44 protein-coding genes (2 of these 44 cut by a window edge) are annotated in these 57,671 nt (G+C 60.4%); 19 read left to right on the plus strand and 25 right to left on the minus strand.

The window, feature by feature from the left end; genetic code table 11:
* The 3 genes from rho to trxA all read right to left on the minus strand — a co-directional run.
* A protein-coding gene (gene rho, locus C0039_RS12070; protein WP_076000245.1) for a transcription termination factor Rho crosses the window boundary here: on the minus strand, positions 1–302 show its start. Its footprint begins 967 nt before the window's first position; 302 of the gene's 1,269 nt are visible here — the first part of the coding sequence; its start codon is at positions 300–302; the stop codon falls past the left edge of the window.
* 287 nt (positions 303–589) lie between these two features.
* Positions 590–1,552, minus strand: coding sequence for a polyphosphate kinase 2 (gene ppk2, locus C0039_RS12075; protein WP_243391605.1), 963 nt, complete (start codon positions 1,550–1,552; stop codon positions 590–592).
* 82 nt (positions 1,553–1,634) lie between these two features.
* Positions 1,635–1,961 carry a thioredoxin TrxA gene (gene trxA, locus C0039_RS12080; protein WP_076000247.1) on the minus strand — a complete coding sequence of 109 codons (327 nt, stop codon included), beginning with the start codon at positions 1,959–1,961 and terminating at the stop codon, positions 1,635–1,637.
* A 306-nt stretch (positions 1,962–2,267) separates the two neighbouring features.
* Between trxA and C0039_RS12085 the strand changes: the two genes are divergently transcribed.
* From C0039_RS12085 to C0039_RS12100, 4 genes are read left to right on the plus strand one after another with little or no spacing between them, the layout of a single operon-like run.
* The gene (locus C0039_RS12085; protein ID WP_101518187.1) at positions 2,268–4,403 is read left to right on the plus strand and encodes an FAD-dependent oxidoreductase; all 2,136 of its coding nucleotides are present in this window, start codon (positions 2,268–2,270) and stop codon (positions 4,401–4,403) included.
* A 50-nt stretch (positions 4,404–4,453) separates the two neighbouring features.
* On the plus strand, positions 4,454–5,107 hold the full coding sequence (gene elbB, locus C0039_RS12090; protein ID WP_101518188.1) for an isoprenoid biosynthesis glyoxalase ElbB: 654 nt from the start codon (positions 4,454–4,456) through the stop codon (positions 5,105–5,107).
* On the plus strand, positions 5,107–5,364 hold the full coding sequence (locus C0039_RS12095; protein ID WP_101518189.1) for a GIY-YIG nuclease family protein: 258 nt from the start codon (positions 5,107–5,109) through the stop codon (positions 5,362–5,364). Before elbB ends, C0039_RS12095 begins: the two co-directional genes overlap by 1 nt.
* Positions 5,365–5,389: 25 nt before the next feature.
* Positions 5,390–6,487: a hypothetical protein gene (locus tag C0039_RS12100; protein WP_076000251.1), complete on the plus strand. Its 1,098-nt coding sequence runs from the start codon at positions 5,390–5,392 to the stop codon at positions 6,485–6,487.
* Here C0039_RS12100 and C0039_RS12105 read toward each other — a convergent pair.
* Positions 6,484–8,373: an ABC-F family ATP-binding cassette domain-containing protein gene (locus C0039_RS12105; RefSeq protein ID WP_101518190.1), complete on the minus strand. Its 1,890-nt coding sequence runs from the start codon at positions 8,371–8,373 to the stop codon at positions 6,484–6,486. The two genes, C0039_RS12100 and C0039_RS12105, sit on opposite strands and share 4 nt — an antisense overlap.
* Before the next feature lie 241 nt (positions 8,374–8,614).
* Here C0039_RS12105 and C0039_RS12110 point away from each other — a divergent pair, with 241 nt between their 5' ends.
* Positions 8,615–9,376 carry an FKBP-type peptidyl-prolyl cis-trans isomerase gene (locus tag C0039_RS12110; RefSeq protein ID WP_101518191.1) on the plus strand — a complete coding sequence of 254 codons (762 nt, stop codon included), beginning with the start codon at positions 8,615–8,617 and terminating at the stop codon, positions 9,374–9,376.
* A 15-nt stretch (positions 9,377–9,391) separates the two neighbouring features.
* Here C0039_RS12110 and C0039_RS12115 read toward each other — a convergent pair whose 3' ends face one another.
* The 4 genes from C0039_RS12115 to gshA all read right to left on the minus strand — a co-directional run bounded on the left by C0039_RS12115 (position 9,392) and on the right by gshA (position 12,634).
* Positions 9,392–9,853 (minus strand): sigma D regulator, encoded by a 462-nt coding sequence (locus C0039_RS12115; RefSeq protein WP_165787116.1) that lies wholly within the window; start codon positions 9,851–9,853, stop codon positions 9,392–9,394.
* Entirely contained in the window at positions 9,843–10,364 is a 522-nt protein-coding gene (locus tag C0039_RS12120) for a disulfide bond formation protein B (protein WP_076000255.1), read from the minus strand. The genes C0039_RS12115 and C0039_RS12120 overlap by 11 nt, the downstream gene beginning before the upstream one ends.
* A 93-nt stretch (positions 10,365–10,457) precedes the next feature.
* The gene (locus C0039_RS12125) at positions 10,458–11,045 is read right to left on the minus strand and encodes an acyl carrier protein phosphodiesterase (RefSeq protein ID WP_101518193.1); all 588 of its coding nucleotides are present in this window, start codon (positions 11,043–11,045) and stop codon (positions 10,458–10,460) included.
* Complete coding sequence (gshA, locus tag C0039_RS12130; RefSeq protein ID WP_207796433.1) at positions 11,042–12,634, minus strand: glutamate--cysteine ligase; 1,593 nt, start codon at positions 12,632–12,634, stop codon at positions 11,042–11,044. The genes C0039_RS12125 and gshA overlap by 4 nt, the downstream gene beginning before the upstream one ends.
* Positions 12,635–12,788: 154 nt before the next feature.
* On the opposite strand from gshA, the gene C0039_RS12135 reads away from it, so the two are divergent.
* Positions 12,789–14,495 carry a BamA/TamA family outer membrane protein gene (locus tag C0039_RS12135; RefSeq protein WP_133125989.1) on the plus strand — a complete coding sequence of 569 codons (1,707 nt, stop codon included), beginning with the start codon at positions 12,789–12,791 and terminating at the stop codon, positions 14,493–14,495.
* Here C0039_RS12135 and cmoB read toward each other — a convergent pair.
* Both cmoB and cmoA read right to left on the minus strand, forming a co-directional pair.
* Positions 14,492–15,496 (minus strand): tRNA 5-methoxyuridine(34)/uridine 5-oxyacetic acid(34) synthase CmoB, encoded by a 1,005-nt coding sequence (gene cmoB, locus C0039_RS12140; RefSeq protein ID WP_101518195.1) that lies wholly within the window; start codon positions 15,494–15,496, stop codon positions 14,492–14,494. The two genes, C0039_RS12135 and cmoB, sit on opposite strands and share 4 nt — an antisense overlap.
* Entirely contained in the window at positions 15,496–16,227 is a 732-nt protein-coding gene (gene cmoA, locus C0039_RS12145) for a carboxy-S-adenosyl-L-methionine synthase CmoA (RefSeq protein ID WP_076000260.1), read from the minus strand. Before cmoA ends, cmoB begins: the two co-directional genes overlap by 1 nt.
* 156 nt (positions 16,228–16,383) lie before the next feature.
* Between cmoA and C0039_RS12150 the strand changes: the two genes are divergently transcribed.
* Positions 16,384–17,214, plus strand: a complete 831-nt coding sequence (locus C0039_RS12150; RefSeq protein ID WP_076000261.1) for an esterase/lipase family protein — start codon at positions 16,384–16,386, stop codon at positions 17,212–17,214.
* 33 nt (positions 17,215–17,247) lie between these two features.
* Here C0039_RS12150 and C0039_RS12155 read toward each other — a convergent pair whose 3' ends face one another.
* Positions 17,248–17,433, minus strand: coding sequence for a hypothetical protein (locus C0039_RS12155; protein ID WP_076000262.1), 186 nt, complete (start codon positions 17,431–17,433; stop codon positions 17,248–17,250).
* 149 nt (positions 17,434–17,582) lie between these two features.
* Here C0039_RS12155 and pepD point away from each other — a divergent pair, with 149 nt between their 5' ends.
* Positions 17,583–19,025, plus strand: coding sequence for a beta-Ala-His dipeptidase (gene pepD / locus C0039_RS12160; protein WP_101518196.1), 1,443 nt, complete (start codon positions 17,583–17,585; stop codon positions 19,023–19,025).
* 21 nt (positions 19,026–19,046) lie between these two features.
* Positions 19,047–20,234 carry an amino acid aminotransferase gene (locus C0039_RS12165; protein WP_076002264.1) on the plus strand — a complete coding sequence of 396 codons (1,188 nt, stop codon included), beginning with the start codon at positions 19,047–19,049 and terminating at the stop codon, positions 20,232–20,234.
* Positions 20,235–20,837: 603 nt separating this feature from the next.
* On the opposite strand, the gene C0039_RS12170 is transcribed toward C0039_RS12165, so the two are convergent.
* A complete protein-coding gene (locus C0039_RS12170; protein ID WP_076000265.1) occupies positions 20,838–22,712 on the minus strand; it encodes an ATP-binding cassette domain-containing protein in 1,875 nt (624 codons plus the stop codon).
* A 35-nt stretch (positions 22,713–22,747) separates the two neighbouring features.
* The gene (locus C0039_RS12175) at positions 22,748–23,662 is read right to left on the minus strand and encodes a LysR family transcriptional regulator (RefSeq protein WP_076000266.1); all 915 of its coding nucleotides are present in this window, start codon (positions 23,660–23,662) and stop codon (positions 22,748–22,750) included.
* Positions 23,663–23,753: 91 nt separating this feature from the next.
* Here C0039_RS12175 and C0039_RS12180 point away from each other — a divergent pair, with 91 nt between their 5' ends.
* The 3 genes from C0039_RS12180 (at position 23,754) to C0039_RS12190 (ending at position 28,126) form a co-directional block, all read left to right on the plus strand.
* On the plus strand, positions 23,754–25,703 hold the full coding sequence (locus C0039_RS12180) for an acetoacetate--CoA ligase (protein ID WP_076000267.1): 1,950 nt from the start codon (positions 23,754–23,756) through the stop codon (positions 25,701–25,703).
* A gap of 83 nt (positions 25,704–25,786) precedes the next feature.
* Positions 25,787–26,971, plus strand: a complete 1,185-nt coding sequence (locus C0039_RS12185) for an acetyl-CoA C-acyltransferase family protein (RefSeq protein WP_076000268.1) — start codon at positions 25,787–25,789, stop codon at positions 26,969–26,971.
* Between the two features lie 120 nt (positions 26,972–27,091).
* Positions 27,092–28,126 carry a COX15/CtaA family protein gene (locus C0039_RS12190; RefSeq protein ID WP_076000269.1) on the plus strand — a complete coding sequence of 345 codons (1,035 nt, stop codon included), beginning with the start codon at positions 27,092–27,094 and terminating at the stop codon, positions 28,124–28,126.
* A 45-nt stretch (positions 28,127–28,171) separates the two neighbouring features.
* Here the strand turns inward: C0039_RS12190 and C0039_RS12195 are convergent, their stop codons facing one another.
* The 3 genes from C0039_RS12195 to C0039_RS12205 all read right to left on the minus strand — a co-directional run bounded on the left by C0039_RS12195 (position 28,172) and on the right by C0039_RS12205 (position 31,507).
* On the minus strand, positions 28,172–29,278 hold the full coding sequence (locus C0039_RS12195; RefSeq protein WP_076000270.1) for a 3-ketosteroid-9-alpha-monooxygenase, oxygenase component: 1,107 nt from the start codon (positions 29,276–29,278) through the stop codon (positions 28,172–28,174).
* Positions 29,279–29,429: 151 nt separating this feature from the next.
* Positions 29,430–30,617, minus strand: coding sequence for a flavin-dependent monooxygenase (locus tag C0039_RS12200; RefSeq protein ID WP_101518197.1), 1,188 nt, complete (start codon positions 30,615–30,617; stop codon positions 29,430–29,432).
* A 218-nt stretch (positions 30,618–30,835) separates the two neighbouring features.
* On the minus strand, positions 30,836–31,507 hold the full coding sequence (locus C0039_RS12205; RefSeq protein ID WP_076000272.1) for a DNA-3-methyladenine glycosylase I: 672 nt from the start codon (positions 31,505–31,507) through the stop codon (positions 30,836–30,838).
* A 106-nt stretch (positions 31,508–31,613) separates the two neighbouring features.
* On the opposite strand from C0039_RS12205, the gene C0039_RS12210 reads away from it, so the two are divergent.
* Positions 31,614–32,957: a mechanosensitive ion channel family protein gene (locus C0039_RS12210; protein ID WP_165787117.1), complete on the plus strand. Its 1,344-nt coding sequence runs from the start codon at positions 31,614–31,616 to the stop codon at positions 32,955–32,957.
* Between the two features lie 23 nt (positions 32,958–32,980).
* Here C0039_RS12210 and C0039_RS12215 read toward each other — a convergent pair whose 3' ends face one another.
* The 6 genes from C0039_RS12215 to glgC all read right to left on the minus strand — a co-directional run bounded on the left by C0039_RS12215 (position 32,981) and on the right by glgC (position 43,102).
* Positions 32,981–34,936: an outer membrane protein assembly factor BamB family protein gene (locus tag C0039_RS12215; RefSeq protein ID WP_101518199.1), complete on the minus strand. Its 1,956-nt coding sequence runs from the start codon at positions 34,934–34,936 to the stop codon at positions 32,981–32,983.
* On the minus strand, positions 34,933–36,837 hold the full coding sequence (locus C0039_RS12220; RefSeq protein WP_243391606.1) for a pyrroloquinoline quinone-dependent dehydrogenase: 1,905 nt from the start codon (positions 36,835–36,837) through the stop codon (positions 34,933–34,935). Before C0039_RS12220 ends, C0039_RS12215 begins: the two co-directional genes overlap by 4 nt.
* Positions 36,837–38,582, minus strand: a complete 1,746-nt coding sequence (locus C0039_RS12225; protein ID WP_207796434.1) for a Vgb family protein — start codon at positions 38,580–38,582, stop codon at positions 36,837–36,839. Before C0039_RS12225 ends, C0039_RS12220 begins: the two co-directional genes overlap by 1 nt.
* 80 nt (positions 38,583–38,662) lie before the next feature.
* Positions 38,663–40,147 (minus strand): 4-alpha-glucanotransferase, encoded by a 1,485-nt coding sequence (malQ, locus tag C0039_RS12230; RefSeq protein WP_101518200.1) that lies wholly within the window; start codon positions 40,145–40,147, stop codon positions 38,663–38,665.
* A complete protein-coding gene (locus C0039_RS12235) occupies positions 40,147–41,844 on the minus strand; it encodes a glycoside hydrolase (protein ID WP_101518201.1) in 1,698 nt (565 codons plus the stop codon). Before C0039_RS12235 ends, malQ begins: the two co-directional genes overlap by 1 nt.
* Positions 41,834–43,102: a glucose-1-phosphate adenylyltransferase gene (gene glgC, locus C0039_RS12240; protein ID WP_076000277.1), complete on the minus strand. Its 1,269-nt coding sequence runs from the start codon at positions 43,100–43,102 to the stop codon at positions 41,834–41,836. Before glgC ends, C0039_RS12235 begins: the two co-directional genes overlap by 11 nt.
* Before the next feature lie 133 nt (positions 43,103–43,235).
* Between glgC and glgB the strand changes: the two genes are divergently transcribed.
* Genes glgB through glgP form a run of 3 tightly spaced genes read left to right on the plus strand, consistent with a single transcriptional unit; the run spans position 43,236 to position 49,426 of the window.
* Positions 43,236–45,425, plus strand: coding sequence for a 1,4-alpha-glucan branching protein GlgB (gene glgB / locus C0039_RS12245; RefSeq protein ID WP_101518202.1), 2,190 nt, complete (start codon positions 43,236–43,238; stop codon positions 45,423–45,425).
* Positions 45,418–46,866 (plus strand): glycogen synthase GlgA, encoded by a 1,449-nt coding sequence (gene glgA / locus C0039_RS12250; protein WP_076000279.1) that lies wholly within the window; start codon positions 45,418–45,420, stop codon positions 46,864–46,866. The genes glgB and glgA overlap by 8 nt, the downstream gene beginning before the upstream one ends.
* A gap of 13 nt (positions 46,867–46,879) precedes the next feature.
* Entirely contained in the window at positions 46,880–49,426 is a 2,547-nt protein-coding gene (gene glgP / locus C0039_RS12255) for an alpha-glucan family phosphorylase (RefSeq protein ID WP_101518203.1), read from the plus strand.
* A 12-nt stretch (positions 49,427–49,438) separates the two neighbouring features.
* Here glgP and C0039_RS12260 read toward each other — a convergent pair whose 3' ends face one another.
* Positions 49,439–50,713, minus strand: a complete 1,275-nt coding sequence (locus tag C0039_RS12260; RefSeq protein ID WP_243391607.1) for a cytochrome P450 — start codon at positions 50,711–50,713, stop codon at positions 49,439–49,441.
* 218 nt (positions 50,714–50,931) lie between these two features.
* Between C0039_RS12260 and C0039_RS12265 the strand changes: the two genes are divergently transcribed.
* A complete protein-coding gene (locus C0039_RS12265) occupies positions 50,932–52,182 on the plus strand; it encodes a cation:proton antiporter (RefSeq protein ID WP_076000282.1) in 1,251 nt (416 codons plus the stop codon).
* Here the strand turns inward: C0039_RS12265 and C0039_RS12270 are convergent.
* Complete coding sequence (locus C0039_RS12270; RefSeq protein ID WP_076000283.1) at positions 52,179–53,105, minus strand: histone deacetylase family protein; 927 nt, start codon at positions 53,103–53,105, stop codon at positions 52,179–52,181. The two genes, C0039_RS12265 and C0039_RS12270, sit on opposite strands and share 4 nt — an antisense overlap.
* Before the next feature lie 129 nt (positions 53,106–53,234).
* Here C0039_RS12270 and C0039_RS12275 point away from each other — a divergent pair, with 129 nt between their 5' ends.
* Positions 53,235–55,916 (plus strand): bifunctional acetate--CoA ligase family protein/GNAT family N-acetyltransferase, encoded by a 2,682-nt coding sequence (locus C0039_RS12275; RefSeq protein ID WP_101518204.1) that lies wholly within the window; start codon positions 53,235–53,237, stop codon positions 55,914–55,916.
* Here the strand turns inward: C0039_RS12275 and C0039_RS12280 are convergent.
* Entirely contained in the window at positions 55,891–56,304 is a 414-nt protein-coding gene (locus C0039_RS12280; protein WP_076000285.1) for a YbaN family protein, read from the minus strand. The genes C0039_RS12275 and C0039_RS12280 overlap by 26 nt on opposite strands.
* A 110-nt stretch (positions 56,305–56,414) precedes the next feature.
* On the opposite strand from C0039_RS12280, the gene C0039_RS12285 reads away from it, so the two are divergent.
* A protein-coding gene (locus C0039_RS12285; RefSeq protein WP_101518206.1) for a TonB-dependent receptor crosses the window boundary here: on the plus strand, positions 56,415–57,671 show its beginning. Its footprint extends 1,410 nt past the window's final position; 1,257 of the gene's 2,667 nt are visible here — the first part of the coding sequence; the start codon lies at positions 56,415–56,417; its stop codon lies beyond the right edge, outside the window.

Raw genomic sequence — 57,671 nt, forward strand, 5'->3', positions numbered from 1 at the left:
ATCTTGCCGGAAATGCTGTCGCCGGTGCGCAAGTTGAAGCGACGTATCTGGCTGGGCGAGACGTAGATATCGTCAGGGCCAGCGAGGTAAGAACTGTCTGCGCTGCGCAGGAAGCCGAAGCCATCCTGCAGTATCTCCAGCACGCCATCACCGTAAATGTCTTCACCGCTTTTTGCGTGGCGCTTGAGGATGGCGAAAATAATATCCTGCTTGCGTGAGCGGGCCATGTTTTCCAGGCCCATCTCTTTGGCGATGTCGATCAGTTCCTGGGTGGATTTGGTTTTCAGGTCGGTAAGATTCATAGATTACGGGTGCAGTGAGTGCTCGAAGAGAGAGGAATTTAAAGGATCAGTGCGCCGGTGGTTGCCAGCGGAGTGGAGCTAATAGTTTGAGTGACAGCATTATTATCGCTGCACGGGACTGTGCAACAGGAGAAAATGTAGCACGCTGTACCGGGGGCGTCTACCGCTAATTTGAGGTTTCGCGGCTCATTGAGATGCCGTTGATTCTGCCCCTGGCGATACGCGCAAAGGCCCGCGAGTGCGCGAGCGCAGCCTATTCCGCGCTCGCGTGCCCTGTAGGTGACTGGCTACCAGGCGCTCAAAGATGGGCCGAGTATGTGGCGGGACTTGCCGATCACGTGCGAGCTCTGTCCAACGATCAGCGGGTCTGGTCTCACCGCGTCCTGATTCTTGCCGGGGTAATCCAGGCTGTGCAGGAAGTGCTGCATGCAGGCCAGGCGGGCGCGTTTCTTGTCTGCTGACTTGACCACTGCCCAGGGCGCATCGGCTGTGTCGGTATAGAAGAACATGGCCTCTTTGGCTTCGGTGTAATCATCCCACTTGTCGATGGATGCCTGGTCGATGGGCGACAGTTTCCATTGTTTGAGCGGGTCGTTGCGGCGCTTGTCAAAGCGTGTGTGCTGTTCCTCACGGGTGACCGAGAACCAGTATTTGAACAGGCGGATGCCGCTGCGTACCATCATGCGCTCCATTTCCGGCGTCTGGCGCATGAACTCAAGGTACTCTTCAGGTGTGCAGAATTCCATTACCCGCTCGACCCCGGCGCGGTTATACCAGCTGCGGTCGAACAGGGTGATCTCACCCTTGGTGGGGAAGTGCTTGACGTATCGTTGGAAGTACCACTGGCCTTGCTCCTGGTCTGAGGGCTTCTCCAGTGCGACCACCCGCGCGCCGCGAGGGTTGAGGTGCTCCATGAAGCGTTTGATCGTGCCACCCTTGCCGGCAGCATCGCGACCCTCGAACAGCACCACAATTTTCTGGCCGGTTTCTTTCACCCAACGCTGGACCTTGAGCAGTTCTACCTGCAGCTCACGCTTGGTGGCTTCATATTCAGCGGCGCTGATTTTGGCCCCGTAGGGATACACGCCACTGGTGAACAGGTCGCGAATCGCCTCCGGCGAATCCAGAGTGCCAACCAGGTCTTCCTTCAGCTGAGGGGGGTTATAGGGACCGTGTTCGGTCGCTGTGACCGCCTGGTCCTGGTCATTGGCACTGTTGGTGGGGTGGGGGTTGGATACTGGCTCGGCCACTTCTGATTCTCCGTTGTAAAAAACTTCTATGAAGCCACGGAGGAAGCGGCCTGGGCAATGATGCGAATCAATTGAGCCGTGGTTAGACGACTTCCTGAATGAATTCATTCAATTGTGACTTGGACAATGCGCCCACCTTGGTGGCCTCTGCATTGCCGCCCTTGAATACGATCAGGGTGGGGATGCCGCGGATACCGAACTTGGGTGGGATCTCCGGATTTGCGTCCACGTCGACCTTGGCTATTTTCAGCCGGCCTTCATACTCTTCCGCGATTTCGTCCAGTACGGGGGCAATCATTTTGCAGGGCCCGCACCATTCGGCCCAGAAGTCCACCAGTACGGGAATGTCTGAATTGAGGACTTCGGCGTCAAAGGTGGCGTCGCTGACGTGTACGATCTTGTCTGACATGTTGGTCTCCGGCCGCTCTGCGGCGTTTAAAACTGCTGGGATAGAAAGGGGGTCATCATACCACCGGTCGTAGACGGTACAAGTTGCCAAGCCAGAGTTTTTCACTCTGAGCTTAGTGCTGTGTGATATAAAAGCAGCCTGTACCGCTCCGTTATCGCGCCGGCAGCGGGGTAGGTGGTCCCCGGACACGCAAAATCGCCGTCCATGGCAGCTCGGCCTCGGCCACCCATGGCCTCGCACGGTCCGGAATCGCCTACTCCGCCACCGACGCTGGCTTCTGTATTGCTAACCTTTTGGTGTGCACTTATGAACAAAAAACAACTGCTGGTTCTGACCATCATCGGCCTCGCCCTGGTCAGCTGGTTCGCGCTGGATCTCGGTCAATACCTGCAGTTGCAGGTCGTCCAGGCGCGCATTGGTGACCTGCAGCACTGGTATGCCGACAATCCGCTGCTGGCGGGTGCGATTTACTTTGCGATCTACGTGGCGGTGACCGGACTTTCTGTACCGGGAGCGGCGGTGATGACCCTGGCAGGTGGTGCCTTGTTCGGGTTCTGGTATGCGCTACTGCTGGTTTCTTTTGGCAGCAGCGTGGGCGCGACGCTGGCCTTCCTGGTGTCGCGTACGCTGCTGCGGGACACGGTGCAGTCGCGGTTCGGGCGACCCTTACAGGCGATCAATGAGGGGTTTGCCAAAGACGGCGCTTTCTACCTGTTTACGCTGCGCCTGGTGCCGCTGTTCCCGTTCTTCCTGATCAATCTGCTCATGGGTCTGTTACCGATCTCAACGTGGCGCTACTACTGGGTGTCACAGCTGGGCATGTTGCCAGCCACGGCTGTTTATGTGAACGCGGGTACACAGCTGGGCCAGCTGGATTCGCTGGCAGGCATTATTTCGCCGGGACTGCTGGGGTCTTTTGTTTTACTGGGGCTATTCCCGCTGCTCGCCAGGTGGGGGGTGGGCTGGCTGTCATCCAGGCGCCGCCTGGCGGCCTGGAACAAGCCGCGGTCCTTTGATACCAACCTGGTGGTCATTGGCGCCGGCTCCGCCGGACTGGTCGCCTCTTTGATCGCGGCAACCGTCAAGGCAAAGGTCACGCTGATTGAGCGGCACAAGATGGGAGGAGACTGCCTGAATACAGGTTGTGTGCCCTCCAAGGCCTTGATCCGCTCGGCACGTATCGCCCGCTATGCCAGTCGCGCCGAGGAGTTTGGCCTGGCGCCTATGGAGGTAAAGGTCCGTTTTCCGGATGTTATGGAGCGGGTGCAGTCAGTCATCGGCGCGATAGAGCCCCACGACTCGGTGGAGCGATTCACCTCGCTGGGTGTCGACTGCCTGCAGGGCGAGGCGCGCATTGTCTCGCCGTGGGAGGTCGAGGTCGGCGGCCGGCGTATCAGCGCTCGCAATATCATTATCGCCAGTGGCGCCAGGCCGCGGGTGCCGGAAATCCCCGGCCTGGACAGTATTGACTACCTGACCTCTGACACGGTGTGGGCATTGCGAGAGCAGCCGGCTCGCCTGCTGGTGCTGGGTGGCGGACCCATTGGTTGTGAGCTGGCCCAGGCTTTTGCCGGCCTGGGCAGTGCGGTCACCCTGGTTACTCACGCGGCGCGGATCATGCCGCGTGAGGACGAGGAGGTGTCCCTGCGCGTACAGCAGGACTTCGCGGCGCAGGGCATAGAGGTGCTGACCGCTGCGGAGCCGCAGTCGTTCACCGCAGTGCCGGGGCCGGTCTGCCGCCTGTTGGTTGATGGCGCTGAGCGCGAGGTCGCTTTCGACCGTCTCCTGCTCGCTGTCGGTCGTAGTGCCAACGTGGAAGGCATGGGGTTGGAGGCCCTGGGTATTGGCCTCGACGCTGCCGGGCGTATAGAGGTCGATGACTACCTGCGCACAGCTGTACCCACTATTTACGCCGCCGGTGATGTGGCGGGCCCCTACCTGTTTACCCACATGGCCAGTCACCAGGCCTGGTATGCGTCAGTGAACGCCCTGTTCGGCCGCTTCCGCCGTTTTCGCGTCGACTATTCGGTAGTGCCCTGGGCCACATTCACTGACCCGGAAGTGGCCCGCGTCGGGCTCAACGAGCAGGAGGCGGATGAGCAGGGCCTGCCCTATGAAGTCAGTCGCTATGACATCGACGACCTGGACCGCGCTATTGCCGACGGAGAGGCGCACGGCTTCGTCAAAGTGCTGACCCGCCCAGGCAGTGACCGCATACTGGGTGCGACGATTGTCGGTTACCATGCGGGCGAGCTGGTCAGCGAATTCGTGCTGGCCATGAAGCACGGCATCGGCCTCAACAAGATTCTTGGCACTATCCATATTTATCCCACCCTGGGGGAGAGCAACAAGTTCCTGGCAGGTGAGTGGCGCAAGGCGCGTAAGCCGGAGAAACTCCTGGGTTGGGTAGAGCGCTACCACCGGTTCAATCGCGGCAGATAAAACGCTAAAGTTGGCACTGCATAGTGATGTGATTCTCCAGGAGCTAATTGATGGCAAAGGTAGCAGTGGTCCTCTCAGGTTGCGGCGTGTACGACGGGGCAGAAATTAACGAGGCAGTGCTCACGCTGTTGAGCCTTGAACAGCAGGGCGCCACTTACCAGTGTTTTGCCCCGGACCGCGAGCAGATGCATGTAATCAACCACCTTACCGGGGAGCCGGTAGCAGGCGAAACCCGCAATGCCCTGGTGGAGGCAGCACGGATTGCCAGGGGTGATATCAAGGCGCTGAGCGCGCTCAATCCGGGAGAGTTCGACGCCCTGCTGGTGCCGGGCGGTTTCGGCGCGGCCAAGAATCTCTGTGATTTTGCGGTCGCCGGTGACCAGATGTCAGTGCAGGACGACTTTCTCAGCGTTGCCCGCGGTTTCCACCAGGCTAACAAGCCCATAGGACTGATCTGCATTGCGCCGGTGATGGCCGCGGCGATATGCGGCGCGGGCGCGCAGTGCACCATCGGCAACGACACCGAAGTGGCGGCGGCAATTGACGCGATGGGCGCGCAGCACCTGCAGTGCCCGGTGACCGAGGCGCGTGTCGATGTCGGCAACAAGCTGGTCACGACCCCCGCTTACATGCTCGCGGGCAGTGTTTCCGAGGCGTATGCGGGCATCAGTGACTGTGTCAAAGAGGTGCTGGCGCTGAGCTGATGGTGATCCCGGTGTGGACCGTGTACATTCTCCGCTGCGCCGACGGAAGCCTGTATACGGGCGTGGCACGGGACATGGAGAAAAGATTGCGACAACACAACGGAGAGGTGGTAGGGGGGGCCCGTTATACGCGGGGGCGCCGGCCGGTAGCGCTGCTCTGGTCAGAGTCGGCCGCGGATCGCAGTAGCGCGCAGCGGCGTGAGGCGGCGATAAAGCGCCTGCCCCGGCCGCAGAAGCTGGCACTGGTCGCGGGCTGACGTTGGCTTTTTGCGGAATAATACGGTGAAACGATTCAGGAAACTCTATCTGCATATCGGTCTGGGCAAGACCGGTACGACGTCTGTGCAGCGCGATATTCTCGCCAACGCGAAGCTGCTGGAGTCAAAGCACGACATTTTCTATCCCACACACTTCCCCCATGAGCGCCACTTCCACGGCAATCATTCGATTCTGCTGCGCGCCCTGTATTCCTCGCATGCGGATGTGCGTGCTCGCCTGGTGGCCCGCGGGCTGGAATCAGCAGAGCAACTGGCGGCGTATAACAAGCAGACCCTGGCCTGCCTTGAGCGCGGGTTTGCCCAGACCGGTGCGGCAAACCTGATGCTGTCCGCCGAGAGTGTGGCGCATTTCTACCGCCCTGACATGCTTGAATTGGCGCAGTGGCTGAGCGGCTACGCGGATGAAATCATTGTGCTGGCCTGTGTGCGGCACCCGGTGCACGCTCTTTCCAGTGAAATCCAGCAACGGTTGAATATAGGCAGCGTGTTGGAAGACCTGTATGCAAAGCCACCTTTCTATCGCTTCAAGTCCCTGTTCCAGAGGGTTGAGCGAGCTTTTGGCCCTGGCTCCCTGGTGGTGTATGACTTCAGTGCCGCCGTGGCCGACCCCCGGGGCCTGACGCGGGCCATGTTTGCCCAGCTGGGTATCGACCTGGGTGAGCAGTTTCGTCCCCGCCCGCCATCCAATACCAGTATGAGCCACGAGGCGGCGCTGTTGATCAGTGCACTCAATCACAGCCTGCCGGTGATGGTTAATGGCGCCCGTAATCGGCTGCGCAAGGCCAATGAAATACAGCGCCTGGCAAAGATACCGGGCCGTAAATACACCGCACCGGCAGCCGTGTATGAGCAGGTCGTCGCCAGCATGAAGCCGGACCTGGACTGGCTGCGCGAACACTATGGCCTGGCGCTGGACGCCAGCTACCCGGATCCGGGCGCGGCCTACGACAGTTTCAGCCCGGAGAGTATTGAGGCGATTGCCCTGGAGCTGGCCGCTTACTCGCGGATGCGCTATGGCTTGTTGTCGCCGTTGATATCGTCTTACGCGAGCCTGCGTGCATTGGGCAGCAGGTGCTATCGAGCGCTGGGTGGACGGCGCTAGCCGCCCGCAGCTTCCAGCTCTTCCTGTAGCACCAGCCAGGCCTCTTCCAGTTCGCTGGCACGCTGCTTCAGTTCGCCTTCGCGCTGCAGCAGAGCGCCCAGTTCATCCTTGCGGCTCTCATGGTATAGCTCAGTATCGGCCAGGTCCTGCTGAATCCGCTGCAACTGGCTTTCAACCCGTGCCATTTCGGTTTCGTTTTTTTCCAGACCCTTGCGCAGCGGTCGCAGCTTTGCGCGCTGGGCCGCCGCCTGCTGCCGCTTCTCCTTGCGCGACCCATCGACGTCGGACTCCACCTGCTCTGTTGGTTTTTCGGTCCTGAAATTGCCCAGCACCCATTGCTCGTAGCCCTCCAGGTCCTGTTGGTATTCATCTACCCTGCCGTCGTGCACCAGCAACAGTTCCTCTACGGTATTACGCAGCATGTGGCGGTCGTGACTCACCAGTATCAGTGCGCCTTCATAGGCCTGCAGGGCGACTTCCATGGCATGACGCATTTCCAGGTCGAGGTGGTTGGTGGGCTCATCCAGCACCAGCAGGTTGGGTCGTTGCCAGACTACCATCGCCAGTGCCAGGCGCGCCTTCTCGCCGCCTGAGAAGGGTGCTACGGCGCTGGTCGCCGCGTCGCCGCGGAAGTTGAAGCCGCCAAGGAAGTTGAGAATTTCCTGCTCGCGCGCCTCAGGGCTCAGGCGCTGGATGTGCAGGGCGGGGCTGGCTTCCATGTCCAGCGCCTCCAGTTGTTGCTGGTCGAAATAACCGATGTGACAGTGCTCGCCGGCGGTGATGTCGCCGCCCAGTAAAGGTAGTTGCCCCACCAGTGACTTCAGCAGGGTGGATTTACCCGCGCCGTTACGTCCTAGCAACCCGTAACGGCTTCCCGGGCGCAGTTGCAGGTCCACGCCCTGCAGTACGGGGATGTCCGCATAGCCCAGCACTGCCTCGTCCAGTCGCAGCAGGGGGTCGCTGGTTTTGTCAGCAGGCGGGAAACTGAAATCAAAGGGTGAATCGATGTGGGCCGGCGCGATGGCTTGCATGCGTTCCAGCTCCTTGAGCCTGCTCTGGGCCTGTTTCGCCTTGGTCGCCTTGTAGCGGAAGCGGCGCACGAAGTCATCAATCTCGGCAATGCGGCGTTGCTGTTTCTCGAAGCTGGCCTGCTGGTTGGCCAGTCGCTCCGCACGCTGCGCCTCGAACTGGGAGTAGTTGCCCTTGTAGCTGCGCAGTTGCTGTTGCTCAATGTGCAGAATGCGCTCGCAGGTGGCGTCGATGAAATCCCGGTCGTGAGAGATCATCAACAGGGTGCCGGGGTACTGTTGCAGCCATTGCTGCAGCCACAGGGTCGCATCCAGGTCCAGGTGGTTGGTGGGTTCGTCGAGGAGGAGAATGTCCGACGGCGTCATCAGCGCGCGCGCCAGGTTGAGACGGATGCGCCAACCGCCTGAGAAGTCGCTGACCGCGCGGCCCGGGGCGTCGTCGGCAAAGCCCAGGCCCTGCAGCAGTACCTCGGCGCGGCGCGCGGCGCTATAACCGTCTATGGCGTCCAGCTCCGAGTGCAGTGGCGCGGCGGCAGCGTAGTCGCCGCGGGACTCCAGTTCGTGCAGCCTGTCCATCAGTTGCGCCAGCCGGTGATCCCCGCGCCAGACGTATTCCCCCGCCGGCAGCTTGGTTGCATGGACTTCCTGGGCCATATGCGACAGGCGCAGGTTGCTCATGCCCTGGATTTCGCCGTGATCGGCACCCAGCTCCCCCAGTAACAGGGCGAAGAGCGTGGATTTGCCGCTGCCATTGGCACCGATCAATGCCAGGTTCTGTCCAGGCTGGATGGTAACGTTTGCGTCTTGCAGCAGCAGCTTGCTGCCGCGACGCAGTTCGATGTCGCGCAGTATGATCATATGGCGGCGGATTCTACGCGCGGGGTTGGCTTTTCACCAGCGCCGGACACCGGTTGGTGAGGGGTGGCAACCGGCTGGGCCCGGTAGTACACTGCGGGTCCACTGCGCTCCGCACTCCTTCGCTACCAGTCAGCTATGCCCGGGCAATCAAGCCGGAGCCCGCTGTAAAAAAGGAAAGCGGTGGCAGTTTCAGCAGGGCACTTCGGCTGCCTAATACAGTTTTTAAAGATGGAATGACGCTATGAAGAAGTACGTATTGCCGCTTGCAGTGGTTGGAATGTTCAGCCTGCAAGCCTGTAACGAACAGACCGCCAGCACCGATAGTGCAGCGGCCCCGGCGGCCCCGGCTGCCGTCAGCCTGGAAAGCTCCGAACAGCGTCTCAGCTACGGTATTGCTTTCGGGCTGGGTCAGCGCATGGCCCAGGACGGCATGCCAATGGACGTAGATGCTTTTGTCGCGGGCTACCGTGATGGCGCTGGTGGCGGCGAAGGCAAGATGACGGAGGAGGAGATTGCCGCTGAGATGCAGGCCTACCAGGAAAAGATGGTTGCCGAGCAGCAGGAAACACAGGCAAGGATGTCAGAGGCGAATCTGGCTGCGGCCACCGCCTTTCTCGAAGAGAACAAGGCACGCGAAGGTGTAATGGTTACCGAGACCGGTTTGCAGTACGAGATTCTTGAAGCGGGCGAAGGCGCCAGCCCCGGCCCTGAGGATACCGTGGAAGTGCATTATCTAGGTACTCTGGTCGACGGTACTGAGTTTGACTCATCCTATGCGCGTGGCGAGACCGTGACCTTTGGCGTTGGCCAGGTAATTCCCGGATGGACTGAAGCTCTGCAGCTGATGAATGTCGGTTCAAAGTACCAGCTGGCGATTCCCCCGGAGCTGGGTTATGGCGCCGGTGGTGCTGGCCAGATGATTGGCCCGAATTCCGCGCTGATCTTTGAGGTGGAGCTGATCAGCATCCCCAGCCAGACCGAAGAAGCTGCCGCGGCAGAGTAACTGGAGCCACCGGTGTCAGCTACGCTGGCGCCGGTGACTGTTATGCAGGCCGGCGATAAGCTGGTCTTCCAACTGGAAGCGCGATTCCAGCACTTCCCCCAGGGCCGAGAGATCCCGCTTCAGCTTCCCGTTCTCACTGGCGCTGTCGCTGTATTTTTCTTCATAGGCGAGGATCACTTCTGTGGTGTCGCCAATGGCTGGCATGACCTTCTCTGCGAGGCTATTGCTGCCATCTCCAAAGCTCTCCGCCTCCTCCAGTAGTTCGTGGTAGACCTCGAAATGCCCCGCTGAGATATAGTCCACCAGTAACTGGCAGAGCACATGCTGGCGCCGTTGCAGTCCTTCGGCGTCCAGCAATCCGTCCATGCCGACAACGATCTCGGTGTATTTGCCAAGCAGTTCCCTGCGCTCCCGGAGCCAGCGAGTGAGTAGCTGTTCTACGGCTTCGAACTGTTGCTGGGGGCTTCTATGCGGCATTGCGGGCATCCTGGGGATAATGGCGGAAGGCTTGCCACAGGCAGATGCCTGCGGTGATGACGAACAGGATCAGGGTTTGCTCGGGTATGGACAAGCCCATGAATGTCCACATGGTTTCTGCGCAGTTGCCGTCACCCATCATGACAATCGAGAGCGTCTCAGTGAAGGGCAGTGTCTCCAGCATATACCCCAGGCTGGGTCCGCAGGCCGGGACCTGCTCCGGAGGCAGGTGCTGCAGCCAGACGTGCCGGCCGGCAATGGCGGCGCCGCCCAGGGCACTTGCTGCGCAAAGCCAGGCGTAAATGCGGTTGCCGATCGCCCGCGGATTATGGATGACGGCGATCAGTGCAATCAGGCCCCAGGCCACCACAAAGGCGCGCTGGGTCATGCACAGGGGGCAGGCGGCGAGGTTGAGTTGGCGCTCCAGGTAGCCCATGGCGAACGCCATGGAGATGATTGCCAGAAGTGTCAGGCCGATAAATACCATCCTGGGGGTCAATGATTGCAACATGAATCCTGTTCCTTGATTTTCAGCCGTCACGTTAGGTGCTTTTCTCGCCGGATGCAACACGGCGAGCGCTTCGTTGGATACGTCTACAGAGGTTTAGTTCAGCCGTTGCCGGGTGGTTGCCGCCCAGGACTGCAACTCGGGGTAAAACTCGAGGAAGGCCTGCTCCAGCTTGTTTCTTACGGGGTCAATGTCTGCACGGACATCCTCGAAGGGGTTGCCGCGACGAAAACGCTCACCGATGCGCGTTGCACTTGCCGGGACTGTTTCCCAGTCGTTGTACCTGCCAAGAATATCATGTTGCAGCATACGCTTGCGCATATGCTCAGCACTGCCACTGAGATGGTGGCTGTTCTGTTCCAGTTGGTGATAAACGATCGGGATGAAGTTGGCCAGTGGCAAATCGCTGAACTTATCCCAGTGCAAACTCAGGTAGTGGTCAAAGCTGAGGTCGATGAGAATTCCGGCGTAACGGCGCATTGCCTGCGGGAATTCTCTGCGCAGTTCCGCCATCAGGGGGTGCGAGTCGGTGTAGGCATCGATTGCCCGGTGCAGGGCCACGCCGCGCTCAATATTGCCCGGCAGCTCCCCGCGCAGCCAGCCCTTGCGAAAATCGCCCTCCAGTGCACCGACTACCAGGCCCTCTTCGGGCCAGGCCAGGTGAAAGTGGGCGAGGAAGTTCAAGGCCTGGGCAGCGTCGCATATTGTTGGTAGAAATTCGCCAGGTATTGCTCGAAGCTTATCTCCTGCTCCGCTTCGAGCTCGGCCTGTGCCTGCAGCGAGTTGCGGGTCTGTTCTTCAAATGCGGCGATCTTCTGTGGTGACAGCGGGTGCTCGCGAAAATGCTCAGCCCAGCGCTGGCTGTAGCCCAGGGCCATGCGGAAAAAGGGAAGACTTCCTTCACGCATCTCGCGTAACACCCGGGCAGATGGCGTCAGCTCAGGGTCGGCGACCTTGGCCAGTTGTTCACGCAGGGATTCTGTGTAGCCGCGGCTGTCATGCGCCGTATTCAGTGCCTCGGCGATATCCCGCATGCTCTCCAGCAGGTCCCTGCCCCAGTCGGCCAGCGAGCGCTCACCGTCCCAGGTTTGCAGCAGCAGACCCGGTTCGCGACCCCGGTTGACCACGGCCTCCATGTTGCTCGCCATGCCGTCCTGCTCTGCGTCGTCGCAGGGTGGACTGTCCTTCAGCAGGCAGAACAGCAGGAAGGTATCAAGAAAACGGATTTCCTGCGCATCAAGACCCAGCGGTGTAAAGGGGCTCACATCGACACAGCGTACCTCTATGTACTCAATGCCTCGCTCGGTGAGCGCGTGCAACGGGGTCTCACCGGAACGGGTGACCCGCTTCGGGCGAATGGGGCTGTAAAACTCGTTCTCGATCTGCAGCAGACTGTCGTTGAGTTGCTGGTAGTCGCCTCCGGCGCCGCAACTGAAGCGACTGTAGCCAGGATGGGGTTGCATGATGGCCTGACGCAGCGTCTCCACATAGTTGGGCAGGGAGTTGTAGCAAATACGCAGGTCCTTCTGCGCGTCGCTGTTGTAACCCAGGTCCCCCATGCGCAAGGCAGTGCCATAGGGCAGGTGCAGACTGTGGCCGTCACCGAAGGGTTGCAAGCCATGGTTTTCGCGATGGCGCAGGAAGCTCCCGCAGACCGCAGGGGAGGCGCCGAACAGGTAGATCAGCAGCCAGGAGTAGCGCCGGAAATTGCGGATTAGCCCAAGGTAGCGCTCGCTGATGTAGTCCTGCAGGTCGCCCGGTTTTCCGGCGCTGCCCCAGGCGTCCTCCCAGTAAGCCTGGGGCATGGAAAAGTTGTAGTGGATGCCGGCGATGGTTTGCATTACCCGGCCATAGCGGTGGCCCAGGCCGTAGCGATAGACTGTTTTCATCCGGGCCACGTTGGAGCTGCCGTACTGCGCCACGGGGATGTCCTTGTCATCGCCCAGTTGGCAGGGCATGGAGGTGCTCCAGAGGATCTCATCCCCAAGCTGGCTGTATACGAAGCGATGAATGTCCTCCAGGGTCTGCAGGCTCTCTTCAATACTGGTGCTCACCGGAGTGATGAATTCCATCAGTGCTTCGGAATAGTCTGTAGTAATGCTGCTATGCATCAGTGCTGAGCCCAGTGCGGGCGGATGCGGCGTTTGTGCCGCGAACCCCTGGGGGTTGACCCTGAGGCTTTCCTTCTCGATACCGCGGCCGATGTTGCGCAGCATGTCCTGTTGTTTGGGTTGCCGCAGCGATGCTATCTGCTGCTGTAATGGGGAAGACAAGGAGAGCTCCTTACAATTAGCAGTAAAGAACAGAAATTCCTGTTAATTGCTGCCGTTTTGAGGCGATATAGAAGAAGGCCAAGTTTAGCTCTCACAGCGTGAGGAGTACAGGCAGAGGATTGTCAGTATCTCTCAACAGGGATATCGTGCTCGTATGGGGATAACGATAAAGGTTTGCCGTTTGCTGTTGTGCAGCCTGCTAATGTGGGTGCCGGGCAAGGGCGTAGGTGCAGAAGGGGAGAGCTGTACACAAGTGCAGCTTCAGGACCCCTCGGCCAGTTTTCGTTTCGAGAATTCGCCGGAGCACCGCAGCTTTGCCGAATCCATCCCTGACGGCACGTTTGTCGCCAGTATCCGCGTCACCCGCTACCGGGTGTTTGACACCGAGGATGCCCGTGAAAACAGGGGGATTTATCGCTGGGCCAATGACTTTCACAGCCTCACCCGTGATTGGGTCGTGCGCGAACAGTTGCTCTTCCGGGAGGGCGACTACTACCTTGCCACGCTGGTGCAGGAGTCCGAGCGCATCCTGCGCGACCTGAAGTTCATTTACGATGCCCGGGTGCGCCCATGGCGGCGCTGCGGCGACCAGGTGGACCTGGAAGTGATTACCCGGGACATCTGGACCTTTACCCCCACCGTGTCGTTCAGTCGCAGCGGTGGGGAAAATGACTATGCGCTGGGTTTTCGAGACACTAACTTCCTGGGTACCGGCAAGCAGGTGGCCCTGCGCTATGACAGTGATGAAGAACGCTCAGGCACGACGGTTATTTACGAAGATCCCGCCCTGGCCGGCAGTCGCTGGCGTATGCGCTTATCGCTGACGGACAATGACGACGGTCACGACCGGCGTTTTCGCCTGAACCGGCCGTTTTTCTCGGTCTACGAACGCTGGTCGGCGGGTGTACGCCTGGAAGACTGGGAGTTGGAGGAGAATATCTGGTTTCGCGGTGACGAGGTAGAAGAGTTTAACCACCAGCAGCGGTCGGTTCGCGTGCACGGTGGTGTCGCCACCGAGCGGGAACTGGAAAAGCAAGTGGGCCGCTGGCTGCTGGGTTACCATTACGAAGACAATGAGTTCGCGTTCTCCGATTCCGATATCCCGCCGGACGAGCTCCCCGAAGACCGGGAATACAGCTTCCCCTTTGTCGGCTACCAGTCCATTGAGGACGAGTACATGGAGGCGCATAACCTCAATTACCTGGGCCGGACCGAGGATCTGTACGTTGGTGAGCATTACCAGTGGAACCTGGGCTATTCTGCGGAGACATTCGGGGCCACGCGTGACCAGGTCCACTTCTCCGGGCGCTATGGTAATACACTGCGCGTGAGCGAGCGGGACCTGTGGTTGATGGACAGCGAGATCACCGGCTTCCTGTCGGTCGATGATACGGACTTCGAGAATCTGTGGTGGACGGTGAACAGTCGCTACTTCTGGCGCCAGAGTCCCAAGTGGTCTGTGTTCTCCGGGATTCGCCTGGACTACACGGACGGGCTTACCCGGGACCGGCAGCTTACTCTGGGAGGGCAGAACGGATTGCGTGGCTATGACCGGAACTACCAGGTGGGTGATCGCTCGGTGGTGTTCAATATTGAACAGCGCTACTACTCGGACTGGCACCCCTTCCGTCTGCTGCGCGTTGGCTACGCTGTGTTTTTTGATGTGGGCAGGGCCTGGTTTGAGGGCGAGGACAACGGCTCTAACGGGGGTGTGTTGTCCAACGCGGGCATCGGTATACGGCTCAATTCCAGTCGCGCGGAAAAAGGCAGTGTGATCCACATTGATCTGGCCTTCCCGTTCAATAAGGACGATGACGTGGACAGCGTACAGTTGTTGATGACAGTGAAAGATCGTTTCTAGGAAGACTGTTCTTCGCGCTGCGTCCATCTGCCTGGCGCGTGCGCCGTGATCACAGCCCGGCGCGGGGCCGGATAGCCCTCGATGGTTTTGCTCGTGTCATCCGGGTCAAGAAAGTTCGCCAGTGAGTGAAAGCGCATCCAGTCGGTAGCGCGCTGCTCCTCGGTGCTGGTATAGCCCACATCAATCACCTTTGCATCGCGCAGCCCCAGTTTTCGTAGCCAGCCCAACAGGGTGTCACAGCTGGGCAGGAACCAGACATTGCCCATGCGCGCGTAGCGCCCCTCCGGCACCAGAACCTGCCCCGCCGCACCCTCAATAACCAGGGTCTCCAGCACCAGTTGTCCCCCCGGCCGCAGACAGTCGCGCAGCTCCTGCAGGTGGTCTATCGGCGAGCGGCGGTGATACAGGACGCCCATGGAAAACACGGTATCGAAGGCGTGAAGCTTTGCGGGTACCTGCTCGATCCCCGCCGGTAGCACCCAGACTGCAGACTGTTGCAGGTATTTTTGCAGTGCCCAGAACTGCACGACAAAAAGCGGGGTGGGGTCAATCCCTATCACTTCCGCGGCGCCCGCGCCGCGCATGCGCCAGCAGTGGTAGCCGCTGCCGCAGCCCACATCCAGCACACGCCTGTCCTGCAGGTTGTCCAGTCCCGGCGCCAACCGGTCCCACTTCCAGTCGGAGCGCCACTCGGTGTCGATGAGCTGGCCAAACAATTCATAGGGGCCCTTGCGCCAGGGATGCAGCCCCATAAGGGCTTCCCGCAGTGTCTGCAGGGTAGAGTCAGACGGCGTGATTGCGCTGCAGGCCCCCACCCTGGATGTATTCAGGTCGATGCGCTCAACCGGGATATCCGGCAGGTCTGCCAGTGCCTGCAGCCAGCGGGCGAGGTCACCATAGCGCTGGTGAGACAGCCCCTGTTCAAGCTGTGCGGGTAGTAATTGGACCCAGCGATCGAGGTCGCCGCCCTGCCAGCGCTGCAGTAATTGCGCGTAGTCCATTACTTGAGCGCGACCAGGGATGCAAAATTGAAGCACTGGAACCAGACGTCTGCTGCCTGGAAGCCAGCGCTGGCCATGCGTTGCTTGTGCGTGGCCAGTGTTTCTGGCAGCAGCACATGCTCGATGGCGGCACGCTTCTGCGCGACCTCCAGTTCACTGTAGCCATTGGCTCGTTTGAATTGATGGTGCAGGTCTATGTTGAGCGCGTCCAGATGCGGGTCTTCAAAGGTGACTTTCTCAGACAGTACCATGATGCCGCCGGGACGCAGACCGCGATAGATGCGTGCAATAACGTCATCGCGTATGGCCAACGGCACAAACTGCAGGGTGAAATTGAGTACCACTACGGATGCGTTTTCAATGGCAACGTTTTCAAGGTCAGCGCAAACCAGGTCCACTGCCGTTTCGTGTGTATCCGTGTCAACGATGTTGCGGCAGCGCTCAAGCATGGCCGGTGAGTTGTCCACGCCGATGATGCGACACCCGGGTTCGCGTAAGTTCTGCCGCATCGCCAGGGTGGATGCGCCCAGCGAACAGCCCAGGTCGTAGAGATTGCTGCCGGGTGTAGCGTAGCGCTGGGCGAGCAGACCGGTCATGGCGATGATAGTCGTGTATCCAGGGACCGAGCGCTTGATCATGTCGGGGAATACGCGGGCCACTTGATCGTCGAAGGTGAATAAGCCTGTTTCGCCCAGTGGGTCGGCGTACAGTGTGTCTCGAGGTTCGCTCATTGGGGGAAGCTCATCTGGTTGTCCGGGGAATAGCAGGCCTTGTGGAAGGGCGGAATTCTAGCATGAAAAGTTGAACCGCTTGCTGCTGCCCGGTCTGTTGCTGCAGGGTAAAACCCCGCACAATGGAGTGGATACGCGAGAGCCTGAGGAATCCCGATGAGCACAACCCGCAGTTACTTTGTCGCCGATATTCGACCTCCCCGTTTGCGCCACAGTGTAGGTGAGCTGGGTCGAGTCGCCCTGGAGGCGGGCGCCAGTCTGTTGTGCAAGCGCCTGTTCCGGACACTGCCTGAGGGGGACGGCCATACCATTATGACGATTCCGGGGTTTATGGGCGCAGATGGTTCGACCGCGTTGCTGCGCAGATTCCTTCGCCAGCGGGGTTACCATGCGGTGCCCTGGGGCCTTGGCCGCAATGCCAGCGATGCCCGTGCGCAGAATATGCAACAGTTCATGCGCCACCGCGCCGCGCTGGAAGAACAGATCGCCGAGCGGGTGGAGCGTGAATACCTGTCTTCCGGGCGCAAAGTGACCCTTATTGGCTGGAGTCTGGGGGGGCTGTATTCGGTGGCCCTGGCGCACCGCTACCCGCAGTGGATTCGGCAGGTAATTACGCTGGGCACACCCTTCGGCGATCCGCGAGGCACGGCGCTCTACAGCGTGATGGCTCGTATGAACGAGAGCGCCGGGAATGAGTCCGAGGAATCCCTGCGTCACTGGGTTGATTACACCTACAGTGGTGGAGAGCTACAGGTGCCGATACTCACATTGTTCAGCGAATCGGACGGTATTGTCGGCAAGGGTATAGCCCGCTGTGAGGGCGATCCGGCATACGTGACCAATATGGCAGTGCTGGCGAGCCACGTGGGGTTTCCGTTCAACCCCATCGTGTTTGCGGTGATCGGCAACCACCTGGTGGCGCCGGAGCGGCGCTGGGCTGTCTGTGCCAGCGAGCGTATTTCTGCACTGGCGAGGGTGGTCAACTAGTCGCGGGCGTGAGCTTGCCCGCGGGTGAGTTCTCTAGTTGGCGCTGCGAATCAGGTAGGAATCTTCCATCGCCAGCGGCTGTGAAACCGGCGCGCGCTGGTCGAAGCGAGCAAAGCGGTTGTTGCTTTGCTGTTTCTTGCCTTGCTTATCGCGGCGGGCGAATTTGATGCTGGAGAGAAACTCCACCAGGCTCGTCTTACCTTCGTCTCTTCTTTTCATAACCCTATGATCCTGCTGAAAAATAGTTGCTTTAGCTGAAGTGTATGAAGGTAGGACTACGATTGGGCGTAAAAATTGCGCGCAATTTGTGTGAAAAATACCCAGCGGGCTATAATGCGCCGTCTCGCCATGTGCTATTTCGGACTCCCATGAAACCTGCGAACTACCCCCTCGAGCCGGCCCACTTGTGGTCGCACTTCTATCAGTTCACGCGTATTCCACGACCTTCCGGGCAAGAGGCGGCTGTCCGCCAATACCTGGTCGACCTCGCCGACAAGGCAGGTTATTCGCACCGGCAGGATGAAGCCGGCAATCTGGTGATTCGCGTGCCCGGCAGTGCCGGCAGGGAGGACCGGCCCACGGTGATTATCCAGAACCACCTGGATATGGTGACGGTGAAAACCGCGGACCGCGCGCACGACTTCACAACTGATCCACTGCAGCTGCGGATCGAAGATGGCTGGCTCAGTGCGGATCGCACCACCCTGGGTGCAGACAACGGCCTGGGCTGCGCTGCCGCTATCGCGCTCATGACTGACCCGGATGTTGTCCATCCGCCGCTGGAGTTGCTGTTCACAGTTGATGAAGAAACCGGTCTGGGCGGTGCACTGTACCTGGATGCGTCCCTGCTCAGCGGCACGTTGATGCTCAACCTCGATACCGAGGACTGGAACGAGCTGTATATCGGCTGCGCCGGTGGCGGCGGCTGGCATTTCGCCCGCAGCTTCTCGGAGGATCCTGTGGCTGCCGAGCTTGCCTGTTGGCGGCTCACCCTGCGCGGCCTTGCCGGCGGTCATTCCGGTGTGCAGATACATGAGCAGCTCAGCAACGCCATCAAGTTACTGGGCGAGTGCCTGCGTGACGTTCCCGGGTTGCGTCTGGCCAGCGTCGACGCCGGCGTGGCACATAACGTGATTCCACGGGAAGGGGTGGTTGAATTTGCAGTCCCTGCTGGTACCGGCGAGCTGCTGGCAGAAAAGCTGGAGGCACTGCGCCAGCAGTGGTTGGCTTACGTACCTGGCGCAGACGCCGGCATCGAGTTATCACTGGAGACCGCGGTATTGGAGCGTGCGCTGGATGAGGTGGATAGCTTGCGCGTGCTGGACCTTATTGCCGCCTGGCCGCATGGCGCACAGGCATACAGCCTGCAGCAGCCTGCCGACCTGGTAGACCTGAGTATCAACCTGGCAGTGCTGCGCCTGCAGTGCGGTGATCTTTTCCTTGAATCCAGTTACCGCTTCTTCGATGAGGCCCAGTCGCGGCCGTTGCAGCACGCGGTGCTGGCCCTGGCCCGCGCCTTCGACCTGGAGGTCACCCCGGAGTTTGGTTACCCCGGCTGGCAGCCTGACTTCAGCAGCCCGCTGCTGGAACGCGGTTGCGTGCTGCACGAAAAACTGTTCGGTCACCGTCCTGCGGTGAAGGCCATCCATGCGGGATTGGAGTGCGGTATACTCAAAAGCAAGTTACCGAATGTGGACGTGCTTTCTTTCGGGCCGACCATTCGCGGTGCGCATTCGCCCAGCGAGCGCCTGCAAATTAATACTGTTGAACCCTTCTGGCAATTTCTCACCGAGTTGCTCGCCGAAATCTGATTGCAAGGATACCGCTTCATGATGCTCGACCAACTGCAACGACTCCCCGCTGATCCCATCCTCGGGCTGGCCGCCATGGCGCGTGCCGACACCCGAGCCGCCAAGGTAGATCTCACGGTGGGGATTTACATGGATGAGACCGGGGTTTGCCCGGTCTTTGACGCGGTGCGTGAAGCCCAGGCGATGCTGGCAACGGATGAAATCACCAAAGCCTACCTGCCGCCGGCAGGCGTGGATGCGTTCAACAGCGGCATGCAGAAACTGTTATTGGGTGCGGAACACCCGGCCCTGCTGGGCGCAAGGGTAAGCAGCGTGCAGGCGCCGGGTGGCTGCGGTGCGCTGCGTATTGGCGCAGAGATTATTCATGCCGCAACACCGGGCGCAACCGTCTGGGTGAGCGACCCGACCTGGCCGGTACACCTGCCACTGCTGGGCAGTGTTGGTCTGCAGTTCTCCAACTACCGCTATTACGACCCGGCCACTCATGGGGTCAACTTCCAGGGCATGGTTGAAGACCTGAAATCTGCTGGCGCGGGTGACGTGGTATTGCTGCACGGCTGCTGTCACAACCCTTGTGGCGCAGACCTCTCTCTGGCGCAGTGGGCCGTTGTGGCAGACATGGCCGAGGCCCAGGGTTTCCTGCCCTTCATCGATATTGCCTACCAGGGTCTCGGAGATGGACTGGATGAAGATGCGGCCGGCTTGCGCCTGCTCGCTGAACGTTTGCCCGAGCTGATTGTTGCTGCGTCCTGTTCCAAGAACATGGGGCTGTATCGCGAGCGCACGGGCGCCGCGATGTTTGTTTGCCGCGACCAGGAAAACGCCGAAGCACTGGTCAGCCAGGCGCTGGTGGCAGCTCGCCGGATCTATTCAATGCCGCCTGCGCACGGCGCACTGATCGCCGGGAAAATCCTTTCCGATAGCAAGCTGGACCGGACCTGGCGCGTGGAGCTGATGGAGATGTGCGCGCGCATCAACGGCCTGCGCAGTGACCTGCGCACAAAGCTGGAAGCGGCCAGCGGTCGCGATTTTGCCTTTATCGAAAAAGAGAAGGGCATGTTCTCGTTCCTGGGCTTGTCAGCGGAACAGGCGAGCAGGTTGCGCGAGGACTACGCGGTGTACATGCTCGATTCCTCGCGCATCAATGTGGCCGGAGTAAACGCCGGCAATATCGATTACCTGGCCGAGTCAGTGGCGGCGGTTTTGTAGTCTGCCCGGGTTTTGATGCAGGTCTGGTTTTTCCGGAGTTTGAACGCGGTGGGCGGCCCGATGCCGCAGGCAGGCCTCGAAAACGGCCATACGCTACGCCCTCTTTTCGGGCCGCTGCGGAACTCGGCAAAGGTTGCTGGGCGCAACCTTTCAGCGCCTCAGGCAGTCCTCGCGGAAGGCTCCCGAAAAGAGGACTTCGCTAAACGCGATGGCCTGACTGTTTTCGAGACCTGCCTGCGGCATCGGGCCTCGGTCGGGTTTCTTGTTGCCAGAAGCAGCGTGATAACCCTGGTGCCTTGCTCTATACGCTGGTCAACCAGAGCTCCAGAGAATTGCTTTTGGCCGCTGCCTGATGAAGGAGAGCTGCGTTAACCCAGGGGCCCACGGCAGCAATCAGCCCACGGCTTTTTGCGCAGCCGTGTTTTCGAGGGCCTTTCCGCGAGGACTGTCTGAGGCGGTTAAGGGTTGCGCCCAGCAACCCTTGCGGAGTTCCGCAGCGGCTCGAAAATTCGGCGAAGCGTGTGGGCGCTGCAGCGGGCCCCTGGGTTAACGCAGCTCGGCCTGCTCAATCAAAAACGACTCTTATCCCTCTACCCTCAACCCTCAACCCTCAAGCTCAGACCAGCGCTCAAAAGCAGTTTCCAGCTCTTGTTGCACCGTGCCCAGCTCCGCCAGCACTTTCTCTACGTGTGTATGCTCACCCTGGTAAAACGCCGGTTCAGCGACCTGCGCCTCAAGGGCCTGCTGCCGGGTTTCCAACTGGTCGATCTTCTCTGGCAACGCGTCCAGCTCGCGCTGGTCCTTGTAAGACAGTTTGCGCTGCTTCGCCCTGGTTGCAGCCGGTTGGGGAGTGCTCGGCGCCGGTTCAGCGATGCTGGCCTTTGCCGTGGCCGTATCGTCCAGCCTGCCTCCGCGCGCTTCCCAGTCACTGTAGCCGCCGGCCTGTTCTTCAACGCGCCCGTCGCCCTTGAGAATCAGCAGACTGGTGACCACGTTGTCCATGAATTCACGGTCGTGGCTGACCAGTAGCACCGTGCCCTCGAAGTTGAGCAGGATCTCCTCCAGCAGCTCCAGGGTCTCGATGTCCAGGTCGTTGGTCGGTTCGTCCAGTACCAGCAGGTTGGCAGGCTTGCTGAACAGGCGGGCGAGCACGGCGCGGTTCTGCTCGCCACCGGACAGCGCCTTCACCGGGGTGCGCACGCGCTCCGGAGAAAACAGGAAGTCACCCAGATAGGAAATCGCATGGCGTTGCTTGCCGCCTATGTCGATAAAATCACGGCCGCCACAGACATTGTCGATCAGGTTTTTCTCCGGATCCAGGTGTCCGCGCAACTGGTCGGAGTAGGCAATTTCAAGCTTGCTACCCAGCTTGACGCTGCCCTGGTCTGGCTTGAGCTGTCCCAGCAGGACTTTTACCAGCGTGGATTTTCCCGCACCGTTGGGGCCGACGATGCCTATGCGGTCGCCGCGCTGCACGATAGTGCTGAAGTCCTTGAGCACAACCTTGTCACCAAAGGCGTGGGTGATGTGCTCCAGTTCGGCAACGATCTTGCCCGAGCGTGAGGCTTCCTCAACGCCGAAGTCAGCGCGACCCTGGCGCTCGCGTCTCTCGCTGCGTTCATTGCGCATGGCCTTGAGGGCGCGCACCCTGCCTTCGTTGCGGGTGCGTCGGGCTTTGATACCCTGCCTGATCCACACCTCTTCCTGCGCAAGTTTTTTATCGAACAAGGCATTGGCGCGCTCTTCCGCCTCGAGTTCCTGCTCCCGATGGCGCAGGAAACCACGGTAGTCGCCGCGCCACAGAGTGAGGTGGCCACGGTCCAGTTCGGCGATGCAGTTCACCACGTTCTGCAGGAAACGGCGGTCGTGGGTGATCAGGATCAGGCAGCCGCGGAAGTTGCGCAGCTGTTCCTCCAGCCAGGCGATGGCGGGAATATCCAGGTGGTTGGTGGGTTCGTCCAGCAGCAGGATATCCGGTTGGCTGACCAGCGCCCTGGCCAGAGCGACTCGCCGGCGCCAGCCGCCCGATAGCTCGCCCATGCTGGCATCAGCCGGCAACTGCAGTTGGCTCAGTGTGGTCTCCACCCGTTGTTGCAGGCTCCAGCCATCTACGGCCTCCAGTTGCTGCTGAACCCGTGCCAGTGCATCCATATCCTCACCCTGTATCAGGTGATGATATTCAGCCAGCAGTGCGCCTGCTTCTTCCAGGCCGCCGGCTACCACATCGTAGACAGTGAGCTCGTCAGCCTCGGGCAGGGTCTGCTCCAGCCTCGCCAGGCGCGTGCCGGGGCGCAGCCAGCGCTCTCCGGAGTCCAGTGCGGTCTCGCCGGCGAGGATTTTAAGCAGGGTGGTTTTGCCGGCGCCGTTGCGCCCCAGCAGGCCCAGTTTGTCGCCGCGGGTGATCGTCAGGTTGACCTCGTCCAGCAGCACATGAGTACCGAAGTGCAGGCTGGCTTTATCGAGTTTTAGCAGGGGCATGGGGGTGGCTCTGTCATCGGGAGGCGAATTCTACGTCAGGAGCACGACTCACGGCCAGTAGCGGAGCCGAAGTGCTGCTGCAGGCAAAGGAGCAGGGCCTGCGCCGGCTGTGACAGGGCGTGGCGCCGCCGGGTGAATATGCCCACTGATCTTGCGATCTCCGGTTTACCCAGGGGTTTGCAGACAACGCCCATGCTCTCCATCTGGCCACGGCACAGTGCCGGCACTGCCGCCACGCCCAGCCCCACCGCGACCATCCGGCCAATGGTCGCGAGCTGGTTGGCCTCCAGCAGGCGCGAGGGCGTGACGCCCGCCGCACTCATGGCGCGGTCGGTAGAGGCTCGCGACCAGGACCCACGGTTCATGGCGACAAATGGCTCTGTAACCAGTGCCGACCAGGACAGGCTTTTTCTCCCTGCCAGGGGTGATTGCGGGTGTACCAGGGCAACCCAGCGGTCAGTGAACAGCGGCAGGAAGTCCACGCCGTCCAGTTGCTCGGGTTCGAACGTGATACCCATGTCCACTTTTCCCTCGCGCACTGCGTCGATAACCAGTTCCATGACGATATCCTCCACGGTGATATTGATATCCGGGTACTGCCCCTGGAAGCTGGCCAGGGCCTCGGGAAACTGGTTGACGGCAAAAGCAGGCATCACCGCGACGCTGACCTTACCCTGCTGCAGGCTGAAAGCGCGCCCCAGATCATCGAAGGCCTTCTCCCAGTCCGCCAGCAGGCGCCGGGCCGCCGGCAGGAACTGCCGGCCTTCCGGGCTCAGTTGCAGCGAGCGGGTGGAGCGGTCAAACAGGCTGCCACCTGCCTCGCGTTCCATGTTCTTGATGGCGACACTGAGCGCGGGCTGCGACAGGTGCAGACGTTCACTGGCCTCGGCAAAGGAGCGACTCTGGGCGAGCGTGACAAAGGCTCGTAGTTGGCGCAGGGATACATTCATAATAAATATCTATCGATAGATCCATAAAATATATTTGATAAATATATTGCCGATGTCCATAGTTCGCAAGCTGAACCAGGAGGACAAGACGATGAATCAACCACTGTGGACACCCTCTGAAGAACGTATCGCAAAGGCGCATCTGACGCGTTTCCAGTCCGCACTCAGGGAGCGCGGTCTTCCGGTGGGCAATGACTACGCGGGCTTGCATCACTGGTCGGTGGCTGACCCCGCCGCCTTCTGGACGGCCATCTGGCAGGACGGTGACGTAATCGGAGAGGGCGAGCTCAGTCCCGCGCTGGTGGACGCGCAGCGATTTCCGGGCGCGCGCTGGTTTCCGCATACACGCATCAACTTCGCCGAGAACCTGCTGCGTTTTCGCGATGAGCGCACCGCCCTGGTGTCCCTGCTGGAAAATGGCGAACGCCGGGAACTGAGCTATGCCGGGCTCTACGCCCAGGTCGCCCGGCTGGCGTCCGCGCTGCGCGCGCAAGGGGTGGTGGCCGGTGACCGCGTGGCCGGTTTCATGCCCAACATCGAAGAGACAGTGGTGGCCATGTTGGCCACCACCAGCTTGGGGGCGCTGTGGTCATCCTGCTCGCCGGACTTCGGTATTAACGGGGTGATGGATCGCTTCGGCCAGATTGAGCCGAAAGTACTGTTTGCGGCAGATGGCTATCACTACAACGGCAAGCGCTGCGATTCGCTGCAGCGCCTGGCGGAAATTCGCCGGCAGATCAGCAGCATCGAGGCGGTGGTGGTGGTGCCGTTGCTGGAGCAGTCTCCCGATCTGGATGGCATCGACAATGCCGTACTGTTCCCGGATTACCTGGACGCATCTGCAACCCGGATTGATTTTCAGCGGCTGCCCTTTGATCACCCGCTGTACATCATGTATTCCTCGGGAACCACCGGCGTGCCCAAGTGCATTGTTCACGGCGCGGGCGGTACCCTTTTACAGCACATCAAAGAGCATCGATTGCATGTCGACCTGGACCGCGACGACGTGCTTTTCTATTTCACCACCTGTGGCTGGATGATGTGGAACTGGCTGGTCTCCGGACTCGCCACCGGTGCTACCGTGGTGTTGTATGACGGCTCGCCCTTTGCCAGTGAGGGCAGCTTGCTGCTGGATGCCATCGACAATGAGGGCATTTCCGTTTTCGGTACCAGCGCGAAGTTTATTGCCGCACTGGAAAAAGCCGGGCACAGGCCTGCGCTCAGCCACCGACTGGATACCCTGCGCACCATCCTGAGCACAGGTTCGCCGCTGTCTCACGAAAGTTTTGAATACGTCTACCGTGACTTCAAGGCTGACGTCTGCCTCTCCAGCATATCCGGCGGTACGGACATTCTTTCCTGTTTTGTGGGGGGCTGCCCGGTGCTGCCGGTTTATGTGGGTGAGATTCAGGCCGCCGGCCTCGGTATGTCAGTGGAGATATGGGACGAGTCTGGAGAGCCTGTCATCGGGGAAAAGGGAGAGCTGGTGTGCACCCGGCCCTTTCCCTGCGCGCCTGTCGGCTTCTGGAACGACGCCGATGGCAGCAAGTACCATGCGGCCTACTTCGACAGCTATCCCAACGTCTGGGCGCACGGCGATTATGGAGAAATAACCGGGCATGGTGGCTTTATTATCCACGGCCGCTCCGACGCTGTGCTGAACCCGGGTGGTGTGCGTATTGGCACGTCCGAGATTTACCGCCAGGTGGAGCGGGTAGAAGAAGTCGTGGAAAGTATTGTAATAGGCCAGGACTGGGGCGACGACGTGCGCGTGGTGCTGTTTGTTGTATTGCGTGAGGGCCTGGACCTTGATGATGCCCTGCGCGAGCGCATTCGCCAGTCCATTCGCGAGAACACCACGCCGCGACATGTACCCGCGGTGATCATTCAGGTCGACGATATACCGCGTACCATCAGCGGCAAAATTGTCGAGTTGGCGGTGCGCAATGTGGTGCACGGCCAACCGGTGAAAAATACTGACGCGCTGGCTAATCCGCAGGCCCTTGAGTTGTACCGTGACCTTCCCGAACTGCAGGCCTGAGCGGACCTGTTTTCCCGTGGGCGATCTGGTAAAGTGTCGCCCGCCTGATTTGATGAGTAACAACCGAACTCCCGGAGAGAAGCATGAGTAATCGTGAAGTAGTGATTTTGAGCGGTGTACGCACCGCCATCGCAGATTTTGGCGGCAGCCTGAAGGATGTTCCGGCGACCGAACTGGCGGGGCAGGTTGTGGCCGAGGCAGTGCAGCGCGCCGGTGTCGACAGTGCCGATATCGGTCACTGTGTGTTCGGTAATGTCACCCACTCCGACCGTCGTGATATGTACATGAGCCGTGTCGCAGCTTTGAAGGGCGGCCTGCCCAATGAGACGCCCGCACTGACCGTGAACCGCCTGTGCGGCTCGGGCCTGCAGGCGGTTATTTCCGCTGCGCAGGTGATTCTGCTGGGCGATTGTGACGCTGCGGTGGCGGGCGGTGCTGAATCCATGAGCCGGGTTCCCTACTGGCTGCCCAGTGCCCGCTTCGGTGCGCGCATGGGTGACGGCGTCATGGTCGACGCGATGATGGGTGCACTGACCTGTCCGGTAAACGATTACCACATGGGTGTAACCGCGGAAAACCTGGCTGAAAAATACAGCGTCAGCCGCGAGGAACAGGACGCGTTCGCCGCCGAGAGCCATCGCCGCGCCGTGCAGGCCCAGCAGGAAGGCCGATTTGTGGAGCAGATCCTGCCTATCGAGATAAAGACCCGCAAAGGTGTCACCATTTTTGAGACTGACGAGCACGTGCGCGACGGCGCCACCGCGGAATCCCTCTCCGGCCTGCGCCCGGCCTTCAAGAAAGACGGCAGCGTGACGGCGGCCAACGCCTCAGGCATTAACGACGCCGCCTCTGCGCTGGTACTGATGGAAAGGAGTGTCGCCGAAGCGAAGGGCCTCAAGCCCATGGCGCGTATGGTCGGTTATTCCGTGGCAGGTGTAGACCCTGCGATCATGGGTATAGGCCCCGCCCCGGCGGTGCGCCAGTTGCTCGAAAAGACCGGCGTTGCCCAGGACGATGTGGACGTATGGGAATGCAACGAGGCATTTGCCGCCCAGGCGCTTTCCGTGGTGAAGGAACTGGGTCTGGACCCGGCCAAGGTCAATCCCAACGGTTCGGGAATTTCCCTGGGTCACCCCATTGGTGCCACCGGCGCCCTGATTACCGTCAAGGCCCTGTATGAACTGGAGCGCACTGGCGGCCGCTATGCGGTATCCACGATGTGTATCGGTGGCGGCCAGGGCATTGCCGCACTGTTTGAGCGTATCTAGAGAGAAAGCCTGTCCACTGCGCTGTCATTCCCGCTGCTGCGGGAATGACCCTGCACAGGGTGCTGCGGCACCCTGAATCGCAACTATCACCAGATCCATTCAACGCTTCAGACGAACCTTATGCTGACCAACCAAAGACAGATTCACTACGACCGCCAGGTCGCCTACTGGCTGCTGCTTTGTGCCGCGGTAATTTTCGGCATGATCGTGCTCGGTGGCGTCACCCGACTCACCGGCTCCGGCCTGTCCATGGTGGAGTGGAAGCCGTTGATGGGAATTATTCCCCCGCTCTCCGAAGAGGCGTGGCTGGCCACCTTTGAGAAATACCGGCAGTTTCCCGAGTACCAGCAAGTCAATCGCGGCATGGACCTGGCGGGGTTCAAGTACATCTTCATGTACGAATACCTGCACCGGGTGCTGGGGCGCCTGATTGGTGTGCTGTATTTCCTGCCCATGGTGTACTTCGCCGTAAAGGGCAGGGTGCGCGCAGGCATGATGCCGCGGCTGTGGATGCTGTTTCTCCTGGGCGGTTGCCAGGGCCTGTTGGGCTGGTACATGGTCAAGAGCGGCCTGGTGGACAACCCACGGGTCAGTCAGTACCGCCTCACCTCGCACCTTGGTCTGGCCTTTGCGATTTACGCCTATATGCTCTGGCTGGCGTTTGACCTGCTGTTCTCGCGCGGCGCGGCCTCGCAGCAGCGCGGTGGCAAGTCGCTGTGGCTGGTTGCGCTGATCTACCTGATGATACTGAGTGGCGGCCTGGTGGCGGGAACACGGGCAGGTTTCGCCTACAGTACCTGGCCGCTGATGGGCACCACATTTATCCCACCCGGCCTCTACAGCATGTCTCCGGCGTGGCTCTCCGCGTTTGAGGACATCACCACCGTGCAGTTCAATCACCGTATATTCGCTTACATCCTGTTCGCGGTAGTGCATGCGTTTGCGCTGGTGGTGTGGCGTCGGGGGTTGAGCGGGCAGGGCAGGGTCGCTGTGTTGCTGTTGCTGGCTGCGCTGTGGTTACAGGTGATACTGGGTATCAGCACTCTGCTGTTGCATGTGCCGGTCTGGCTGGCGGCGAGCCACCAGGGCGGGGCGGTGGTGCTGTTATCGGCAGCGCTTTATTGCGCTCACGTGCTGCGCCGACAGGCGGGGTAAAACCCACCAGCCGGCGCAGGCCGCTTTGTTAACCAGCCAGGGTGGTCAGAAGCCCTGCTTGGCCAGTACTTCCTCAACAGTCGGTCCCTCCATCGTCACGTGTTCGCGAGCTTTCACCTGGTTGGGCTGTACCTCGTCCACATTGGTCATGAACTGGCTGTACCACTTGCGTACCAGGTTGATGGGGCCGTCCCCGTCACATAGCAGGGGGTTGTCGATAATGCACTTGTTGTTCCACACCGCCACGTCCTGGTGGAAGGACTCAATGTTCTTCTCCATGTATTCCTGCACCAAAGCCGTGTTCTGCGCTTTTGATGCCTTCGGGTTCTTCATCATCATCACGCCGAAATTGATGACGAACTGGTTCATGTCAGTAGGGATATGGCTCACCAGGAGGTGTACCTTCATCGGGTGCCCATCCATGAGACCGGTCATGGTCGTGGTCATGTAGGCAGGGCCTTCATAACGCGCAACGGAAGTAATCAGTCCCTCGTCGCCTTCAGTGAGAATATCGTGCCCACCCACCATGTACTGTACAAACTGATGCCCTTCCATGGTGTTCCTGAAGGACTTTACGCTGGAATAGTGAATGGGGCCAAAGTGGGCCATATCCGCCATGTTGTCCACCAGTTCCCGGCCCAGCGACTCGATGGGAATGGCTTCCATCTCCCAATCCGTCCAGGACTCGGAATACCAGTCTTCCATGCGCGCCGGTTCCTGTTCGGGGATAGGCGGGTTGCCTTCGGGGTCTTGCCATACAAAGACCAGTCCATTCTTTTCCAGCACGGGCCAGGACTTGATGACCGCTTTGTCGGGGATCTTGTTGGCGTAGGGGATGTCGTCACAGACACCGTCGGCGCCCCAGCTCCACAGGTGGAAAGGGCAAACCACTGAATTACCGGTTACCTCACCGCCACAAAGGTCACCGCCCATGTGCGGGCAGTAGGCATCGAGAATATGTACTTCGCCGTCTTCTTTACCGCGGTACGCCACCAGTTTGGTGCCGAACACGTTCAGTGCCCGTGGCTTGAGGTTAATGCTGTTGGTGGCGCCGACCACGTACCAGCCGCGAGCATAGCGCTCTTCGCGCTCGTCAGTTTTTATCTGGTAGGGTTCGCGTTTTGCCTGGGTGGTCTTTGCTGCTACGGTCATTTACTGTTCTCCGTTTTCCACGTTGTGGTGTGATTAGGGTCTGCCCCCGACGGCGTTGCCACGGGTATGGGCAAGAAGGGGGCACTTGCTGCGGTTGTTGATATCTATCAAGGGGGACGGTTCAAGCCTGAGAACCGCCCCCGTGCGTTGCCTAGAGGAAGAAATCCTCGTTGTTAGCGCCCATCATCACGGCGCCGACATTGCGGCCGAACTTGAAGGGGTTGTTGGCCACGTGCTGTCGGCCGGCGTTGATATCAAGCCACGCGCGGTTCAGAGGATGATCGCGGAAAATACCCTGGGCGCCGCAGGCGTTGAACATCAGGTTGATGGCGTCAGTGCATTTGCGTGAGACCAGGGCCGCGTCAAAGCGCATCTTGATGCGATCCTCGATTTCGAGCGCCACGCCGTTGCGCGCAGCCTCCACCATCCTGTCGAAGTTGCGGAACATGATGGTCTGGCACTCGTCAACGGCAGCGATGCACTCGGCCAGCGCCATACGCGCATCCGGGTCCTGGGCGACCTTGTTACCGTCGTTGAGTCCGACACGCTCCTTGTTGACCTGCACATAGCTGTCGATCACACCCTTGAGGCAACCGATGCTGGAAGAGGATACCGCGCGGACGAAAATCTGGCCGAAGGGCAGGCGGAATATGTAGTGGTCGTTTACCGCGTTGCCGGGGCTGTTGCACTCGAAGCCATCAACGGAACGGTGCGTGCGGTACTCCGGTACAAATGCATCCTTGACGGTTATATCGTGACTGCCGGTACCCTCAAGTCCGGACACATTCCAGTTCTCCACGATCTCGTAGTCGCTGCGCGGCACCAGGAAGGTGCGGTAGTCAGGTGCTTCGCCCGGGTTCTTCGGTGGCACCATGGCCCCCAGAAACGCCCAGTCGCAGTGCTTGGAGCCCGAGGAGAAACCCCAGTGTCCCGACAGCTTGTAGCCTCCGTCCACATGCTCAACTTTACCTACCGGCATGTAGGAAGAGGAGATCAGTGTCGAGTCGTCTTCGCCCCAGACATCCTGTTGTGCGCGGTCATCGAACAGCGCCAGTTGCCAGTTGTGAATCGCCACCACACCCAGTACCCAGGCAGTGGACATGCAGCCCTCGGCCAGGGTCATCTGCACCTTGAAGAAAACCTCCGGGTCCAACTCAAAGCCGCCGTAACGCGCGGGCTGCATGATGCGGAAGAAGCCGGCTTCCTGCATGGCCGCGATGGTCGCATCCGGGAGTTGCCCCAGTGCGGCGGTCTCCTTTTCCCGCGCGCGCAAGTTTGGAACCAGGTCGCGGGCGGCCTGGTAGAGTTGTTCTGCCTGTGTCTTCTGCGGTGCGTTCATTGTCCTTCCCTCGTTATAGCAGTTGTCTATTCCAGCCACTATGGCGGCACCGGGATTTCAGCTCATACCTCATATTGGCTAAAGCCGGGGCGCATGCGTCACGAGCTTGATCTGGATCAAGAACGCAGGGGGAAAGGGCGTTGCAGTCACTGTTCTATATCCGCGCAGGCGGGAATGTAGCGAGCCTGAGGTTTGCGGCAGCCGGCTTACCCCTGCCGTCAATCGACAGAACAGGCGCAGATACGGCTGATGTGACTGTAGGGCAGGCCGGAGGCTTCATGCCACTGGTTGAACGTGGCCTGGATGCGTTTCAGGTCGCGCTGGCTGGTGGGGTTGTCGGTGATCTCCAGGCCCGCGCGGCGCAGGCACCTGACCACGTCGCCAGTCACCACGAAGGTGTCCTTGCCCATGTTGCGCAGTACGCGCTGGCCGGTCATGCCGCCCAGCCGACTGCCGTATTGCTTCATGTGCCGGAACAGACCGATGAGGTCATCCTCGGGCCAGCGGCTCACCCATTTGCCAAAGCTGCCATGCTCCTTTGCCACGTCGCAGATGTACTGCGCGTTGTGCTGCACGCACAGCACTTTCTGCCGGTTGCGCACGATGCGCGGATTCTGCGCAATGCGGTCGATCTGTTCGGGGCTTAGCATCAGTATTTTTTCCGGCGGGAAACCGAAAAACACGTCTTCAAAATCATCCCATTTTCGATTGATAACGCGCCAGACGAATCCAGCCTGGAAGGTACAGCGGGTCATTTCCGCCAGCCATCGATGGTTGTGTGTGGCGGCGAGGGCACGCTGACTGCGCACCGTTGGCATCAGGCTGCTCAGGAGGTCGGCGCCACCGTGACGTTCACAGGCGCGCGCGTAAATTGCATCAAAGGCTTCCATGAGTGCCAGTGTAATGCAGCGGCAGCGCGCCGGTACAGTATACAGTGTGTTGGTCGAGGGAAGTCCCTGCTATCCTTCAATGCGCCAAACCAATCAGAGTAGCAATATGTCGGACCCGAATGAAATTATGGCGGCGCCGGTCGCCGACCAGACGGTAGAACAGGCCGTGACCCAGGTAATGCCGATCAACGAGGATACCTTGCTGGTATTGCGACTCTTTGACCACATGGATGCCTCGGCACCACTGATGCGCCTGGTTATCGCTGCGACAATTATTGGCGTATCGTTGCTGCTTCTGTTGCTCACCCGGGTTTATATCTCGCGCCGGCTCAAGCGTATGGAGGCGGCGCCCGAAGAGCGCTACCGTGCGCTGCGCTGGCAGGCGCAGGACCTGCTTTCTGCCGCCGACATGAAAAACCTGTGGATGAGTGTCTGGACCTGGTTGGGTCGGCTTCTCTCCCTGCTGTTCATACTGTCGGCCATCAACGGGTTGCTTCTAACCTCCGGCTGGACGCTGCGCCTGGCTGCATCGATGATCACCAGCTTCCTGGATGCGCTGGTCTATGTCTGGACCGGGTTCGTCAGTTATCTGCCCAACCTCGTCACCATTGTGTTGATCCTGGTCGTGGCACGCTTTGTCATCAGAACCCTGGGGCTTATATTCGAAGGTATACGCACCCGCAGAATCTACCTGAAAAACTTCTACCCGGAGTGGGCCGACACCAGTTTCGGGCTCGTCAAGCTACTGATCTATGCGTTAACCGCGGTGATTATTTTTCCCTACTTGCCCGGCTCCAGCTCACCCGCCTTCCAGGGCATATCGATCTTTGTGGGAGTGCTGGTCTCGCTGGGTTCAACCACTGCAGTCTCCAACGTGATCGCCGGCACGGTGCTGACGTACACACGGGCTTTCAGCGTGGGAGACCAGGTGGAGGTGGGTGGCACCCGTGGCCGGGTGGTAGAGCGCAGCACCTTCGTGACCCGCATCCAGACCCTCAAGAATGTGATTGTTTCCATACCCAATTCCATGGTGCTGACCAACAACATCATCAATTACAGCAAGAATATGGGGCAGAAGGGCCTGCTGGTGCACACCAGCGTTACCATCGGCTACGACGTGCCGTGGCAGACTGTTAACCAGTTATTGATCGCGGCCGCACAGAAGACAGACCACATCGCGGAAACGCCAGCGCCCTTTGTTTTACAAACCTCGCTGGACGACAACTATGTGAGCTACGAGATCAACGGCTGGACACGTTCACCCGAGGAGCTACCGGCCATCTACTCTATGTTACACGCCAATATTCTCGACGAGTTCCACGGTCATCAGGTGGAGATAACGTCGCCGCACTACCGTTCCGTGCGCGATGGCAATGCCAGCACCGTAGCCGAGGTGATGCCGCGTGAGGCGCCAGCAGAAGCAGCCGAGGCCGCCAACAAGCCGGTGTGAACGCTGGTCATCATGGCCCGCGTTTACTGTCGCAGGCGATAGGCCAGTAGTACGTTGCCGGGTAACTGCCCGAACATGGAATAGCCGGACTGCACGTAGAGCCAGTCCCCGGCCAGCACCTGTCCGTCTACATCGATGGAGCCACCGTGACCCTTCACACCGTTGATTGTGTCGAAGGGCTTTGCCGTTGCGGTCTGCCAGAGTATGTCGCCGTTGCGAATATCATAGGCGCGCAGTATCCCGTTCAGGCCGCCGCTGAAAACCACTTCCTCGGTCGCGGTTGCCGCGGCGGAAAGCCCATAGAAGAACGAGCACTGGTACTGCTCCTCCAGCGAGCGGCTCTTGCCTTCGCGCATGCTCTGCAGGCCCACCAGGGGCTTGTCCTCCTCCGCCAGGTAACAGCCACGTTCCACACCCTGGAACCAGATGGGTTCGCCGCTGCGCACCTCAAGTGCGTGTATTCCCGGTCTGGGGTCGTAACCCGGGCGCGGCCGCTCAGGGTCGGCAGCGGGTACCAGCAGGTGCTCCCCGGACAGCGCCATGCCCCAGTGGATGCCGCCGTTGGTGGTGGTCTGGTGCAGGTCGGGGCCGATGGCGGCGTTGCTCACCTGCTGTTTCCACACTAGTTTGCCGTTCATGTCCAGCGCCATGGCGTCACCGGACTTCTGGCCCACCAGTAACAGCTCCGTTGAGTCATCCAGCGTTGCGTGAATCACCGAAGCGCCGATATCGAAATCACCACCGGCGTTTTCCGGGCAGTTGGCGCCGTCGTTGAGGCAGGCCGCGTTCCAGACATCGTCGGCGGTGGCCTGGAAGCTCCACAGCAACTCCCCCGAGTCCAGGTCCAGCGCAATCACCGCGTCCGAGGTAGCCGTGGCGGGATGGGAGAGGTTTTCCCCGGTGCCGGCGTAGAGGCGGTTGCGCCCCGCGTCGATAGTCGGTGTGCTCCACACGGAAACGCCAGAGGGGCCGAACATCGGTTTGCCGTCGCGATCAACGCCTTGTTCGGTCGCGTCTGCGGTGGCGTGCCATTCCCACAGGCGATCACCGTCGCTGGCGTCCAGGGCGATGATGCCACCGTGAGACGTGCAGCAGACATGCTGGGGGTTGCCGGCCGCGGCCACTTCATAGGAGGACACAGGCACAAACAGTCTGCCGTCATGGTAGCTGACCGAGCCGGTAATGGTGGATGTGTCGAACAGTCGTACGTCGGCTTTCCACTCTATTTCCAGACTGGCCGGATCCACGGCATAGACAAATGCCATGGAGTCGGCGAACACCAGTATCGGCTTGCCGCTGCCGTCTTCGGCGAGGGTAATTGCCGAGCGAATGCCACTGGCGACCTTGGTGTGCGCGCGTATGCACCCCAGCTTGCGATCAATCGCGTAGAGCCTGCCGGTCTTGTCGCCGAAATAAAGCGTATCGCCAACCACGGCCGGCTGAGAGCGCATATCGGTGACCTTGGGAAAAGCCAGCGCCCAGTCCAGTTCCAGCGTGGCCACATTGTCCCGGTCTATGTTGCTGTGCACCGGGCTGGCAAAGCGCTGGTTGCCAGGTCCCAGGCCCCAGTCTCCCGAGTAGGTGACGCCAGGGGGAGCGGGGGCATTGCTACAGGTGCTCGCCGCCAGCCACTCGTAGTGCCCCGTATCTGAACCGGTGAGGTAGATGGAGATCAGCCCGCGCTCGATCTTGCTGAGGTTAGCGGCCATGGGCTGCATCTTGCCGAAGGTCAGCGCCACCATCACCGAGTCCAGGGAAAATCCTGACAGCGACTCACGGGTTGGTGCGTGCATCTGCGGATTGTCGTGGCAGTTGGCGCAGTGCTCATCGAACAGGCGCTCACCGAAAAAGGCCAGGGGCAATTTATCGGCATGCTGCAGCGCGAGGCCTTCCAGGGTTTTCATCGGAGAGTCCTGCAACGCCAGCCAGGTGGCGCAACCCGCGATCAGGAGAAGCAGTACCAGCAATATCTTTTTCATGGTGACTCCAGGGCGAAGGCGTACAGGTAATCACCGTGAGCGCGGCCGAACATGGCATGCCCGCCGGCGTTGATCACCACGTACTGGCGGCCCTTGTAGGTATAGGTCATGGGAGTGGCAGTAGCATCTACAGGCAGCGTGTATTTCCACAGCATGTCACCGCTGTGTGTGTCGAAGGCGCGTATTTGTCGGTCCATGGTCGCGCCTATGAAAAACAGTCCACCGGCTGTGGCGATACCACCGCCCAGGTTGGGTGTGCCCCAGTTGATGTGGAAGGGCAGGGGGAACGGGCCCAGTTCATGCACCGAACCCAGCGCCTGCTCCCACAGAATTACGCCGCGCTCCAGGTCGACCGCTACCAGTTTGCCCCAGGGCGGCGGACTGCAGGGAATGCCCAGGGGGGACACCATGGCGCCGACCTCGACATCGTAGGGTGTGCCCTGCATGGGCACGCGCATGCGCTCACCCGATGCCGGGTGGTCGCGCTTGTCGCGCTCGCCCGGGTTGGCCGAGGCAGGTATCAGCCTGCCGGTGAACGGGGCAGTGTTGACGTTCAGCACCAGCACACCTGAATCACCGAGAATGGCACCGCCGCCCCAGTTGGCCCCGCCCAGACTGCCTGGCAGCATCAGCGTCAGTTTTTCACTCAGCGGCGTGAACAGGCCCAGGTTGTCCAGTTCATCCAGTTGCCGGGCGCAGTCGCCGCGGTCCCAGAAGGTGAGCCCCCAGGCCTGTGCCGGCATAAGGAAGGAGTCCAGCAGCGGCGGGGGAGCAATGGGCTTGGGCTGGGTAGGTGCGGAGGACTCGCCCGGAATCTGCGAGGGTGGCACCGGTTGTTCCGTAATCTCCCAGAGCGACTCGCCGGTGCTGCGGTCCAGTACGAACACAAATCCCTGCTTGGTGGGCTGCGCCAGGGCCGGAATGGCCTTCCCGTTGCGGGTCCACTCAAAGAGAATCGGTTGCGCCGGGGTATCGTAATCCCACAGGTCGTGGCGCACGTGCTGGAAGTGCCAGCGCAGTTCCCCTGTCTCCAGCGCCAGTGCAACAACACTGTTGGCGTAATTGTTGTCGCCGGGCCGGTTTACGCCGTAGTAATCGGGCGACGGTGCACTGGTGGGCAGGTATACCAGCCCCAGTTTCTCGTCCACGGACATCGGCGCCCACACATTTGCACCGCCGCTCTGCGCCTGGCCCTGCAGTGGATCAAAGCGCCAGCGCAGTTCGCCCGTGAGGCTATCGAAAGCCTGCACTGTGCCGCGCGGTGCGCGCGAATAATGAAAGTCCACAACCGTGGAGCCGGTGACGACCACGCCAGCCGCTACCAGGGGAGCAGAAGACGTGCTGATCATGTCGGCGGGCTGGTCGTTGCCGTGCAGGGCCAGCACGCCGTTTTCGCCGAAGCCTGCGCAGGGTTCACCGTTGCGCGCGTCCACCGCCAGCAGGCGCCGGTCGTGCGTATTGCTGTACAGTCGATGGCGGCAGGCAGCGCCGTCCGCTACCCGGGTTTCTTCATAGTAGGCCACACCGCGACAGCGGAAAGGTCGCTCGCCGGCCAGTTTAACGCCGGGGTCATGGCTCCAGCGTTCTGCGCCGGTTGCCGGGTCCAGGGCGATGATCCGGTTAAACGGGGTGCAATACACCAGCGATTCACCGGCCCTGGGCGGCAGTAAAAGTGGGGTGGACTGCGCAGAGGTATTACCCATCCACTCGGCCAGGTGCTGTTGGTCACCGCTGCGATGCACCCAGGCCACGTCCAGTTGGCTGACGTTGTCGCGATTGATCTGTGCGGCCGTGGAGTAGTGGCGACCGCCCTGGTCGCCGCCATAATATTGCCAGTCCCCGGCGACACTGGCCGATGCGCACAGGGCTGCCGCCAGCGAGGCGATGAGGCGCAGCGGCATCACTGCTCCAGCGGTGTGATGCGCAGCAGGGTTGGCGTGGCGCCCTCCGACTGCCAGGTGGGGAAGTGGGAGTTGCTGGTGTAGATGGCGCCGTCTTCCTCGGAGATCTCGATGTCCCGGGTAAAAAAGCGCTGGCGCGGCATCGGGTAGACTTTCCAGCTTTCGCTGGCGATATCAAAACTGAGAATAGTGTCAGACTGGTTGCCATTTACCCAGACGACGCCCCGGTCCCGGTCCACGTTCAGCGCATAGGGCAGTTCATTGACCACCGGCAGTTCGTAGCGGGTGAAGGCCTTCTTGACCGGGTCGTACTTCACCAGCAGGCCGTTCTGGAAGGCCACCACCCAGATATTGCCGTCAGCGTCTGCACGCAGGCGACGCGGTCCCTCAAAGGGGAAGTCGATCATAGTGATCTCGCCGCTGTCCGGGTCTATATGCGCCAGGTCGTTGGCGTACAGCCGTGCCACCCAGATGTCTCCATCAGGGGCGACGTCGATGCCATAGGGCATGGGCAGGCCGGTTGCCTCGCGGTCCGGTTCGGGGGTGGGCCGGTTTTCCGGGGCCAGACTGAACAGCAGTGGCAGGCTTTTCAGGACCAGCCATTCCCGGAAGCCGCGGGCCGGCAGGTCGTAAAGTGTAAACTCGCTGGTTTTCCTGTCGAACATGGCCACCTGGGAAGACAGTGCCAGGGTGAACCACACCCTGTCCTCATCGTCGGTGCGAATGGTGTGCGGATAGTAGCCACCGGGCATGTCGTGGATGATGAATTCCTTGGTCTTTACATCGAACTCCAGCAGCGATTGCTGCATGGACGGGGTAATGAAAATATTGCCGTCTTTTTTTGAATAGGCGAAAGAGTGCACGCCCATATAGTTGTGCATCTTCGGGAAGACGGTAAAACGATTTCCGAGGATGCCGCCGACCCGGGCGTCCTCATAGTGGGGTACCTTGTATACCGTGTACTCACCGGTTGCCGTATCGATCTCGTAAATGCGGTCGAACAGGTTGTCACCCACGTACACCATGCCATTGGGGTGCAGCAGGAAATCATGCATCTGCGAGAATCCGTCGCCAATGGGCCACTCGGTCATCTCTACTTCTGACAGGTGTTGCTCCCAGGTTCTGGGTTGCGGCACCTGCTCCGGGTGCTCACGCAATTGGCGATACTCTTTTTGCAGGATTTCGGCCACCTGGTGAATGTCGTCCCCTGGCAGGCGGGCGCCGTAGCTGTTCATCCGCTCGATTACACTCACCCACTGCTCCACGGTGCGCTCATTGCGCATAAAGGGCGAAGCCTGCTGGTGACAGAAAGCGCAGTTAAGCTGGAAGGTTTGTTTCAGTTCTTCATCACCGCCGAAAGGCATCTGTGACAGCCACACATTGGAGGGGTAGCTGGCATGTAGCTGCTGCTCATTCATGGGTGCCAGGGCAATGCTGTCCTGCGGTTCAGTGAACCAGGCATCCTGGTACCCCTGGGCACGTACGCGGTAGCTGAACTGACCTTCCTCGAAAATATCGGCGTGCCCGTCGGCAGCGGTAAAGCGCGTCACCGTTATCGCTGAGACATTGGTCACACCGTGAGGGGCGTAGCCATCGTCGCTCAGGTCTGCCTCGGGTACCTCCAGCGGCGTGCGCGTTACCATGGCCTGGGCCAAGGGTGTGCCGTCGGCGTCGGTGACCAGCAACTCGCCGGCGGCGGTATCAAGGGTGAACAGCAGCAGCAACAGAGCAGCAGGACGCATCATCAGCTTCAATCCATCATTTCGGGTAGGGTGATTATCCACAGAACCGGGTAAATAATCACCAGCGGAGTCACCCCCGGGTATCAGTCGCGGAGTCGCCCGTGTTGTTGCAGCAGGTCCCGTGTCCGTTGATACAGGTCTGCGGGTACCTGGTCCCAGTTGAAACGCCAGCGCCAGTTTCCCGAGGTGGTGCCCGGTGTGTTCATGCGGTGACTGCCGTCCAGTCCAAGCAGGTCCTGCCAGGGTACGATGGCGGTGTTGGCACGGGAGGCCATCACCTGGCTCACCATCGCCCAGGGCATGTCAGACGCAGTGCAGTTGAAATAACCGCAGACCTTTTCGCGCGTGGCATCGTCAAGATCCAGAAACCACCCCAGGGACGTGTCGTTGTCGTGGGTTCCGCTGTAGACCACGTCGTTTTCATCGTGGTGGTGGAGCAGGTAGGGGTTGTCCGGGCTGCCGTCGAACGCGAATTGCAGAATAAGCATGCCGGGCAGGGCAAAATCCTTGCGCAGTGCTTCTACCTCCGGGCTGATAACGCCCAGGTTTTCCGCTATCAGGCGCAGTTCGGGGTAATTTTCGCGCACCGTGTTGAGCAATTCCCGGCCGGGTGTGGGTACCCAGCGACCGTTTATGGCGCTGGTGGCATCAGCGGGAACTTCCCAGTGTGCCTCCAGCGCGCGGAAGTGGTCGATACGCACTATATCGAACATGCGCGCTGCGGAAGCAAAGCGTTGCAGCCACCATTGAAAACCATCGTCTTGCATATGCCGCCAGTTGTACTGCGGGTTACCCCACAGCTGCCCCTCTGCCGAGAAGTAATCCGGTGGTACACCGGTCACCGTGATGGGCTGGCCGTATTCATCCAGGTCAAAACTCTCCTGGTGGGCCCAGACATCTGCGCTCTCAAGATGCACGTAGATGGGCATGTCACCAAATAGCAGGATGCCGCGCTCGTTGGCGTAGGCTTTCAGTTCGACCCACTGGCAATGGAAAATGAACTGGCGAAAACGCAGCTTGCTGAGCTGCTCCGCAAGCTCCATGGCCCGCCGGTCGCAGGTGTCAGTTTCACGGTTGCGCAGGCCAGGCTCCCAGGTGCTCCACGGTTGGCTTTTTTCGGCGTCACGGAACGCCTGGAAGCGTACATAGTCCTCCAGCCAGAAGTTCGCCTCCCCGGCAAACTCACTGTAAGCGCTCACCAGTGCCGACGTGCCGGCGCTGAACAACTGCTCGAAGAAAACCTGCGATGCCTGGTCCAGCGCCGCGCGTTTTTCAAGCGGACCGCGTTTCCCCTGGGCCGCCTGCTGCGCTGACAGCATGCCCTGGTCCACCAGCCAGTCCAGGCAGATCAGGTCAGGGTTTCCTGCGTGTACCGAGGAGGATTGGTAGGGACAGCCGTCATCGTGAGTCGGCCCCAGTGGCAACACCTGCCAGATGGACAGGCCCGCAGCGACCATGGCGTCGATAAAGCGCTTCGCTGCGGCCCCGAATTCGCCTGTATACGCCTCTCCCGGCAGGCTGCTGGGGTGCAGCAGGACGCCTGCCCTGCGCTGATTGGCCTGTGGCATTACTGTGCGCTCTGGTCGTGGTGGCGCATGACTCCGCCGCGGCTGGGTTGGCCTCCGCCACGGGATATCACTTCAGACAGGTACCCGGGGGCTTCAACGTTGAGCAGGTAGTAAAGGTGTGCCAGGTGCATTCGGTACAGCTGGTCAAACTGGCTGACGGTGGGACCGGGATTGTAATCCCCGAACCACCAGAACCAGTCGGAACCCTCGCATATTGCCAATTGCCTGCTGGCGTCCCGCAGCTGCTCCGCGGACAGTTTCCCTTCTTTAACCTGCTCATCGAAGCAGCGCTTGGCCTCGACCAGCAGGTCCCAGGCGCGGTTCTTTTCCGGGGCGCCGATCCATGTGGAAAACGTGCCATAGACCCAGCTACCGGCTACCAGGTGTTCTTCGTGGACAGGCTGTGGCTCGCACGTGCGGATAAAGTCCGTCACTGTGGTCAGCTCCAGCTTGGTGTTTTCCGCCAGTGTCTGGTACAGGTGGCTCAGGAAGTACCAGGCATTCTCCGGGTAATACTCCCAGGCATTTTCCCCGTCCAGGATAATGGTAATGAGGCAGTCGCTCCGGTCGGGGCAGAGGTCGGCGATATGCTCCATATGCCCCACCAGATTGGCCACTGCATCTTCGGCGTGCCAGTCTGAGTAGCTGAAGCCGATGAGGTCGGAGAGACCGTCATCGCGAAAAATACAGTTGATACCGGCCTCGCCAAAGCGGTAGACCTTGTGGCTGCAACCGTGATGCGTGTTGTCGTGGCTGTTGTTCAGCACGCTGCCGCCGCTGGCCAGCCAGGTAAATCCCGCCTCTTCGAACAGTGGCAGTGATTCCTGGCTCACTCCCCCTTCCGATGGCCACAGGCCCTGAGGACGCAGGCCGAAAACGCGTTCGAAGGTATCCAGCCCCTGTTGCAGGTGCCAGCGTGCGCGCTCTCTGCCGCCCGGGTAGGTGGTGTTGATGGGCAGGTGCGCGTCGGGCATCGCTTCGTGGGCGCTCTCCATATCCAGCAAGAGAGGGACAATGGGATGGGCGTAGGGGCTCATGATCAGCTCCACCTGTCCCGACTCTGCCAGCGCGCGATAACGGGGGATCACGGATTCAAGCAGTTCCAGCAGTATTTGCAGCAGGTCACGGCGTTCATGGAGCGTGTAGTTGTAGCCCTTTTCCTGCAGCGCCCTGATGCGCGGGTCAGTTCGCCGCGCGGACTCGGCCAGCCAGGAAAGGTGATACCACACCAGCAGGTCGGCCAGGAACTGGTTGGAGGCGTAGATCAGTGACGCGGGATGCTCTTTATAGTAGTTCGCCAGGTCAGCAAGGCGTCGATAGGGTTCAAACCGTTCGATCATGTGTTCCCGGTTGGCCTGCAGGCACTTTTTCATCAATTCCAGACGTAGCTCACCATCTCCCGGCAGGGCCGGTTCGACCAGGTCTGCCAGTAGCGGGTCATTAATAGTGCCCCTGCCTGCCAGGAACGCCTTCACTTCCCGGATGTAGGCTTCAATCTGCTCCAGCAGGATAGGTGCGAAGTTCACCACCGCCTTTGCGCGCGGCACCGCCTCCAGGTGCGCTGCCATATCCACATAGTCCTTCACGGCGTGCAGGTAGGTCCATGGCAGTTGGGAGGTGCCGGTGCCCATGTTGCGATATTCCGGCTGGTGCATATGCCAGCACAGGACGACCTTCATCGGCTGGTCAGAGTGCATGGTGCACCCGCTGGCCGAGCATCTCGGGCGTTACCAGTACGACGCCACCAGGGGAGACGTGAAAGCGCCGGGCGTCTTCCTCCGGGTCCACGCCGATCTGTGTGTTAGCGGGAATAGAGCAGTGCTTGTCGATAACTGCCTTGCGAATCAGGCAATGGCGGCCAATTTCCACGTGGGGGAAAATGACCGAGTCCTCGATCTCTGAATAGGAATGAACACGTACGTTTGAAAACAGCATGGAGTGGCGCACAGAAGAGCCGGAGATGATGGAACCTCCGGCAACCATCGAGTCCACGGACATGCCCCGCCGGTTCTCGTCGTCGAATATGAATTTGGCCGGGGGAACCTGGTCCTGGTAAGTCCAGATAGGCCAGCGCAGGTCATACAGGTTCAGTTCCGGGCTGATGCCGATCAGCTCCAGGTTGGCCGCCCAGAAAGCATCAAGCGTGCCCACATCGCGCCAGTAAGCTGATTCGCCGCTGGAACCATCGCGAAAGGGAAAGGCACTGACCTTCCGCCTGCCAATGTTGCTGGGAATAATGTCCTTGCCGAAGTCGCGGCTGGAGCCATCGGTGTTGGCATCGCGAATCAACTCGTCGATAAGTACGCTGGTCTTGAAAACGTAAATCCCCATGGACGCCAGCGCCTTGTCCGGCCGGTCTGGCATGGCGGGAGGGTGTTCCGGTTTCTCCTGAAACTCAACCACATGGTCGCTGTCGTCAACGGCCATCACGCCAAAAGCCGAGGCTTGCTCAAGCGGTACCTCTATACAGCCCACGGTGATGTCAGCATCGCTCTCCACGTGCGCGGCGAGCATGGTTCCATAGTCCATTTTGTAGATATGGTCGCCTGCCAGGATCAGCACATACTCGGGTTTGTGGGCGCGAATAATGTCGATGTTCTGGTATATCGCATCGGCCGTGCCCTGGTACCAGGACGTCTCCAGGCGTTGCTGGGCCGGTAGTAGTTCGACGAACTCACCCAATTCACCGCGCATGAAGCCCCAGCCACGCTGGATATGCTGGTTGAGACTGTGCGACTTGTACTGGGTGAGGATTCCGACCCTGCGAATGCCCGAATTGACGCAGTTGGACAGGGGGAAGTCGATTATGCGGAATTTGCCACCGAAGGGTACTGCAGGCTTCGCCCGCCACTGGGTGAGCTGCTTGAGGCGCGAGCCACGACCGCCTGCCAGTACCAGTGCCAGTGTGTTGCGAGTGATGCGGCTGACGTGACGAACTGAATCAGGATTATTCATAGCGGTTTCATTGATCTGTTATTCAGTTAGCGTAAAGTAAAGTGCAGGCATTAACGTCCTGTTACAGTGAGGTTAATCAGCCGAACACGATTCGGTGAGCATACTAACCTCAGACTAATACAAACGGATTGGAATGGTAAGTCAAAGGCGGACAATCAGTGACAGTGTTCAACGACTTCTGGCTGGGAGGCATCACGACCCCTTTGAAGTGCTGGGTTGTCACCGGCGCGGCAAGTTCTGGCATGTGAAGGCAATAGCGCCAGGCGCAGCGGCCATGGAAGTGGTGCTGGCCGATGAGAAGGTGGCCATGAAGCGCCTGCCGGACACGGATCTGTTTTCCGCCAGTATCAGTGCATCCTCGCTGCCCTCATATCGCCTGCGTAGCAGCGATGGTGCCGGGCAGTGGCGTGAATTTGATGACCCCTATCGCTTCAAGCCACTGATCGGTGACCTCGACCTGCACCTGTTTGCCGAGGGCAGGCACCAGCACCTGTACCGTATCCTCGGCGCCCACTGCTGCCGACACGAGGGGGTTGAGGGCGTGCGTTTTGCGACCTGGGCGCCCAATGCCGACAGGGTGAGCGTGGTGGGGGACTTCAACGCCTGGCACGGCCTGGCGCACCCCATGCGCGTGCGCGGCGGCAGTGGGGTGTGGGAATTGTTCATTCCCGGCCTGCCTTCAGCGGCAAATTACAAGTTTGAGATTCGTGGCCATGACTCGGGCCTGCACCTCAAGGCAGACCCATTCGGCAACGCCTTCGAATTGCGCCCGGCCACGGCGTCGGTGGTGCAGCCGCCCAGTGAATTCCGCTGGAGTGACGATGACTGGCTGCAACGCCGGGCAAACTGGGACTGGCAGAGCGCTCCGGTTTCTGTCTATGAGTTGCAGCTGGCCTCCTGGCGGCGTGGAGAGGACAATGCGGTGCTCAACTACCGTGAGATCGCCCCCGAGCTGGCCGATTACCTTGAGGCCATGGGCTTTACCCACGCTGAGCTGTTGCCGGTCACCGAGTATCCCTTCGATGATTCCTGGGGCTATCAGCCCACCGGCTACTTTGCGCCGACAGCGCGTTTCGGTACGCCTGACGACTTTCGCTTTTTTATCGATCACCTGCACAGTCGAGGCATCGGCGTGATTCTGGACTGGGTGCCCGCGCACTTCCCCCGTGACGCCCACGGCCTGGCGCGTTTCGACGGCACCGCGCTATACGAACACGCTGACCCGCGCCGGGGCGAGCACGCCGACTGGGGCACGCTGATTTTCAATTACGGTCGCCGCGAAGTACGCAACTTCCTGCTGGCCAGCGCCAATTACTGGCTTGAGGAATTTCACCTGGACGGCCTGCGCGTGGATGCAGTGGCCTCCATGCTCTACCTGGACTATTCCCGTGAGGATGGCGATTGGGAGCCCAACCAATACGGGGGTAACGAGAATCTCGACGCGATCGACTTCCTCCGTGAGCTGAACACGCTTACCCATGGCGCGCACCCCGGCACCCTGACCATCGCAGAGGAATCCACCGCCTGGCCACAGGTTACGCGCCCTACCTGGGTGGGGGGCCTGGGCTTTTCCATGAAGTGGAATATGGGTTGGATGCACGACTCACTGAACTACATGGCGCAGCCGCCGATATACCGCCAGTATCACCACGACCAGCTGACCTTTGGCCTGATGTACGCGTTCAGCGAGAACTTCATGCTGCCTTTTTCTCATGACGAGGTCGTACACGGCAAACGTTCCTTGCTGGGCCGCATGCCCGGGGACGACTGGCAGCGCTTCGCCAATCTGCGCCTGCTGTATCTCTACATGTTCACTTATCCGGGAGCCAAGCTGCTGTTTATGGGCTGCGAACTGGCTGACCCGCTGGAGTGGCGCCACCGCGAGCAGCTGGACTGGTCGCTGGTTGAGAAAGCCCCGCACCGGGGTGTTCAGCAACTGGTGCGTGACCTCAACATGCTGTATCGGGAGCTCACCCCACTGCACCGTTTCAATTTTTCACCGCAGGGTTTTGAGTGGATCGACTGCAACGACGCCACCCAGTCGGTGCTGGCCTACCTGCGCCGGGATGAGGACCGCTTCCTGTTAGTGGTACTTAACTTCACGCCGGTGGTGCGGCAGAACTACCGGGTGGGCGCGCCGGTGGGCGGGGTTTACCGGGAAGTGCTCAACTCCGACTCGCGGTACTACGAGGGCAGCGATGTGAGTAATGGCCAGCGCATTGTCAGCGAGCCCAGCAGCTGGATGGGACGGCCCTGCTCACTGGTCTTAACCCTGCCGCCCATGGCGGGCATAGTGCTGCAACTGGAGGCGGCCGATGTCTGATCGTGGCCGATTGTTGTTCGTCGCCAGTGAAGTGTATCCACTGGTTAAAACCGGTGGTCTGGCGGACGTCGCGGGTAGCCTGCCAGCGGTGCTGCAGGGGATGGGCGTGGACGTGCGCATCCTGCTGCCCGGGTATCAGGACGTGCTGGAAAAACTGGACAGTGCCAGAGAGGTCGCCCGGGTTGCACTCACCGGTGGCGACGTCAGCATCGTGGAAACGCAGTTGCCAGGTAGCGGCGTGACCACCTGGCTGCTGTGCCACCCACTGTTCAGTGAGCGCCCGGGTAATCCCTATCACGATGCCCAGGGAGTGGCCTGGGTGGACAACGCCGAACGCTTTATGCTGTTGTCGCGATTGGCCGCAGCTCTCGCCTGTGGCGATACCCCGCTGGAGTGGCTGCCCGATGTATTGCACTGCAACGACTGGCACACTGGCCCCGCCATCGCGCTGACGCACCAGCACGAGAAGCGACCGCGCACGGTATTTACCATTCATAACCTCGCTCACATGGGCATGTTTGACCGCCTGACCTTTGACCGCCTGCAGCTTCCCGAGCACTTGTGGACAGGCGGCGGCCTGGAGTTCTATGACCAGCTGTGTTTCATCAAGGGCGGCCTTGGTTACGCTGACTGGATTACTGCGGTCAGTCCCACCTATGCGAAAGAAATCTGTGAGAGCCCCGGGGGTCTGGGCCTGGAAGGCCTGCTGAGCCATCGTCGTGATCACCTCGTCGGTATTCTCAACGGTATCGATGAGCAGGTCTGGGACCCGGGCAGCGATCCGCTGCTGGTACAGAACTACGATCGCGACAGCCTGGATGATAAACAGGTGAACAAGCAGGCCCTGTTACAGGACCTGGGTCTCGATGCGGGCGATGACCTGCCCTTGTTTGGTTTTGTTGGTCGCCTGGCCGAGCAGAAAGGGCTGGGCCTGTTGCTGCCGCTGCTGGATGAGCTGTTAGCGTTGCCCGTTCGCCTGGTGGTACTGGGCACCGGCGATAGCTCGCTGGAGCTGGCCCTGGCGCAGTTGGCCGAGCGTCATCCGCACAGCATGGCGGTCAAGCTGTCTTACAATGAAACGCTGGCGCATCGTATTGAGGCTGCGGCAGACGTATTCCTGATGCCGTCCCTGTTTGAACCCTGCGGATTAAACCAGATGTATAGCCTTCGCTATGGCACCCTGCCCCTGGTCAGGGCAGTCGGCGGCCTGGCAGATACGGTGACCCACGCCAGCGCGGAGAATCTTGCCAGGGGCACGGCCACCGGCTTTGTTTTTGTCGAACCCGATTCCCAGTCACTGTGGAGCGCATTACAATGCGCGCTGCAGCTATGGCCAGACCGCGAGGTCTGGCGCAAGATGCAGCGAACCGCGATGGCCCAGGATTTTTCCTGGCAGAACAGCGCGCGCAATTACCTATCGCTTTATGGCCTTGATGCCTAGTTGAGGATTCACTATGCCCGGTACGCGTTTTCCCCTTGAGGTGCAGCCCCGTATTCCAGCGGAGCTCAACCGTCTCAGCGAGGTTGCCAATGATCTCGTGTACAGCTGGGATCGCTCCATTCGTTCACTCTATCACCGCCTCGATAGGGAATTGTGGGACGGTTGCGGTCACAACCCGAAAGTGTTCCTTCGCCGGGTGGCCCAGGATCGACTGGACGATGCTGCCTCAGACCGCTCCTATATGGAGGACTACCGGCGGGTGATGGCGGCTTATGACGCCTACCGGGAACACCGGGTGCACCCTGAGCTGGCCGAGATCCTCGATCCTTCGGAGGACCTGATCGCCTACTTCTGCCTGGAGTTCGGCTTTCACGAGAGTTTTCCCATCTACTCGGGTGGCCTGGGTATTCTTGCCGGCGACCACTGCAAAGCGGCGGGTGACCTGGGTCTACCCTTTGTGGCCGTCGGCCTGCTTTACCAGGCCGGCTATTTCACCCAGACCATCGATGGCCAGGGTCACCAGCAGGTGTCCTACACCCGTTCACACCCGCACGATCTGCCGGTGGTGCCAACACTGACCGAGTCCGGCCAGCATCTCACTCTGGAAATCGAGTTCCCCGGGCGCACACTCAGGGCTCAGGTATGGACCGCCCAGGCCGGGCATATCAAGCTCTATCTACTCGACACCAATATACCCGGCAACACAGCGCAGGACCGGCTTATCACCAACCAGCTTTACGGCGGCGACAGGGAGATGCGCCTGCAGCAGGAACTGGTGCTGGGTGTCGGTGGTGTGCGCGCGCTACGGAAACTGGGAGTGCGCCCGACCGTCTGGCATATTAACGAGGGACACGCCGCATTCCAGCTGCTGGAGCGCTGCGCCTATCGCATGAATGAAGGCATGGATTACGACAGCGCCATGGAGCTGGTGGCGGCGGGTACCGTCTTCACCACGCACACACCGGTGCCGGCGGGCCACGATATCTTCGACCATCACCTCATGGTGAAATACCTGCAACCCATGGCCAGCGCGCTGGGGATGGACTTCGACAAACTGTACGCTCTGGGCCTGAACTCAGGCGATGGTTTTAACATGACCAGCCTCGCCCTGCGCTGCACCCGGTTCCATAACGGTGTCAGTCGCGTTCACGGCCGCGTCGCGGCGGAGATGGAACAGAGTATCTGGCCGCAGATTCCGCACCAGGAAAACCCCATCCGCCACGTGACCAACGGCGTACACCTGCAGACCTTCCTCGCGCGAGAATGGATCAGCCTGTTCGACCTGCGCCTGGATGACTGGCGCAATGAACTGCTCAACGAGGATTACTGGCAACGCCTGGAGGATATTCCCGATTACCACTACTGGAGTATTCACAAGGCGCTGAAGCAGCAGCTGTTGCAGCGCGTGCAGGACACACTGGTGGCCCAGCAGCAGCGCAACGGAACCAGCGATGCGGTGGTGCGGCGTATGACCCGCCATTTAGTTGACGACGACAACGACGTGCTGGTGATGGGGTTTGCTCGCCGTTTTGCCACCTACAAGCGCGCGGGGATGTTATTTTCCGACCCGCAGCGCCTGGCGCGCATTCTCGGCAATGCCGAGCGTCCCGCCATTATCGTCTTTGCCGGTAAGGCGCATCCAAGCGACCATCCCGGGCAGCAGTTGATCAAGCTTATTCATGACTACTCGGTACACCCTGACTTTATCGGCAAGATATTTTTGCTGGAGGGTTACGATATGGCGCTGGCCCGGTCCATGGTCACCGGCGTAGACGTGTGGCTCAATACTCCCGAGTATCCGCTGGAAGCCAGTGGCACCTCCGGCCAGAAGGCCGGTCTCAACGGCGCCGTCAATCTCAGCGTGCTCGATGGCTGGTGGGATGAGGGCTACACCGGCGATAACGGCTGGGGTATTACCCCACGGGATGAGCACTTTGGCCATGAGCAGCGCCAGCAGGAGGAGGGGAATGACCTGCTCAACATCATTGAGCATGAGGTGATTCCCACTTACTACCAGCGCGATGGTTCCGGCTACTCTCACCAGTGGGTCACGCTGTCAAAAGCGTCGATGAAATCGACTATTCCCCGCTTCAATGCCCAGCGCATGGTTCGTGATTACGTGCGCGACTTCTACGCGCCGGCCCGGGACCAGCGGCGCAAACTGGAAGCCAACGGCGCATCCCTGGCCCGTGAACTGGCGGCGTGGAAGCAGCGGGTGCGCGAGTCCTGGGCAGGAGTGCGCATGGAGTTGCAGGTGCAGCCTTCGGCTCACCTGTTTCACGATGATCGGCTCATGTTGCGCGTGCATGGCCACCTCAATGGCCTGGCCGCCGGTGACGTGAAACTGGAGTGCCTGCTGGGCCGGGAGGTTGCGGGCGATGAGTTCAAAGTGGAGCAGATAGCAGAGCTGTCAGCCATGGGTGAGGAGAACGGCGCCACGCTGTTTGGTATCGACCTGGAGGCGAAACTCGCCGGGCTGCAGTACTACAAGCTGCGCATGTATCCCTACAACGAGGCCCAGAGTCATCGCTTCGAAATGGGGGCTATGATCTGGATCTAGCCCCGGTTGACCTTATTTGCAGTTGGTGCGCAGCAGCAGGCGCTTGAATACCACGGCATTGTGGTCCCCAGGATCGCGCTCGGGTTCCTCGGCCAGCTCCACATTGGGGAAGCGTCGGTATAGCTCGGAGATGGTCAGGTACAGTTGGCGCTTGGCCAGTGCTGCTCCAATGCAATAGCGTGGGCCGTAACCAAACATCACGTCCGGGTCGAAAACGCGTTCTACATCGAAGGTCTCCGGGTTTTCGTAGTACTCCGGGTTGTGGTCCTTAAGGTGGGGCATCATCAGTACCATCACGCCCTTGCGCAGTTGTTCGCCCATGAACTCCATATCGCGGGGCGCGTAACGGGCAAAGCCCATCTTTGAGGAAACCCCCCAGCGGTTTATTTCGCTGAAGGCATTGGCGAAGGCTTCCGGGGTGGCCAGGGCCTTGTCTATCTGGTCCTTGTTTTTCAGCAGCGCATAGACCGACCATTGCTGGGCGACCAGCGTGGTGTCGGCCCCGGCACCGATCAGCGCCAGAATCAGGGTGATGATGTCGCCTTCTTCAAAACCCTCATTCTCGGACTCGATACGCAGAAGAGTGGAGAGGAAATCGTCCTGCTCCGGGGTTTCGCGGCGCTCGGCAATCACTTCCTTGATGATGTCGATGGCGCGATTGGAGTCCTGTCGGGCGGCCTCGCGCTGTTCGTCGGAGATGGTCGGGTTCCAGGTCTCGGTGAAAGTAAGGATCACCTGCTTGATCTGTGGCCAGTACTTTTCCGGGATGCCCACCATACGGGTGATGGAGATGAACGGAATGTGGTTGGCGATTTCCTCAATGTAGTCAAAGGTCTCGGGCTCACCCAACTGGTCGAACAATTTCTTCACTTCCGGCTCGATCTTGGCCTGGATATTGTCCACGACGTTGCGCGAGAAGGCCGGTGCCGTGACCCGGCGCACCAGGCGGTGATGGTCATGGTCCGCCAGCAGGCTGTGGCCGATCATGGCGCGCTCAAAATTGCTCCATTCGTCAGCGGGCGGACGTTGCGGGGCGAATTCCCAATCATAGAAGTCGGAGGACAGGGGTTCTTCTTTCCAGCACTGCATGATGTCTTCCATGCGGGTCATGATCCACGCCTGCCAGGGCTCGTACCAGACCAGGCGTCCGCGTTCGGCCAGCGCCAGGCACTGGGGAACCGGGTCGGTCATATAGGCCTGTGAATTCGGATTAAAAATCTCTGCCACGGGGGGCAATGCTGCGGCGGCCTCGGCCATGTTCTGCTCCAGAATCAATACAGTCGACAAAAGTATACATCTGTGCACGTTTGTCGCAAGTGACAATTCGGTAAAGTATTGATCGCGTGGATCTGGCCCGGCGCCTTCGGTACGCTTCACACAGCAGGGTTTCCGACCCTGAACAGGGCCGGGTCAAAGACTGTCCCTGCGTGTTAGCATGCAGCCAACACGGTGGGGAATCAGCACGACAGGGAGGGAGGACCATCTTGACCCGGGGAAAACGCATAATGTGGCTTCTGGTGGCCGCGGCCCTGCTGCCTTCGGCCGTCTGGGCCAGTGGTGCCAGCGAGGAGTTCACGCGGACGTCACTCGCCCTGATCCTGATGATTACCCTGGCCGACATCTCCGGCCTGCTGTTTGAGCGCATGGGCATGCCCGAACTGGTGGGCGAAATCTGTGCCGGTATCCTGCTGGGCAACCTTGCCGTGGTGGGTATTGATTTCAACTTCTCGGCGCTGCTGCGCGAGAGCCAGTTCATGACTTACTCGTCGGAGCTGGCGTTGGTGCTCCTGCTGTTCCTGGTCGGCCTGGAGTCGGACATGAAAGACCTGTTGCGGGTGGGGCGCAATGCCACCGCAGTTGCCTGCGCCGGTGTCGTGCTACCCGTGACGATGGGGCTGGGCGCCAGTGCCTTGCTGGGCATTAACGGCGGTTTGCAGGGTTGGTTTGTCGGCGCCATGCTCGCGGCGACTTCCGTGGGCATCACCGCAAAGTTGCTGGCGTCGCACGGGCTGATCAAATCGCAGTCTGCTGAGGTGATTCTCGGCGCCGCTGTGATCGATGATGTGATGGGCATCCTGCTGCTTGCGGTGCTTGCCAGCGTGGCGGTCAGCGGAGAATTTGCTTACACGGATCTGTTCCTGATTATCGGCAAGGCGCTGCTGTTTTTCGCCGGCGCGCTGTTTGTCGGCCAGAAGCTGATGCCCGAAATCGTGCAGATGGTCGCTCTCACCAAGCACGCCAGCATCTGGACCGGTTTCGCCTTCTGTCTGGCACTGGGCGTTGCCCAGATCGCCGCCTTCGCCGGCCTGGCACCGCTGATCGGCGCCTTCGTCGCCGGCCTGCTGCTGGACGATGTGGACTTCCGGGTGGGCGACACGCTGCAGAAGCACACCCTGGAGGAACTGATACGACCCATCAGCGATATCCTCATCACCATATTCTTCGTGGGTATCGGCGCCCTGGTGCAACTGGAGGTGCTGTTGGACCCGAAGATGCTGGCCACAATCGTCTTTCTCACTGTCGTGGCGATTGTATCCAAGGGCTTCTCCGGATTCCTGGTGAAAGGCGAGGGCTTCGATCGGCTGGGTATCGGTTTTGGTATGATCCCGCGCGGTGAGGTAGGGCTGGTATTCGCCGCGTTTGCTTTTGCCCACGGCATTTTCCTGCCCAACACCTACAGCGCGCTGGTGCTGGTGGTGCTGTTGTCCACCGTGCTCGGGCCGGCGTTGCTCAAACCCAGGCTGTCACACTTCTAGCGCTCGCCCAGCATTGCTTTCAGGTGTGCTTCCACACAACGGGCCAGGGCGTGCAGGTCATAGCCGCCCTCCAGTGAGGAGACCAGTCTACCCCCGGCACTTTGCTCTGCCTGTTCACACAGTCGTCGGGTCACCCAGGCGAAGTCGTCATCCACCAGGTTGAAGTCCGCCAGCGGGTCCGCCTGGTGGGCGTCGAAGCCGGCGGAGACCATGACCAACTGCGGTTTGAATGCGGCCAGTCGCGGCAGCCAGTGTTCGCTCACGGCGGCGCGAAATTCAGCGCCCGAGCTTCCTGCGGGCAGCGGTACGTTGACGATATTCTGCGCAGGCTCAGCATGCGCGCTGTGCGGGTAGAAGGGGTGTTGGAATGTGGAGCAGAACAGGAAGCGCTCATCGCCGCTGACGATATCCTCTGTGCCATTGCCGTGGTGTACGTCAAAGTCGACAATGGCGACCCGTTCCAGACCATGATGCTCCACTGCGTGGTAAGCCCCCACGGCAATGTTATTGAACAGGCAGAAGCCCATGGCCCTGCTGCGTTCCGCGTGATGCCCGGGCGGGCGTACGGCGCAGAATACCTGGTCGACCTCACCGGACATGACCATGTCCACAGCCTGTATTACCGCGCCGGCTGCGAGCAGTGCGGCCTGCAGGGTGAACGGGTTCATGCTGGTATCGTCGTCCAGTGAAACCTGCCCGTGCTCTGGCGACTTGCGATAAACCGTCGCGATGTAGTCAGCGCCATGCGCCGGCAGTAACTTTTCGCGGGCGGCCGGCAGGGCGTCATACTGGCGCAGGGCCATATCCAGCCCGGTGGCGATCAGCCGGTCATTGATGGCGGCCAGGCGCGCCGGCTGCTCCGGGTGGTAGGAACCCATGTCGTGCAGCTGGCACTGGTGGTGCGTGATGTAGCCGATGCTCATGCGTGTACTCCGTTTTCAGTGATCTTGCCTCTTGCTCCGGGGGCGTGCAACAGGTGACACCAAATTGTGCTTATACTTTGCGCTGGATCATAACCCGGCGACGTCGTCCGTCGCAGACTGACTCACTCTATGAGAAAGCACTATCTTGAAAGCGTATTCGGGCCAGCCTCGGTAGTCGTTGTCTGTGATGGCGACTACTGCGGTATCGGCATGCAGGTATTGCGCAATTTGCGTGAGAGCGGATACCAGGGCAAGGTCTTCGCGGTGATGCCGGACTGCGAGGAAGCCTGCGGGGTACCTGTTTTTGCCTCTGTGGCGGCCATAGACGAGCCGGTGGAGCTGGCGGTTATAGCCGCGCGGGCTGCGACCCAGCCAGCGCTGCTGCGCCAGTGCGGCGAGCACAAAATTGCCGCTGCAATTGTGCTTTCCGGCGGCTTTAGCGAAACCCAGGAAAGCGGGCTGGCACTGCAGAACGAGCTGGTGGAAATTGCACGCGGATGCGAGATTGCGTTAGTGGGGCCGCGCTGCCTGGGCATCGTGCGTCCAGCCAACAAGCTGAATGTCTCCTCGGCACGCAGCCCGGTGGCACCGGGCAAGGTGGCACTGGTAACCCAATCGGGCGCTTTCTGCGCATCGCTGCTGGACTGGGCCGACAGCAATGGCTTTGGCTTCTCCGCGGTGGCGTCACTGGGTGCGACCTCGGCGGTAAAAATGGGCGACGTGCTGGATTACCTGGCCCAGGACCCCCACACCCACAGTATCCTGCTTTACGTTGAGCGCATCACCGACGCGCGCCTGTTTCTCAGCGGGCTGCGCGCTGCCGCGCGTCTCAAGCCGGTGGCGGTGATCAAGTCCGGCCGTAACGAGGCGGGGGAGCGCGCCGCGCTGGCGCATATCCATACGCCGCTGGGCAGCGACGCGGTATTCGACGCCGCTATACGTCGCGCCGGTGCCGTGCGTGTCACCGTGGTGAGTCAGCTGATTGCAGCGGCGACGATTCTGGCCACGGGTGCCCGGGTAAAGGGTTCGCGCCTGGCTGTGCTGACCAACGGCGGCGGTCCCGGAGTGATGGCAGCGGACTGGGCGGGCAGTCAGGGGGTACCGCTGGCGGAGCTCACCGCTGAGACCGTTGCCGCCTTGTCTGCTGTATTGCCCGGGCACTGGTCACACTGTGATCCTGTGGATATCCTCGGCGACGCCGATGGCGAGCGGTATCGCGCCGCCACTGAAATCATCCTGGCGGACAAGAACGTCGACGGTTTGCTGGTATTGTGTACCCCCCAGGGCTTCACCGATCCGGCTGCCTGTGCGCAGGGTGTGATCGACGGCGCACAGGGTGCGCGCAAACCGGTACTGACGTCGTGGATGGGCGAGCGGCTGGTCGCTTCCGGCCGTAAATTGCTGGTGGACGCCGGCATTCCGCATTTCATCGCGCCAGAGGGCGGTGTCGATGCCTTTGGTTATCTCGCCAGCTACCGCCGTAACCAGACCGCCCTGTTGCAGGTGCCCGAACCCCTGGCGGAGAACCACCGGCCGGACGTCTACGCCGCGCAGACCATTGTTGATCACGCCCTGGCCGAGCGCCGTGAGATTCTTACGCTGGCCGAGTCCAAGGCTGTGCTGCGCGCCTTCAACATACCCGTGTTACCCAGCAGCAACGCGGACAATGCTGTGGATGCACTGGTGGCCGCGGAAAACGTTGGCCTGCCTGTGGCGATGAAGATCAACTCCCCGGATATCCTGCACAAGTCAGACGTCGGCGGCGTACGCCTGAACATCCGTGAGTCGCGCTCCATTTTTACTGCCTTTGAGGAACTGATTCGGGACGTCGCAGAGCGTATGCCCGATGCACGGCTGCAGGGTGTGTGTATCGAACCGATGATCGACAGGCCGCATGCGCGGGAGCTGATGATCGGTATATCCCGGGACCCGGTGTTCGGGCCGGTCATTCACCTGGGCGCCGCCGGTACTGCCATCGAAATGCTCTCCGGCGAAACCCAGGTTGCCCTGCCGCCGCTGAACGACTTCCTCAGCCGCGAATTGATCGACAGGACCGATGCCGCGCGATTCCTGCGCCAGTTCCGCAGCTACCCCGAGGCGGACCTGGGCAAACTTTCAGAGGTGCTGCAGCGAGTCTCCGAAATTGCCTGCGAACTGCCGAGTATCAATACGCTGGACATCAATCCGCTGCTGGTAGACGAGGAGGGGGTGATCGCCATTGGCGCGCGTATTACCGTGAAAGCGCCGGCGAGCAGTACCGTGCGTTACGGGCATATGGCGATTCACCCCTACCCGGCAAACCTGGAAAGCCTGATGATGCTCGCGGACGGCTCCGAAGTACTGGTGCGTCCCATTCGTCCGGAGGATGCGCGTAAGGAACAGGACTTTGTCAGTAACCTGTCGGCGCAGTCCAGGTACTTCCGCTTCATGCATGGCCTGGACAAGCTGACGCCGGACATGCTCGCGCGTTTCACCCAGATTGATTACGACCGGGAAATGGCGCTGGTGGCGATCGCGCCAGGGCAGGACGGGGGGCAGACGTTTCTCGGCGTTGCCCGCTACGTGATCAACCCGGACGGCAACTCCTGCGAGTTCGCGCTTACCGTCGCCGATGCCTGGCAGAAGCGCGGGGTGGGACCGAAGCTGATGGAGCGACTGATGCATGTGGCACGCGAGCGCGGCCTGGATACCATGATGGGTGAAGTGCTGGCGCAAAACCCGCGCATGCTGCGTATGTGTAAACGTATGGGTTTCAGTGCCCTGCGCAGCCCCGATGACCCGGAGATCATTCTGGTGAGTCGTTCTCTGTAGCGTCTTCTTCGCAGGCACACGTGGTTGCGGGGCAGGTTTTTATCGAGCCCAGCACCAGCGCACCGATGAGCATCAGCAGTGCGGTGCCGGCGCGGGCCCAGGGATTGCTGAGGGCAAAGACAATCGACGCGGTGCCCGCCGCGGCCATGGAACCAATGCCTACGCACTTGGCGCGCAGGGATACGCATCGTCTCTCTTCCCAGTTGTGGATCATCGGTCCGAACAGCTCGCTGTCCAGCAGGCGCTGGTGCCACTGTTCGGAGGAGCGGGCAAAGAACCAGGCTGCCAGCAACACAAAGGGTGTGGTGGGTAGAACCGGTAACACGATCCCCGCTGCGCCCAGGGCAAGGAAGGTGACTCCCAGAGGTTTGTATAGACTGCGCCGCACTGCAATTCTCGCCTGGTTCCCAAAAACCGTGTTCAGGGTGATGAATTTCTGCTGTCACTGTGCCACAGTATTGACGCTGCTTACATAAAATCAATAATGAAGGAGTTGCCATGAGTACTGTGTTCCCGGGGCGTAAGCGTTTCCTGGTATGTGCTGTTGCCGCCTGTTTCCTCGCCCCTTTGCCGGGTTTTGCTCAGCTGGAAGAAGTCATCGTTACCGCCCAGAAGCGCAGCGAATCGGTGCAGGACGTGCCTATTGCCATCACCGCTTTCGATGAAGAGGCGATGCGCGAGCGCCAGATTGTGGGCTTTGGGGACATGCGCTTCAGTGCGCCCAACGTCAATTACACCAAAGGCAACTTCACTGGAAACAACTTCCAGATCCGTGGCGTGGGCACCAACCTGGTCGCGGCATCTGCCGATTCCGGTGTCGGTATTCACGTCAACGAAGTGCCGATTTTCTCCCCGCGCCTGTTTGAGACCGAGTATTACGATGTGGCCCAGGTGGCGGTATTGCGCGGACCGCAGGGTACGCTTTATGGCCGCAACTCCACCGGCGGTGCCGTCAATATGATCACTAGGACCGCCCACGTCGACGCGCTGGAAGGCAACCTGGAAGGCCAGTACGGCAACTACGATCACAAAAAGGTCATAGGTTATATAAACGTGCCCCTGGGGGATAATTTTGCCGCCCGCTTCGCCGGCCTCTGGCTGGAGCGCGACGGCTATACCGAGAATCTGTTTACCGGGAATGATATCGATGGACGAGACCAGTATTCCCTGCGTGCCTCGTTCAACTGGACGGGCGAGAACACCACGGCAGACCTGATGTTCTCCTACTTCGACGAGGACAGCACCCGCAGCCGCAGCCAGAAGCAAATGTGCGCCAACGACCCTTCAGGGTTGCTGGGCTGCCTGCCGGACCGGCTGGCTTTTGAAAAGCCTAATCCCAGTGCACAACTGTCCAATATTCTTGCCTCGGATGCGCTGCTGGGGCCCCTGGGCCTGTTCCCCTTTGGCTCCAACAACCCCGGTGAAGAACCGCGTGACCTGCGCAAGGTTTTCGCCGACTTTGACCCTGTCTATAAAGCCGACGAGACGCTGGTCACCCTGGATATAGAGCACGAGATAGGCGATTACACAGTGGCCTTGGTGGCGGGCTACCAGGAAACTACCGTGCTTTCGCGCATGGATTACACCTGGAATGTGGGCCGCCCCATCGACATTCCTGCGGCGCTTGAGTTCATTGCCCCGGAAACCTATGCCACCTTGTTCAGTGAGGGACTACCGTTGTCTGCGCCCTCCAGAAATGCGACCGGCTCGGTGGGTGGCAATATTGCCTACACGCCCCAGGGCCTGGAGTCCTTC

The organism is Pseudohalioglobus lutimaris, from assembly GCF_002866825.1.
GTDB lineage: Bacteria > Pseudomonadota > Gammaproteobacteria > Pseudomonadales > Halieaceae > Halioglobus > Halioglobus lutimaris.

What these genes read in the sequence shown, in the direction of transcription:
- trxA (WP_076000247.1), bottom strand. Translation starts at nt 1,961, where the DNA reads ATGTCAGACAAGATCGTACACGTCAGCGACGCCACCTTTGACGCCGAA.
- C0039_RS12085 (WP_101518187.1), top strand. Translation starts at nt 2,268, where the DNA reads ATGAACAAAAAACAACTGCTGGTTCTGACCATCATCGGCCTCGCCCTG.
- elbB (WP_101518188.1), top strand. Translation starts at nt 4,454, where the DNA reads ATGGCAAAGGTAGCAGTGGTCCTCTCAGGTTGCGGCGTGTACGACGGG.
- C0039_RS12095 (WP_101518189.1), top strand. Translation starts at nt 5,107, where the DNA reads ATGGTGATCCCGGTGTGGACCGTGTACATTCTCCGCTGCGCCGACGGA.
- C0039_RS12105 (WP_101518190.1), bottom strand. Translation starts at nt 8,373, where the DNA reads ATGATCATACTGCGCGACATCGAACTGCGTCGCGGCAGCAAGCTGCTG.
- C0039_RS12110 (WP_101518191.1), top strand. Translation starts at nt 8,615, where the DNA reads ATGAAGAAGTACGTATTGCCGCTTGCAGTGGTTGGAATGTTCAGCCTG.
- C0039_RS12115 (WP_165787116.1), bottom strand. Translation starts at nt 9,853, where the DNA reads ATGCCGCATAGAAGCCCCCAGCAACAGTTCGAAGCCGTAGAACAGCTA.
- C0039_RS12120 (WP_076000255.1), bottom strand. Translation starts at nt 10,364, where the DNA reads ATGTTGCAATCATTGACCCCCAGGATGGTATTTATCGGCCTGACACTT.
- C0039_RS12135 (WP_133125989.1), top strand. Translation starts at nt 12,789, where the DNA reads ATGGGGATAACGATAAAGGTTTGCCGTTTGCTGTTGTGCAGCCTGCTA.
- cmoB (WP_101518195.1), bottom strand. Translation starts at nt 15,496, where the DNA reads ATGGACTACGCGCAATTACTGCAGCGCTGGCAGGGCGGCGACCTCGAT.
- cmoA (WP_076000260.1), bottom strand. Translation starts at nt 16,227, where the DNA reads ATGAGCGAACCTCGAGACACACTGTACGCCGACCCACTGGGCGAAACA.
- C0039_RS12150 (WP_076000261.1), top strand. Translation starts at nt 16,384, where the DNA reads ATGAGCACAACCCGCAGTTACTTTGTCGCCGATATTCGACCTCCCCGT.
- C0039_RS12155 (WP_076000262.1), bottom strand. Translation starts at nt 17,433, where the DNA reads ATGAAAAGAAGAGACGAAGGTAAGACGAGCCTGGTGGAGTTTCTCTCC.
- pepD (WP_101518196.1), top strand. Translation starts at nt 17,583, where the DNA reads ATGAAACCTGCGAACTACCCCCTCGAGCCGGCCCACTTGTGGTCGCAC.
- C0039_RS12165 (WP_076002264.1), top strand. Translation starts at nt 19,047, where the DNA reads ATGCTCGACCAACTGCAACGACTCCCCGCTGATCCCATCCTCGGGCTG.
- C0039_RS12170 (WP_076000265.1), bottom strand. Translation starts at nt 22,712, where the DNA reads ATGCCCCTGCTAAAACTCGATAAAGCCAGCCTGCACTTCGGTACTCAT.
- C0039_RS12175 (WP_076000266.1), bottom strand. Translation starts at nt 23,662, where the DNA reads ATGAATGTATCCCTGCGCCAACTACGAGCCTTTGTCACGCTCGCCCAG.
- C0039_RS12180 (WP_076000267.1), top strand. Translation starts at nt 23,754, where the DNA reads ATGAATCAACCACTGTGGACACCCTCTGAAGAACGTATCGCAAAGGCG.
- C0039_RS12185 (WP_076000268.1), top strand. Translation starts at nt 25,787, where the DNA reads ATGAGTAATCGTGAAGTAGTGATTTTGAGCGGTGTACGCACCGCCATC.
- C0039_RS12190 (WP_076000269.1), top strand. Translation starts at nt 27,092, where the DNA reads ATGCTGACCAACCAAAGACAGATTCACTACGACCGCCAGGTCGCCTAC.
- C0039_RS12195 (WP_076000270.1), bottom strand. Translation starts at nt 29,278, where the DNA reads ATGACCGTAGCAGCAAAGACCACCCAGGCAAAACGCGAACCCTACCAG.
- C0039_RS12200 (WP_101518197.1), bottom strand. Translation starts at nt 30,617, where the DNA reads ATGAACGCACCGCAGAAGACACAGGCAGAACAACTCTACCAGGCCGCC.
- C0039_RS12205 (WP_076000272.1), bottom strand. Translation starts at nt 31,507, where the DNA reads ATGGAAGCCTTTGATGCAATTTACGCGCGCGCCTGTGAACGTCACGGT.
- C0039_RS12210 (WP_165787117.1), top strand. Translation starts at nt 31,614, where the DNA reads ATGTCGGACCCGAATGAAATTATGGCGGCGCCGGTCGCCGACCAGACG.
- C0039_RS12215 (WP_101518199.1), bottom strand. Translation starts at nt 34,936, where the DNA reads ATGAAAAAGATATTGCTGGTACTGCTTCTCCTGATCGCGGGTTGCGCC.
- C0039_RS12220 (WP_243391606.1), bottom strand. Translation starts at nt 36,837, where the DNA reads ATGCCGCTGCGCCTCATCGCCTCGCTGGCGGCAGCCCTGTGCGCATCG.
- C0039_RS12225 (WP_207796434.1), bottom strand. Translation starts at nt 38,582, where the DNA reads ATGATGCGTCCTGCTGCTCTGTTGCTGCTGCTGTTCACCCTTGATACC.
- malQ (WP_101518200.1), bottom strand. Translation starts at nt 40,147, where the DNA reads ATGCCACAGGCCAATCAGCGCAGGGCAGGCGTCCTGCTGCACCCCAGC.
- C0039_RS12235 (WP_101518201.1), bottom strand. Translation starts at nt 41,844, where the DNA reads ATGCACTCTGACCAGCCGATGAAGGTCGTCCTGTGCTGGCATATGCAC.
- glgC (WP_076000277.1), bottom strand. Translation starts at nt 43,102, where the DNA reads ATGAATAATCCTGATTCAGTTCGTCACGTCAGCCGCATCACTCGCAAC.
- glgB (WP_101518202.1), top strand. Translation starts at nt 43,236, where the DNA reads ATGGTAAGTCAAAGGCGGACAATCAGTGACAGTGTTCAACGACTTCTG.
- glgA (WP_076000279.1), top strand. Translation starts at nt 45,418, where the DNA reads ATGTCTGATCGTGGCCGATTGTTGTTCGTCGCCAGTGAAGTGTATCCA.
- glgP (WP_101518203.1), top strand. Translation starts at nt 46,880, where the DNA reads ATGCCCGGTACGCGTTTTCCCCTTGAGGTGCAGCCCCGTATTCCAGCG.
- C0039_RS12265 (WP_076000282.1), top strand. Translation starts at nt 50,932, where the DNA reads ATGTGGCTTCTGGTGGCCGCGGCCCTGCTGCCTTCGGCCGTCTGGGCC.
- C0039_RS12270 (WP_076000283.1), bottom strand. Translation starts at nt 53,105, where the DNA reads ATGAGCATCGGCTACATCACGCACCACCAGTGCCAGCTGCACGACATG.
- C0039_RS12275 (WP_101518204.1), top strand. Translation starts at nt 53,235, where the DNA reads ATGAGAAAGCACTATCTTGAAAGCGTATTCGGGCCAGCCTCGGTAGTC.